58 protein-coding genes (2 of these 58 cut by a window edge) are annotated in these 55,827 nt (G+C 60.5%); 13 read left to right on the top strand and 45 right to left on the bottom strand.

Annotated features, from left to right (window positions below; translation table 11 throughout):
- The 21 genes from motC to ACSQ3I_RS02985 form a co-directional block, all read right to left on the bottom strand.
- Positions 1-806: the 5' portion of a chemotaxis protein MotC gene (gene motC, locus ACSQ3I_RS03085; RefSeq protein WP_435996275.1), read on the bottom strand. Its footprint begins 469 nt before the window's first position; 806 of the gene's 1,275 nt are visible here — the first part of the coding sequence; it begins with the start codon at positions 804-806; the stop codon falls past the left edge of the window.
- An 8-nt stretch (positions 807-814) separates the two neighbouring features.
- A complete protein-coding gene (locus ACSQ3I_RS03080; RefSeq protein WP_435995936.1) occupies positions 815-2,101 on the bottom strand; it encodes a MotB family protein in 1,287 nt (428 codons plus the stop codon).
- A complete protein-coding gene (locus ACSQ3I_RS03075) occupies positions 2,098-2,661 on the bottom strand; it encodes a hypothetical protein (RefSeq protein ID WP_435995934.1) in 564 nt (187 codons plus the stop codon). Before ACSQ3I_RS03075 ends, ACSQ3I_RS03080 begins: the two co-directional genes overlap by 4 nt.
- Positions 2,662-3,046: 385 nt before the next feature.
- Positions 3,047-4,006 (bottom strand): flagellin, encoded by a 960-nt coding sequence (locus tag ACSQ3I_RS03070; RefSeq protein ID WP_435995932.1) that lies wholly within the window; start codon positions 4,004-4,006, stop codon positions 3,047-3,049.
- Between the two features lie 307 nt (positions 4,007-4,313).
- Positions 4,314-5,255, bottom strand: a complete 942-nt coding sequence (locus ACSQ3I_RS03065) for a flagellin (protein WP_435995930.1) — start codon at positions 5,253-5,255, stop codon at positions 4,314-4,316.
- 518 nt (positions 5,256-5,773) lie between these two features.
- Entirely contained in the window at positions 5,774-6,718 is a 945-nt protein-coding gene (locus ACSQ3I_RS03060) for a flagellin (protein WP_435995928.1), read from the bottom strand.
- A 274-nt stretch (positions 6,719-6,992) separates the two neighbouring features.
- Positions 6,993-7,934, bottom strand: a complete 942-nt coding sequence (locus ACSQ3I_RS03055) for a flagellin (protein ID WP_435995926.1) — start codon at positions 7,932-7,934, stop codon at positions 6,993-6,995.
- 261 nt (positions 7,935-8,195) lie between these two features.
- Positions 8,196-8,933, bottom strand: coding sequence for a flagellar type III secretion system pore protein FliP (gene fliP / locus ACSQ3I_RS03050; RefSeq protein WP_435995924.1), 738 nt, complete (start codon positions 8,931-8,933; stop codon positions 8,196-8,198).
- Positions 8,930-9,451, bottom strand: coding sequence for a flagellar basal body-associated FliL family protein (locus ACSQ3I_RS03045; RefSeq protein WP_435995922.1), 522 nt, complete (start codon positions 9,449-9,451; stop codon positions 8,930-8,932). The genes fliP and ACSQ3I_RS03045 overlap by 4 nt, the downstream gene beginning before the upstream one ends.
- 41 nt (positions 9,452-9,492) lie before the next feature.
- Entirely contained in the window at positions 9,493-10,203 is a 711-nt protein-coding gene (gene flgH, locus ACSQ3I_RS03040) for a flagellar basal body L-ring protein FlgH (RefSeq protein ID WP_435995920.1), read from the bottom strand.
- A complete protein-coding gene (locus ACSQ3I_RS03035; protein WP_435995918.1) occupies positions 10,200-10,742 on the bottom strand; it encodes a MotE family protein in 543 nt (180 codons plus the stop codon). The genes flgH and ACSQ3I_RS03035 overlap by 4 nt, the downstream gene beginning before the upstream one ends.
- Complete coding sequence (locus ACSQ3I_RS03030; protein WP_435996273.1) at positions 10,739-11,851, bottom strand: flagellar basal body P-ring protein FlgI; 1,113 nt, start codon at positions 11,849-11,851, stop codon at positions 10,739-10,741. Before ACSQ3I_RS03030 ends, ACSQ3I_RS03035 begins: the two co-directional genes overlap by 4 nt.
- Positions 11,852-11,856: 5 nt before the next feature.
- Positions 11,857-12,342, bottom strand: coding sequence for a flagellar basal body P-ring formation chaperone FlgA (gene flgA / locus ACSQ3I_RS03025; RefSeq protein ID WP_435995916.1), 486 nt, complete (start codon positions 12,340-12,342; stop codon positions 11,857-11,859).
- A gap of 25 nt (positions 12,343-12,367) precedes the next feature.
- On the bottom strand, positions 12,368-13,168 hold the full coding sequence (gene flgG / locus ACSQ3I_RS03020; protein WP_435995914.1) for a flagellar basal-body rod protein FlgG: 801 nt from the start codon (positions 13,166-13,168) through the stop codon (positions 12,368-12,370).
- Positions 13,169-13,188: 20 nt separating this feature from the next.
- Complete coding sequence (locus tag ACSQ3I_RS03015) at positions 13,189-13,527, bottom strand: flagellar hook-basal body complex protein FliE (protein WP_435995912.1); 339 nt, start codon at positions 13,525-13,527, stop codon at positions 13,189-13,191.
- Complete coding sequence (gene flgC / locus ACSQ3I_RS03010; protein WP_435995910.1) at positions 13,524-13,943, bottom strand: flagellar basal body rod protein FlgC; 420 nt, start codon at positions 13,941-13,943, stop codon at positions 13,524-13,526. Before flgC ends, ACSQ3I_RS03015 begins: the two co-directional genes overlap by 4 nt.
- A 4-nt stretch (positions 13,944-13,947) precedes the next feature.
- Complete coding sequence (gene flgB, locus ACSQ3I_RS03005; protein WP_435995908.1) at positions 13,948-14,337, bottom strand: flagellar basal body rod protein FlgB; 390 nt, start codon at positions 14,335-14,337, stop codon at positions 13,948-13,950.
- Between the two features lie 195 nt (positions 14,338-14,532).
- Complete coding sequence (locus tag ACSQ3I_RS03000) at positions 14,533-15,081, bottom strand: flagellar protein (RefSeq protein WP_435995906.1); 549 nt, start codon at positions 15,079-15,081, stop codon at positions 14,533-14,535.
- 2 nt (positions 15,082-15,083) lie between these two features.
- The gene (fliI, locus tag ACSQ3I_RS02995; RefSeq protein ID WP_435995904.1) at positions 15,084-16,478 is read right to left on the bottom strand and encodes a flagellar protein export ATPase FliI; all 1,395 of its coding nucleotides are present in this window, start codon (positions 16,476-16,478) and stop codon (positions 15,084-15,086) included.
- Between the two features lie 16 nt (positions 16,479-16,494).
- On the bottom strand, positions 16,495-17,229 hold the full coding sequence (gene flgF / locus ACSQ3I_RS02990; protein WP_435995902.1) for a flagellar basal-body rod protein FlgF: 735 nt from the start codon (positions 17,227-17,229) through the stop codon (positions 16,495-16,497).
- Positions 17,229-18,008, bottom strand: coding sequence for a DUF1217 domain-containing protein (locus tag ACSQ3I_RS02985; RefSeq protein ID WP_435995900.1), 780 nt, complete (start codon positions 18,006-18,008; stop codon positions 17,229-17,231). Before ACSQ3I_RS02985 ends, flgF begins: the two co-directional genes overlap by 1 nt.
- 181 nt (positions 18,009-18,189) lie before the next feature.
- On the opposite strand from ACSQ3I_RS02985, the gene motA reads away from it, so the two are divergent.
- From motA to ACSQ3I_RS02955, 6 genes are all read left to right on the top strand, one after another.
- Positions 18,190-19,062 (top strand): flagellar motor stator protein MotA, encoded by an 873-nt coding sequence (gene motA, locus ACSQ3I_RS02980; RefSeq protein WP_435995898.1) that lies wholly within the window; start codon positions 18,190-18,192, stop codon positions 19,060-19,062.
- 5 nt (positions 19,063-19,067) lie between these two features.
- The gene (locus ACSQ3I_RS02975) at positions 19,068-20,006 is read left to right on the top strand and encodes a FliM/FliN family flagellar motor switch protein (protein WP_435995896.1); all 939 of its coding nucleotides are present in this window, start codon (positions 19,068-19,070) and stop codon (positions 20,004-20,006) included.
- 65 nt (positions 20,007-20,071) lie between these two features.
- The gene (gene fliN / locus ACSQ3I_RS02970) at positions 20,072-20,614 is read left to right on the top strand and encodes a flagellar motor switch protein FliN (protein ID WP_435996271.1); all 543 of its coding nucleotides are present in this window, start codon (positions 20,072-20,074) and stop codon (positions 20,612-20,614) included.
- Between the two features lie 30 nt (positions 20,615-20,644).
- Entirely contained in the window at positions 20,645-21,685 is a 1,041-nt protein-coding gene (gene fliG, locus ACSQ3I_RS02965) for a flagellar motor switch protein FliG (RefSeq protein WP_435995894.1), read from the top strand.
- A 134-nt stretch (positions 21,686-21,819) separates the two neighbouring features.
- Positions 21,820-22,899: a flagellar biosynthesis protein FlhB gene (gene flhB, locus ACSQ3I_RS02960; RefSeq protein WP_435995892.1), complete on the top strand. Its 1,080-nt coding sequence runs from the start codon at positions 21,820-21,822 to the stop codon at positions 22,897-22,899.
- A 4-nt stretch (positions 22,900-22,903) separates the two neighbouring features.
- Positions 22,904-23,347: a hypothetical protein gene (locus ACSQ3I_RS02955; RefSeq protein ID WP_435995890.1), complete on the top strand. Its 444-nt coding sequence runs from the start codon at positions 22,904-22,906 to the stop codon at positions 23,345-23,347.
- Between the two features lie 148 nt (positions 23,348-23,495).
- On the opposite strand, the gene visR is transcribed toward ACSQ3I_RS02955, so the two are convergent.
- The 20 genes from visR to ACSQ3I_RS02855 form a co-directional block, all read right to left on the bottom strand.
- Positions 23,496-24,242 (bottom strand): transcriptional regulator VisR, encoded by a 747-nt coding sequence (gene visR / locus ACSQ3I_RS02950; protein ID WP_435995888.1) that lies wholly within the window; start codon positions 24,240-24,242, stop codon positions 23,496-23,498.
- Between the two features lie 11 nt (positions 24,243-24,253).
- Complete coding sequence (gene visN / locus ACSQ3I_RS02945) at positions 24,254-25,000, bottom strand: transcriptional regulator VisN (protein ID WP_435995886.1); 747 nt, start codon at positions 24,998-25,000, stop codon at positions 24,254-24,256.
- Positions 25,001-25,787: 787 nt separating this feature from the next.
- Positions 25,788-27,461, bottom strand: coding sequence for a flagellar basal-body MS-ring/collar protein FliF (gene fliF, locus ACSQ3I_RS02940; RefSeq protein WP_435995885.1), 1,674 nt, complete (start codon positions 27,459-27,461; stop codon positions 25,788-25,790).
- A gap of 178 nt (positions 27,462-27,639) precedes the next feature.
- The gene (cheT, locus tag ACSQ3I_RS02935; protein WP_435995883.1) at positions 27,640-28,029 is read right to left on the bottom strand and encodes a chemotaxis protein CheT; all 390 of its coding nucleotides are present in this window, start codon (positions 28,027-28,029) and stop codon (positions 27,640-27,642) included.
- Between the two features lie 15 nt (positions 28,030-28,044).
- The gene (gene cheD, locus ACSQ3I_RS02930; protein ID WP_435995881.1) at positions 28,045-28,599 is read right to left on the bottom strand and encodes a chemoreceptor glutamine deamidase CheD; all 555 of its coding nucleotides are present in this window, start codon (positions 28,597-28,599) and stop codon (positions 28,045-28,047) included.
- Positions 28,596-28,985 (bottom strand): response regulator, encoded by a 390-nt coding sequence (locus ACSQ3I_RS02925; protein WP_109456299.1) that lies wholly within the window; start codon positions 28,983-28,985, stop codon positions 28,596-28,598. Before ACSQ3I_RS02925 ends, cheD begins: the two co-directional genes overlap by 4 nt.
- The gene (gene cheB / locus ACSQ3I_RS02920) at positions 28,985-30,034 is read right to left on the bottom strand and encodes a protein-glutamate O-methylesterase CheB (RefSeq protein ID WP_435995879.1); all 1,050 of its coding nucleotides are present in this window, start codon (positions 30,032-30,034) and stop codon (positions 28,985-28,987) included. Before cheB ends, ACSQ3I_RS02925 begins: the two co-directional genes overlap by 1 nt.
- The gene (gene cheR, locus ACSQ3I_RS02915; protein WP_435995877.1) at positions 30,031-30,939 is read right to left on the bottom strand and encodes a protein-glutamate O-methyltransferase CheR; all 909 of its coding nucleotides are present in this window, start codon (positions 30,937-30,939) and stop codon (positions 30,031-30,033) included. The genes cheB and cheR overlap by 4 nt, the downstream gene beginning before the upstream one ends.
- Positions 30,936-31,400, bottom strand: a complete 465-nt coding sequence (locus ACSQ3I_RS02910; RefSeq protein WP_435995875.1) for a chemotaxis protein CheW — start codon at positions 31,398-31,400, stop codon at positions 30,936-30,938. Before ACSQ3I_RS02910 ends, cheR begins: the two co-directional genes overlap by 4 nt.
- A gap of 4 nt (positions 31,401-31,404) precedes the next feature.
- On the bottom strand, positions 31,405-33,675 hold the full coding sequence (locus tag ACSQ3I_RS02905) for a chemotaxis protein CheA (protein WP_435995873.1): 2,271 nt from the start codon (positions 33,673-33,675) through the stop codon (positions 31,405-31,407).
- A gap of 16 nt (positions 33,676-33,691) precedes the next feature.
- A complete protein-coding gene (cheY1, locus tag ACSQ3I_RS02900; protein WP_109456295.1) occupies positions 33,692-34,057 on the bottom strand; it encodes a chemotaxis response regulator CheY1 in 366 nt (121 codons plus the stop codon).
- The gene (locus tag ACSQ3I_RS02895) at positions 34,054-34,350 is read right to left on the bottom strand and encodes an STAS domain-containing protein (RefSeq protein ID WP_435995871.1); all 297 of its coding nucleotides are present in this window, start codon (positions 34,348-34,350) and stop codon (positions 34,054-34,056) included. The genes cheY1 and ACSQ3I_RS02895 overlap by 4 nt, the downstream gene beginning before the upstream one ends.
- Before the next feature lie 136 nt (positions 34,351-34,486).
- Positions 34,487-36,133, bottom strand: coding sequence for a methyl-accepting chemotaxis protein (locus tag ACSQ3I_RS02890; RefSeq protein WP_435995869.1), 1,647 nt, complete (start codon positions 36,131-36,133; stop codon positions 34,487-34,489).
- 382 nt (positions 36,134-36,515) lie between these two features.
- Positions 36,516-36,803, bottom strand: coding sequence for a hypothetical protein (locus ACSQ3I_RS02885; RefSeq protein ID WP_435995867.1), 288 nt, complete (start codon positions 36,801-36,803; stop codon positions 36,516-36,518).
- Positions 36,804-36,853: 50 nt separating this feature from the next.
- On the bottom strand, positions 36,854-38,239 hold the full coding sequence (locus ACSQ3I_RS02880; RefSeq protein WP_435995865.1) for an FGGY-family carbohydrate kinase: 1,386 nt from the start codon (positions 38,237-38,239) through the stop codon (positions 36,854-36,856).
- A 3-nt stretch (positions 38,240-38,242) separates the two neighbouring features.
- Positions 38,243-39,256: an ABC transporter permease gene (locus tag ACSQ3I_RS02875; protein WP_435995863.1), complete on the bottom strand. Its 1,014-nt coding sequence runs from the start codon at positions 39,254-39,256 to the stop codon at positions 38,243-38,245.
- Entirely contained in the window at positions 39,253-40,236 is a 984-nt protein-coding gene (locus tag ACSQ3I_RS02870; RefSeq protein WP_435995861.1) for an ABC transporter permease, read from the bottom strand. The genes ACSQ3I_RS02875 and ACSQ3I_RS02870 overlap by 4 nt, the downstream gene beginning before the upstream one ends.
- The gene (locus ACSQ3I_RS02865) at positions 40,236-41,744 is read right to left on the bottom strand and encodes a sugar ABC transporter ATP-binding protein (protein WP_435996269.1); all 1,509 of its coding nucleotides are present in this window, start codon (positions 41,742-41,744) and stop codon (positions 40,236-40,238) included. The genes ACSQ3I_RS02870 and ACSQ3I_RS02865 overlap by 1 nt, the downstream gene beginning before the upstream one ends.
- 248 nt (positions 41,745-41,992) lie before the next feature.
- Positions 41,993-42,982, bottom strand: a complete 990-nt coding sequence (gene rhaS / locus ACSQ3I_RS02860) for a rhamnose ABC transporter substrate-binding protein (protein WP_435995859.1) — start codon at positions 42,980-42,982, stop codon at positions 41,993-41,995.
- Between the two features lie 45 nt (positions 42,983-43,027).
- Positions 43,028-43,834: a DeoR/GlpR family DNA-binding transcription regulator gene (locus ACSQ3I_RS02855; protein WP_435995857.1), complete on the bottom strand. Its 807-nt coding sequence runs from the start codon at positions 43,832-43,834 to the stop codon at positions 43,028-43,030.
- 192 nt (positions 43,835-44,026) lie between these two features.
- On the opposite strand from ACSQ3I_RS02855, the gene ACSQ3I_RS02850 reads away from it, so the two are divergent.
- Positions 44,027-46,126, top strand: a complete 2,100-nt coding sequence (locus ACSQ3I_RS02850; RefSeq protein ID WP_435995855.1) for a bifunctional rhamnulose-1-phosphate aldolase/short-chain dehydrogenase — start codon at positions 44,027-44,029, stop codon at positions 46,124-46,126.
- Here ACSQ3I_RS02850 and ACSQ3I_RS02845 read toward each other — a convergent pair whose 3' ends face one another.
- Positions 46,127-46,285, bottom strand: coding sequence for a YqaE/Pmp3 family membrane protein (locus tag ACSQ3I_RS02845; protein WP_435995853.1), 159 nt, complete (start codon positions 46,283-46,285; stop codon positions 46,127-46,129). It lies immediately after the preceding gene.
- Positions 46,286-46,365: 80 nt separating this feature from the next.
- Between ACSQ3I_RS02845 and rhaI the strand changes: the two genes are divergently transcribed.
- Positions 46,366-47,661, top strand: coding sequence for an L-rhamnose catabolism isomerase (gene rhaI / locus ACSQ3I_RS02840; protein WP_435995851.1), 1,296 nt, complete (start codon positions 46,366-46,368; stop codon positions 47,659-47,661).
- Between the two features lie 223 nt (positions 47,662-47,884).
- Here the strand turns inward: rhaI and ACSQ3I_RS02835 are convergent, their stop codons facing one another.
- Both ACSQ3I_RS02835 and ACSQ3I_RS02830 read right to left on the bottom strand, forming a co-directional pair.
- Positions 47,885-49,009: an acetate/propionate family kinase gene (locus ACSQ3I_RS02835; protein WP_435995849.1), complete on the bottom strand. Its 1,125-nt coding sequence runs from the start codon at positions 49,007-49,009 to the stop codon at positions 47,885-47,887.
- 595 nt (positions 49,010-49,604) lie between these two features.
- Positions 49,605-50,084, bottom strand: a complete 480-nt coding sequence (locus ACSQ3I_RS02830) for a hypothetical protein (protein WP_435995847.1) — start codon at positions 50,082-50,084, stop codon at positions 49,605-49,607.
- A 209-nt stretch (positions 50,085-50,293) separates the two neighbouring features.
- Here ACSQ3I_RS02830 and ACSQ3I_RS02825 point away from each other — a divergent pair, with 209 nt between their 5' ends.
- Positions 50,294-51,142: a GNAT family N-acetyltransferase gene (locus tag ACSQ3I_RS02825; RefSeq protein WP_435995845.1), complete on the top strand. Its 849-nt coding sequence runs from the start codon at positions 50,294-50,296 to the stop codon at positions 51,140-51,142.
- Positions 51,143-51,145: 3 nt separating this feature from the next.
- Here the strand turns inward: ACSQ3I_RS02825 and ACSQ3I_RS02820 are convergent, their stop codons facing one another.
- The gene (locus ACSQ3I_RS02820) at positions 51,146-51,976 is read right to left on the bottom strand and encodes an alpha/beta hydrolase (protein ID WP_435995843.1); all 831 of its coding nucleotides are present in this window, start codon (positions 51,974-51,976) and stop codon (positions 51,146-51,148) included.
- A gap of 322 nt (positions 51,977-52,298) precedes the next feature.
- On the opposite strand from ACSQ3I_RS02820, the gene ACSQ3I_RS02815 reads away from it, so the two are divergent.
- The 4 genes in view from ACSQ3I_RS02815 to ACSQ3I_RS02800 are tightly spaced (at most 12 nt apart) and all read left to right on the top strand, a layout consistent with a single transcriptional unit that may run on beyond the window.
- A complete protein-coding gene (locus tag ACSQ3I_RS02815; protein ID WP_435995841.1) occupies positions 52,299-53,435 on the top strand; it encodes an ABC transporter substrate-binding protein in 1,137 nt (378 codons plus the stop codon).
- Positions 53,436-53,447: 12 nt separating this feature from the next.
- On the top strand, positions 53,448-54,368 hold the full coding sequence (locus tag ACSQ3I_RS02810) for a branched-chain amino acid ABC transporter permease (protein ID WP_435995839.1): 921 nt from the start codon (positions 53,448-53,450) through the stop codon (positions 54,366-54,368).
- Positions 54,369-54,372: 4 nt separating this feature from the next.
- The gene (locus tag ACSQ3I_RS02805; RefSeq protein WP_435995837.1) at positions 54,373-55,353 is read left to right on the top strand and encodes a branched-chain amino acid ABC transporter permease; all 981 of its coding nucleotides are present in this window, start codon (positions 54,373-54,375) and stop codon (positions 55,351-55,353) included.
- Positions 55,346-55,827: the 5' portion of an ABC transporter ATP-binding protein gene (locus ACSQ3I_RS02800; protein ID WP_435995835.1), read on the top strand. Its footprint extends 268 nt past the window's final position; only the first 482 of its 750 coding nucleotides appear in the window; it begins with the start codon at positions 55,346-55,348; its stop codon lies beyond the right edge, outside the window. Before ACSQ3I_RS02805 ends, ACSQ3I_RS02800 begins: the two co-directional genes overlap by 8 nt.

Raw genomic sequence — 55,827 nt, 5'->3', positions numbered from 1 at the left:
GCCCTGCGGGCAATGCGCAGGTAAACCTCGCGACGTCGTTCATTGTCCATGAACGACAACGTGTTCTCGATCTCTTCGTTTTTGATGGAATCGTAATTGTCGACCGCCAGCATCACGAAGAGATCGGCGAACTGGCTGGCATAAGGCGAATGCAGGAAGCGGCGAGCATACCGGTTGGCATATCCCAGGCCTTTTTCCACCATGCCGCGTTCCGCGGTAACGGCAACCGAGCGCCGAAGCGCTGCCTCCTCGATGATCGTGCCAGGCGCCGTCAGCCGGGCGAGATCGTAAAATTTCAACGCTTCTTCCGGATTGTTGCCGACAACCGCATTGGCGGCGACCAGCGCCAGATAGGGGCCAAGTGTCGTATCCCGGTATTCCGGCAGCATCTCCACCAGGCTCTTGGACACCAGCGTCCCCTTGCCGCTCAGATATTTCCGCAGCGCATCGGCAACACGGTTGTCGAAATAGCCACCGACGTCCCTCGACACCAGATATTCGAGCGTGGCGGGATTGCCGCCGCTCATCGAATAGATCAGCGCCGCATCGACATTGCGCGTGTCGTCGAATATTTCCGGGTCGGCCGTCCGCAGCCGCTTGTCGATCGTCGCCAGCATGAACTTCTGCATCTCGGCCGCCGAGTGATCACCCGCAACGACGGAATCCTGCACGAACTGCATCGACCGCAACATTTTATAGGGCGCCAGGTCTTCCGGGGTCGGCAGCGCCTCATCCTCGGCGACGGCCACCCCCGACATCACGATGCCGAGGGTGAACAATGCGGTGAAAAGCGACGATCGAGCCATGGCCATGATTACCCCTGGTTCGCCTGCAGGAGGATTTCAATCCGCCGGTTGGCATCGGCGAGCGGATCCTCGGGAACCTGCAGCCGCCGATCGGCAAAACCGGAGATCTGCTGCACGCGCTTTTCATCCAGGCCGCCGCGGACCAGCATGTAATAGGCGCTCTGCGCACGGTCGTTCGACAGCTGCCAGTTGTCCATCTTGTCGCCCTTGAACTGGCGGCCGTCGGTATGGCCGCGGATCAGCACCGCGCCCTTGCGTTCGCCCAGAACCTTGCCGACCTTTTCCATAGCGAGCACCATGTCCTTCTGCGGCACGGCCGAGCCGATCTTGAACATCGGCGTATCCTGCTGGTCGGAGATGGTGATGAGAAGGCCGCCTTCCGTCGGCGTCACGACCAGGCCTTCGGCGAGCTTGCCGCCCGTGCCACCAAGCGCCTGCTCGAGCTGCTCGTGGAGCTGGGCCGCCTGCTGTTCGCGCTTTTCGGCCTTGTCCTGCTTGTCAGCCTGATCCTGCTTGTCAGCCTTGTCCTTACCGTTCTTGTCCGCCTTTTCCGTCTTGTCGTGGTCTTCCTGCTTGTCCTTGGTCTTGTCGGCCGTTTCGACGTCGGGCTTGTCTTTCGTCGCCTGGTCCGGATTGGCCATGGCAATCATCTGCTGTTCGGCCTTGTTCTCCGCCGACTCCGGCTGGTCGGACGCCGTAAGCCCCTTCTGGGCCTGCGACACCTCGACCTGCTGGGTCCAGAAGTCCGGATCGAACGGGTCGCGATAGGCTTCGCCGCCATCGGCACCCGTCGCCGGGCCGGAATCGGCTGCACCGCCCTCGCCCTTGGCGCTGACATTTGCCTGCTGGCCGACTTCCTGGGCGATCTCCGCCAGGACCGAATAGGGGTTTTCGAAGTAATCGGCTTCGGAATAATTGGTCTGCTCGCCGGACGCCGCGGTCTGGTCGTCGCCGGTTGCGGCAGCCGCACCGACAGTCGTGCCGTCGGCCTTCACCTTCGACCGCTCGTTCTGCTCCTCGCCGTCCGCCTGCTCGACCGGTTTTTTCAAACCCTTTTCGGTCGGCTTCTCATCGGCGAGCTTGATCGGATTGAAATAGGTAGCGACCGAAGCCTTCGTCTCTTCGTTGGCCGCATTGACGAGCCACATCACGAGAAAGAAGGCCATCATTGCCGTCATGAAGTCAGCGTAGGCGATCTTCCACGCGCCGCCGTGATGGCCGTCGTGGTCGCCGCCATGCTTCTTGACGATGATGATTTCGTTTTTGCCGTGGTGGTGATTTTCGCCTTCGCTCATTCGAGCACCTTCTTCAAGCTAGCCGCCCATGCAGAAATTCGCGTCACCAGGACCGTTCCGGCCACTTCCGCGGTGAGATCGAGATCCTGTGTTTCCACATGGCGCAGGAGCGCGGCGTCTTCGCCCAGCTCGGTTTTCAGAATATCGAAGAGTTGGCCCGGGCCGCGCACGACGATCGTGGCTGCCGCGCCGTCCAGTATCGCCTGCCGCACCATCTCCGCCATCGCGCGCACGGCGTTGGCCGCCAGCGCTTCCGAGAGAATCGGCGCGAGGATCTCGGCCGTCTGCTCGCTGATCGCTTCCGAAATGGTGAGGGAAATCTCGTTGATCCTTGCCGCGATCAGCGCCGCCGCCTGGGCTTCATATGCCTGGCGCAAGCCCTCCAGCTCTTCTCGGTGTGCGGCAACGGCTGCCTCCATCTCGGCGGCATGCTGTGCCTGCAACTCCTGAGTCGCTGCTTCGTGACCCTCGGCATAGGCCTCGCGGCGTACCTCTTCGGGATCGATCGGCTCCGGCTCGGGCAAGGCGTTGACGAACATGTCATCGTCGAACGTTGTCATTTCCACGACCGGCTCCGGTGCGGCCGGCTCACCGAAATCTTTCAGGTATCTTGCGAGAGCTGCTGTCATAGACCTGCCCCGTCCTTGCCGTCAAAGGCATCATGCCCGCCCGGCGGCGTCCATGTCAGCTCAGTAGATAGTCTCAATTTCTCGATCATCAGCACATCCGGCATTTACTTCCGACGGTCACGAAGACGGCGCCTGGGTGTTTGCGGATACATTTCCGCATGGTCAGTCGCCGGGAAATTAGGATGTCAAACTTGTGCGAGGATGAATGCGTTGGACCGCGCCAGGGCAGTGCGCGGTCCAACTGTTCCACCATATGCCGATGACCGGCGGCACGGCTGGAATTCTTTCGATCGACTCCGGTCAGCCGATCCTGCCCTTACTTGAAGAGCTGGAGAATATTCTCCGCGTTGGTATTGGCAATCGACAGCGACTGGATGCCGAGCTGCTGCTGCGTCTGCAGCGCCTTCAGCTTTGTCGATTCTTCGTTCATGTCCGCATCGACGAGACGTCCGACGCCCTTCTCGATCACGTCCATCAAGGTGGCGACGAAATCTTCCTGCATGTCGACACGTTTGGTGATCGCGCCGAGCGTCGAGGCCGAATCAGTCAGGCGTGCCAGCATGGCTTCGACCGCAAGCATCATGCCGTCGATCTGGTCGTCGCTCGTGGTCGACGTCAGCTTCACTTCCGTGGCGCTGGCTGCCGGTGTGCCCGGGTTGATCAGGTAGTAGGTAACCGTCGTCGTCGTCGTTCCGCTGGGCTGGGAGATCGCATATCCCTTGCTCAGAATACCGCGGCTTGCATCGCTGGTATCGATCAGGACGGACGTCGCCGTATCGTAGGCCAGGGTGGTGATGGAGACCGAGCCGTCGGCCGAACGGTTGAAGGATGCGACGATTTCTTTCGTCGCCGGTGCGACGGTCGATTCGTTGTACAGCCAGTTTTCGCCGGAGAACGATGCCGATTCGGCAATCGACTGAATCTGATTCTTGAGTTCAGTCAGTTCCTTGTCGATCTTGGTCCGATCGACACCCGGTTCGCGGGCGGCAACCAGCTTTTTCTTGATTTCGGTCACGACATCGACGGCCGATTCCAGGCCGGTATAGGACACGTCCGTCTTTGCGGCACCGAGGCCGAGGGCGTCCTGAACGGTGGACAGCGCGCCGTTGTCGGAGCGCATTGTGGTGGCGATGGACCAATAGGCGGCGTTGTCGGCAGCCGTCTGCACCCGGTAGCCGGAGGAAATCCGGTTCTGGGTGTCTTCCATGTTGTTGTTGATGCCGCGGAGAGTCTGGAGAGCCGCCATTGCAGCGGTGTTGGTCAAAATGCTGGTCATATGTCTTGCCCCAAAGAGATTACGGGACATACCGGATTACGCCGGTAACGACGGTCTGCTTCATGCTTGCCGATCACGTGTTTGCCCTGGTGATCGACCCGACGCTGTTAACGAATGGTTAAGACCATATGGTTAACAAATGGTTAACGCAATAAAGAAGTTGTTAGGCTTTCTGAATAAATTCTTAACGCCACACCTCGCAAGACGTTGCGGCAAAACGAAAAAACCGCCTCCCAGAGAGAGGCGGTTTTTCTTTTTCGAACATCCGAAGCCGGGCCGAAGTCCGGCTTTGGCCAGTCGTTTCCGATTAGCGGAAGAGCGACAGGATGTTGTCGGCGCTGGTGTTGGCGATCGACAGAGCCTGGATGCCCAGCTGCTGCTGCGTCTGCAGTGCCTTCAGGCGGGTCGACTCTTCGTTCATGTCGGCATCGACGAGGCGGCCTACGCCGGTGTCGATCACGTCCGTGAGGTCGGCAACGAACTCCTTCTGCAGTTCCAGACGAGCGTTGGTCGCGCCGATCGTTGCAGCAACGTCGGTCATCGTCTTCAGCATCTGGTCGACGGAGGAAATCATGCCTTCGACAGCGTCGTCGGTCGTGGAGGTGGTCAGGGAGACCAGCGTACCGGTGGTGCCGGTGGCCGACACGAGGAAGTAGGTGGTCGAGGTACCGTTGATTTGCGAGTTTGCGCCCTTCGTCAGGATGCCGTTCGCTGCAGTGCGGGTGTCGATCAGAACCGAGGTAGCGGCGTTGAAGTCGATCGTCTTGATCGAGACGCTGCCGTCGGACGCGCGAACGAAGGAACCAACCATTTCCTTGGTGGTGATTGCCGTCGTCGTGTCGTTGTAGAGCCAGTTTTCACTGTTGAAGGAAGAAGACTGGGCAATAGACGTCAGCTGCGTCTTGAGTTCGGTCAGTTCCTTGTTGATCTTGTCCTTGTCGACGCCCGGTTCGCGAGCGGCAACCAGCTTGGCCTTGATTTCCGAAACAACGTCGATTGCGGCTTCGAGACCGTTGTAGGCAGTGTCGGTCTTGGCAGCGCCGAGGCCGATTGCGTCTTCGACGGCGCCCAGAGCCTTGTTGTCCGAACGCATGGTGGTTGCGATCGACCAGTAAGCGGCGTTGTCGGCTGCATCTTCAACACGCAGACCGGAAGAGATACGGCCCTGCGTCTCGCCCATGCTGCTGTTGATCGAACGCAGCGTGTTGAGAGCGGCAAGTGCGGAATTGTTGGTAATGATACTCGTCATGATACTGCCCCTTTTGGACTAAATAAATGGAAGGGACATGCCGGACTCTTTATACCGGCAAAACGGCAACGCATCATGCAAGCTAATACTCAGAAACTCTATTTGGTTTAGCTCGCCGTTTCGATGTTTGTAGTTAAAACCATTAGGGTTAAAGAAGCGTGAACTGACAATTTTTTTGCAAATAAATCTGATTATTGTTTTATTAACTAAATTAATTCTTAAATATTATTAAATTTCCCTTTACGACAAGAAATCCGGCTGCGCACGCGCGCTATCGATAACAGTTGCCTAAAGGCAAAAGCCCGCCGAGCGGGGTCGGCGGGTTCAGATTGCTGGCAAAAACGTCTCAAGCAAGATCGGCCGCAATTGCCCGTCCCTGCCCTCTGCCCACACGTGGGAAGAAAAGTCTTCAGGGCGGCCGGAGCGTCTCAGCAACAAAAAACCCGCCGGGATGATCGGCGGGTTTTCGTATGTCGGGCGCGCCACTCAGGGAGGCGCGGTTTACATGATGACAACGCTTACTGACGGAAGAGCTGCAGGATGTTTTCGGAATTGCTGTTGGCGATCGAAAGAGCCTGGATACCAAGCTGCTGTTGCGTTTGCAGCGCCTTCAGGCGGGTGGATTCCGCGTTCATGTCTGCATCCACCAGGCGGCCGACACCCTTGTCGATCGTGTCCATCAGATCCTTGACGAATTCTTCCTGCATGTCGATGCGCGTCTTGGTGGCGCCGAGCGTCGCAGCAGCGTCGGTCATCGTCTTCAGGATCGTATCGACAGCCGAGATCATGCCTTCCACGGCGTCGTCGCTCGTGGAGGTGGTCAGAGCAACCAGCGTACCGGTAGAACCGGAGGCCGACACGAGGAAGTAGGTGGTCGACGTACCGTTGATCTGGGAGTTAGCGCCCTTGGTCAGGACACCGTTCGCAGCAGTTCTCGTGTCGATCAGGACGTAAGAGCCGGCGTTGAAGTCGATGGTCTTGATCGAGACGCTGCCGTCGGCAGCGCGGACGAAGGAGCCAACCATTTCCTTGGTGGTGATTGGCGTCGTCGTGTCGTTGTAGAGCCAGTTTTCACCGGAGAACGATGCGGACTGCGAGATGGAAATCAGCTGCTGCTTGAGTTCGGTCAGTTCCTTGTTGATCTTGTCCTTGTCAACGCCCGGTTCGCGAGCGGCAACGAGCTTGGCCTTGATTTCCGAAACGACGTCGACAGTTGCTTCCATCGCCGTATAGGCCGTGTCGGTCTTGGCAGCGCCGAGGCCGATTGCATCCTGGACGGCGCTCAGCGCCTTGTTGTCCGAACGCATGGTGGTTGCAATCGACCAGTAGGCCGCATTGTCGGTAGCGGTTTCAACACGCAGGCCGGTAGAGATGCGGCCCTGTGTGGTTTCCATGTTGCTGTTGATCGAACGCAGGGTATCGAGAGCTGCGATTGCCGAGGTGTTCGTGATGATGCTGGCCATTAGAGTGCCCCTTTATGGATCGGTTTGAGGGACATTCCGGATTGGGTACCGGGAACGGTGGTCGACGTCATGCCAATTAATGCGAGTTGAGTTATGATTAATTCACCGTTTCTATGGCTGCAGAAAACACGATTATGGTTAACAAAACTTAAAAAGCTCAGGGCCTGATCTTAAAAATCGAGTAATCAAGATAAATAAAAAACCGCGCCTTTGCAGGCGCGGTTTACCTTGTTTTAACGCTTCGGCTTTGGCCGTCGCGAAGCAGACGCCCCGATTAACGGAAGAGCGACAGGACGTTGTCGGCGTTCGAGTTGGCAATCGCCAGAGCCTGAATGCCCAACTGCTGCTGCGTCTGGAGCGCCTTCAGGCGGGTCGACTCTTCGTTCATGTCGGCATCGACGAGACGGCCTACACCAGCGGTGATCACGTCACGAAGATCCTTAACGAACTCCTGCTGCGTATCCAGGCGAGAGTTGGTCGCACCGAGCGTTGCAGCAACGTCGGTCATCGTCTTCAGCATCTGGTCAACGGAGGAGATCATGCCTTCCACAGCGTCGTCGGTCGTGGAGGTTGTCAGGGCAACCTGTGTGCCGGTGGTGCCGGTGGCCGACACGAGGAAGTAGGTGGTCGAGGTACCGTTGATTTGCGAGTTTGCGCCCTTCGTCAGGATGCCGTTCGCTGCAGTGCGGGTGTCGATCAGAACCGAGGTGGCAGCGTTGAAATCGATGGTCTTGACCGAGACGCTACCGTCGGACGCGCGAACGAAGGAACCAACCATTTCCTTGGTGGTGATTGCCGTCGTCGTGTCGTTGTAGAGCCAGTTTTCACCGTTGAAGGCAGAAGACTGGGAAATCGACGTCAGCTGCGACTTGAGTTCGGTCAGTTCCTTGTTGATCTTGTCCTTGTCAACGCCCGGTTCGCGAGCAGCAACGAGCTTGGACTTGATTTCCGAAACGACGTCGATCGCGGCTTCCAGACCGGTGTAGGCGGTGTCGGTCTTGGCAGAAGCCATGCCGATAGCGTCCTGAACGCCGGAAAGCGCCTTGTTGTCCGAACGCATGGTGGTTGCGATCGACCAGTAAGCGGCGTTGTCGGCTGCAGACTGAACCTTCAGGCCGGAAGAGATGCGGCTCTGCGTGTCGTTCATGTTGCTGTTGATCGAACGCAGCGTGTTGAGAGCGGCCAGTGCAGAGTTGTTGGTGATAATGCTGGTCATGGGATTGTCCCTTTGGTTACGCAAAACAAAAAAGAGGGACATACCGGACTTATAACTTACCGGTGATGGCGGCTCGGCTTCATGCCTCTCGGTTCTGCCTTACTGGCTAAAAACCAAACCCGTCATGTGAGGTTCACACTAGGGGCCAGCCGTTTCAAATCAATTAATTTATGGGGGTGCGGCAAAAGCCGTTCGCGCCGTAGTTAATAAATCGTCAAAACTGACGGCGCAAAGTTAATTTTTTTCAAATGATTGGTTTCATTATGAAAAAGAGCGAACCAAGCTTCCCACAAGCAGGTTCCAGCCGTCGATCAGCACGAAGAATAGGATCTTGAACGGCAGGGAGATCGAGGTGGGCGGCAACATCATCATGCCCATGGCCATGGTGATGGTGGCAACGATCAGGTCGATGACCAGGAAGGGAAGAATGATCAGGAAGCCGATTTCGAAACCGCGGCGGATCTCGGAAATCATGAAGGCGGGAACGAGAACCCGGTAGTCGATCCGCTCGCCGGTGCCAACGGGCAGACCGCGCTCGCGTGCGATATCCACGAACAGTGTCAGGTCCTTGTCGCGGGTATTGGCAGCCATGAAGGTGCGGAACGGCTCGGCGATCCGTTCGACGGCTTCCGCTTCCGTCAGCCGGTTTTCCAGCAGCGGGCGGACGCCTTCGTTCCATGACCGGTCGAAGGTCGGCGACATGACGTAGAAGGTCATGAACAGCGCCAGGCTGAGGAGAATCATGTTGGAAGGCGTTGTGGAAAGGCCCATGCCCGACCGCAGGATCGAAAAGGCGATCACGAAGCGCGGGAAGCTGGTCACCATGATCAGAATGCCGGGCGCAACCGACAGCACGGTCAGAAGACCGAAGGTGCGGATGATCCAGGCTGCGGCGGAACCGTCCACCGGAATATTCAAAAGGTCCGTCGGAAGCTGCTGGGCTTCAGCCACACCGGGTAGCACCATCATGGCGCCAAGGATAAGAAGAAATCGAATCATTCGATCACAAAGGTCCTGAACATGACCTTGGTTACTCGCCCCTGCGAACGCTGGTCAACACGTTCCTGAATGTCATCCCGAAGATATTGAAAGCCGCGCGGTCCTTCGATCTGCTGCAGCGACACCGTGCGCAGATAGGAGAGGATGTCCTGGTGCACGTCCTCGGAAACCTTGACGTCGGGTTTGTCCTTGAACATCAGCGCCACCTCAAGCCGGATCCAGCTTTCGGAAGGATAGGCAAGGTTGGTGGTGATCGGTTCGAGAGCCACCACACCGGTCGTCTCGTTCGAGATATGCGGCAGGCCCTCGCCTTCCTTTTTCTTCTCGCCCTCTTTTTCCTTCTTGGCGTCGGCAGCCTTTTCTTCGGCCGCCGGCTGAAGCTTCCCGGCGAGCACGCCGCCGATGACCCAGCCGCCGCCGCCGCCGATCGCCGTCAGCACGGCCAGCGCGATGACCAGCGAGATGGCGCCGGACTTCTTTTTCTTCCCGGTCGATTCGGCGTTTTCCAGTTCAGCCATGGCTTCCTATCCGTCCTTTGGGTTGCGAACCGTCCCAGCCATCAAATCGGCGAGAACAGGTCGACGACCTGCTGGCCGACCGGGGGCTGCTGCACTTCGGTCAGACGGCCGCGGCCGCCGTAGGAAATGCGGGCTTCGGCAATCTTTTCGTAGGAGATGGTGTTCTGCGAATCGACATCCTGCGGCCTGACGATACCGGCAACGTTGAGGATGCGAATCTCGTGGTTGACGCGGACTTCCTGCGAACCGCTGATGAGCAGATTGCCGTTCTCCAGAACGCCGGTCACGACGGCGGCGACGAGCAGCGTCAGCTTTTCCGAGCGCTTCGTCTTGCCCTTGGCCTGCGTATCCGTATCGGAGTTGAAGCCGACGCTCGAATCGGTCTCCGGCTTCCAGCCGAAGATCTGAGCGTTCGCCTTCCAGCCCAGATTGCTCTGGTTGGTGCGGTTGCGCTCGGTTTCGTTGTCGAAATCGGCCTTATCGTTGATCTGGATGTTGACCGTCAGGATGTCGCCCATGTTGATGGCGCGCGAATCCTTGAACAGGGCAGCCTGCGAATCGTTCCACAGCGAATAACCGCGATTCATGCTCTGCGGCTGCTTCGGATACATCGCCATCTGCGGTGTCTGCGAATATTGCAGACCGCTGCCAATCGGGCTCATCGAAGGCGCGTTGCCGAGTTCCCGAACGGATGTGTTCGAGCAGCCGGCCAGAAGGGCGGCGGCCAGGAGGGCGGTAAGACGCTTCGTCATGAGGGATCCTTCGAGGTATTGGGGTCGGACGCGCTCGACATGATCGAAGCAACCATCGCCGCCTTTTCGGCGTCCATTTCAGCTAGGATGAGCCCCGATTGCCGGGGCGGCAGTCGCATGACGATGGCCGCAGCAAGCACGACGTCCATCTTCTCGAGCTGCGGCGCCGCCGCATCTGCCTTCATGGTCTTGTAGACGTCGACCAGCCCGGCTTCCGCCTGCTTCATGAAGTCGTTGCGTCGCTTCAGCCAGTCTTCGTACTCAGCCTTGCGCTTTTCCATGATGGCGATACGGGCATCGACGTCGCTCTGGAGCTTTTCGAGCTCCTGCTTCTGCAGCAGGTAACGGCGATCGCGCGCCGCATCCGCGATGTTGGTGCAGAACTGCTTGATCTCTTCTTCGGAGCTCATTTCGGTGAGCGCCTTCGGCTTTTCCTGGGCGAATGCGCCGGGAATGGCGGAAAGCCCCAGGAAAACCGCCGGCAGGACGAACGTCAGCCAAGGCCGCGTCGAAGCGGTGGATACACGGGATTGGGTCATTGGATGACAAGCTCCGCTTGCAGTGCGCCGGCCGACTTGATGCCTTGCAGGATCGAGATGATCCCGTCGGGCTTGACGCCGATGCTGTTGAGGCCGGAGACCAGCGTGCGCAGGTCCGGACCGTCGAGGATCGCCACCCGGCCACCATCCTTCTGCGCCTGGATATCGGTCTGCGGCTGCACCGCCGTCTCACCGCGCGAGAAGGGTTCCGGCTGGATGATCTGCGGGGTTTCCGTGACCTGGACCGTCAGGGTGCCGTAGCTGACGGCGACCTTGGACACGCGCACGTCGGCGCCGATGACGATGGTTCCGGTGCGCTCGTTGACCACGACCTTGGCCGGCGTATCGGTCTCGACCACCAGGTTTTCGATATCCGCCATCAGCCGGGTCAGATCGGCCGACTTTGGCTTCATGATCATCACCTCCTGCGAATCGCGGGGTTCGGCGATGGCGCCGCCGAACTGGGCGGCGGCATAGCTGTTGATCACGTCGGCGACGCTGACGGCCGTGGTGAAATCCGGGTTGCGAAGCTGCAGCACCAGATCGATGGAATCCTTGAATTTCGACGGCAGTTCACGCTCGATGATCGCGCCGTTCGGCACGCGGCCGCCGGTCGTAACACCCTCGGTGACGGTCGCCGCTTCGCCCTGCGCCTGGAAGCCGGAAACGATGACGGCGCCCTGGGCGACGGCATAGATCTGGCCGTCGGCACCGGAGAGCGAGGTCATGATCAGCGTACCGCCGCGCAGCGACGTCGCGTCGCCCAGCGAACTGACCGACACGTCGATGCGGCTGCCGGGGCTGGCAAACGGTGGCAGGTTGGCCGTCACCATGACGGCGGCGACGTTCTTGGCGCTCGACTGGCCGCCCTGGGTCGAAATACCGAGGTTCTGCAGCATGGCGCGCATGGACTGCTCGGTAAACGGCGACGAACGCAGGCTGTCGCCGCTGCCCTGCAGACCGACGATCAGGCCGTAGCCGATCAGCTGGTTGTCGCGGCCGGATTGCAGCGAGGCGATATCCTTGATGCGCGAAGAAACGGCGTTGGCGGCACCGATGCCGACAACGCTCAGAACGGCGGCCAGAATGATCGTAGACAGGAAACGCATTTTGCTCATTTAGCCACCACGTGGATAGTGCCGTCCTGCATGACGGTGCCGCTGACGATAATGCCGGAATCGAGATTGCGGACACGGATCACATCTCCGACCGAAGCGTCCTGCATCGGGGCGCCGGAAGCGGAGATCATCAGATTGCCGAGCGTGAAGGAGATGCGCACATTCGTGCCGCGCTGGACGGCAAACGGTTCGCGCAAGGAGGAAAGCTGGATGGTGCGGCCGGCCAGAAGCGTGCGCTTGGTCACGAGGCCGACGACCTGACCGGCGCTTTCTGCATAACCGCCGGTCAGCTTGGGATTGGTGACCTCGACCTCCTCGATCCGGTTGGCGGTGATTTCTTCGCCCGGATAGATCGTGGAAGTCGGCACCACGGCGTACCCCATGTCCGCCGTGGCCGTGTGGATTGCGCCAGAGAAGAGAAGGACGAAAACCGTTCCGACGACATTCTTCCCGATCAGGCTGCTCTTGCGGCGAAATCTCATATTTGCCACCCTCTTTTTAAAGGATTTACTTCAGGTTCTTGCTGACGATGGAGGCCATTTCGTCGGCGGTGGTGATCACCTTGGAGTTCATTTCGTAGGCGCGCTGCGCCGAGATCAGCTCGGTGATTTCACGGACGGCGTCGACGTTGGAGGATTCCAGGTAGTTCTGCTTCAGGTAACCGAAGCCCTGGGTGTCCGGATTGTCCACGACCGGTTCGCCGGAAGCCGGCGTCTGCGCGAACAGGTTGTCGCCGAGCGGCGAGAGGCCGGCTTCGTTGACGAAGTTGGCGATCTGCAGCTGGCCGCGCTCCTGGACTTCCATCATGCCGCTGGCGGCATTGAGAACCTTGGCGGTCACAAGGCCGCTGCGGCTGATCTCGATGTCGGTGTCGTCCTGCTGGAAGACGATGCCCGGCATGACGGTGTAGCCGTCGATGGTGACGAGCTGGCCGTCGGCATTCTTATTGAACGAGCCGGCACGCGTGTAGAAGGTGCCACCGTCAGGCGTCTGGATCTGGAAGAAACCCTTGCCGATCAGCGCGACGTCGAGGTCGTTGCCGGTTTCGTTCAGCTGGCCCTGGAGATGCAGGTTGCGGACGGCCGACGTCTTGACGCCGAGACCGATGTTGGCGCCTTCCGGCACGATCGCCTGGTTGGCGCGGTTCGGCACGCCGGCGGCGCGCTCGGTCTGGTAAAGCAGGTCGGAAAACTCGGCACGTGCGCGCTTGAAGCCGGTCGTGTTGATGTTCGCGATGTTGTTCGCGATCACCTCGAGGTTGGTCTGCTGGGCATCCATGCCGGTGGCAGCAATAGCAAGAGCTCTCATGATCTTGATCCTTTACGCGTTTAAATCTGCATCCGGGTGATATCGAGGAAGGCCGTGACGACCTTGTCGCGCAGCGCGATGGCCGTCTGAAGCGACTGCTCGCCCTGCATCACCGCGTCGACGACTTCGCGGGTGCTGATTTCACCCTTGATACCGGCGAAGGACGCAGCTTCCGCACCCTTCAAGTTGCTGATGGCTTCGGTCGTCATGTTGCCGAGCACTTCGCCGAAGCTCAGGCCGGTGGCGAGACCGCCGGTTGCCTGCTGCGGCGAGAGAGCCTGCTGGGTGGCGTCGAGCGAGACCTCGCCGAGGCCGCGGGTCATTCCAAGCGCGCTTACAGCGTTGATTGCATTGATCATTGCGATGCTTTCAGAAGATCAAGCGTCGCAGCGATCAGCTCACGCGTCTGCTTGATGGTTTGCAGGTTGGCTTCGTAGGACCGGTTGGCTTCGCGCATGTCGGCCATTTCGACCAGCATGTTGACGTTCGGCATCTTGACGATGCCCTTCTCGTCGGCCGCCGGATTGCCGGGATCGTATTCCTCGATGTACTTCGAGCGATCGACGCCGAATTTCTTGACGGTGGCAAGCGTGCCTCCCGTCGCCTTGTCGAGCTCGCTGCCGAAGGTGATCGTCTTGCGGCGATAGGGATCGGCACCAGGGGTGTCGCCCGTCGAACGCGCGTTGGCGATGTTTTCCGAAACGATGCGCAGGCGCGTGGACTGTGTTTCCAGTCCACTGCCCGAGATTTTCATTGAGGCTGCAAGGGGATCCATGGTCCTACTTCTTCAAGGTCATCAACATCATGCGATGAAAGGATTTCACCAGTGCGGCGTTCAGCTCGTACTGGCGCTTGATTTCGCCGGTCTTGCTCATTTCCTCGACGATGCCGACGCTGTTGCCGGATTCCTGAACGCCGATTTCCTGATCCAGCTTTGCCTTGACGACATCGACTTCGTCGCTGAGCTGACTGCTGTCGGTCATGTGGCCGGTGTTGGTGCGCGCCATGCGAATGGGCGTCGAATCCAGCACGGCATTGAACGGCGTTACGTCCTTGGCCATGTATTTCGGCGTATTTGCATTGGCGATGTTGGTGGAAACCACCTGCTGGCGCACCGAGAGCCACGAGGCCTGACGGGACGCAAGATCGAACAACTGGATAGGCTGCATAAGCGACTCTCCGACTTTTACTATCCCGACCCTATGCTGCTAATCTTGCGTGGGACTTACGGAGAAAAGCCGGGAAAGACGGCGTTCGGCGCGTATTTCTCCCGGAGACGACGACGCTGCGAATCGTTCGGGCAGAGAACGCAAAAAGGCGCGGCATGACCTGCCGCGCCCATGCTATCATTGCGGTGCAACGCCTCAGTTGGCGCCGTAGATATTGCCGTTCGAAGTGACGATCACCCATTTGCCTTCGCGCTGCTCGAGGCTGGCGAGACGGCTTTCGTCCGGCAGGATCGAACCGACGCGCACCATGTACATGCCGGTCGAATCCTCGATCAGCGCACGGCCGTTCGCCACGTGCAGCAGGCGGAAATCGCTCTTGCCCGGGAACGGTTGATCTTCCTTGATGTCCCGCTTCTTCTTGTCGCCGGTATTGGCGACGGTCGCCGTCACCAGGTCGTCGAGCGGCTCCGCGGTGTTTTCCGTGTTGTCGGTCATCGCCAGCGGGGAAACGCTGAAAACGTTGCGCGGCGGCAGGTCCGGCAGGTCGCGCGTCCCGTCCCAGTTGGTCATCTGCACGCCGAACTTGTCGGCGTTGAAAAACACGTACCAGGGAAAGAAAGCGGCGGCGGCGGCGATGGAGAGGCCCAGTATGGTCAGGACGCGGTCGCCCGTCCGCGATTGGCGCGGCGTGCTTTCGAGATCGATCGCGATGTTCGCGATCCTGGCTTTTTTCTTCCTGGCCATCCCTACGCCCTCCTAGCCATCGGTTGATTGACGTTGCCGGATCCGTTCTTCAGACCCGTGGCGAGATCGGTGAAGGCATCCAGCGACGGCCGGTCACCCGGCGACTGCTTCAGCACGTCGTAGATGATGGGAACCTGCTTCACCGCCATGTCGAGATCGGGATCGGCGCCGGGGCGATACCCGCCGATCAGCCGGAGGTCCCGGGTTTCCTCGAAGCGGTGAATGAGGGATTTCAACCGCGATACCAGCTTTTCCTGGTCCGGCGACCATGCCTTGCGGGCCAGTCGCGAAATCGAGGACAGCGGATTGACGGGCGGATAACGCCCCTCGTCTGCCAGGCTGCGCTCCAGAACGATGTGGCCGTCGAGAATGCCGCGGGTGGAGTCGGCGATCGGGTCGTTGTGGTTGTCGCCGTCGACGAGGATGGAGATGATCGCCGTAATCGTGCCCGAACCTTCCGGTCCCGGCCCGGCGCGCTCCAGCAATCGCGGCAGCTCGGTGAAGACCGATGCCGGATAGCCGCGCGCGATCGGCGGTTCGCCGGCGGCGACCGCCACTTCGCGGATGGCGTGGGCAAAACGCGTGACGCTGTCGACGATGAGCAGCACGTTGTCGCCCTGGTCGCGGAAATGTTCGGCGATGGTCATGGCCGACAGCGGCGCCATCTTGCGCAGCATCGGGCTTTCGTCGCTGGTGGCGACGACCGCGATGGACTTGGCCATGTTGTCGCCCAGCGTATCCTCGATGAATTCGCGCACTTCGCGGCCACGCTCGCCGACCAACGCGATCACCACGCGATCGAAGGCATCGGCGCGGGCAAGCATCGAAAGCAGCGTCGACTTACCGACGCCCGATCCCGCGAAAACGCCGAGGCGCTGGCCGAGGCAGAGGGGAGAAAAGATGTCGACGGCGCGAACACCGGTCTTGAAACCCTTCTCTACCCGCTTGCGCGTCATCGACGGCGGCGCTGTGTTGGAGATCGGCCGGCGGAGCGTTCCCGATGCAAGCGGTCCCTTGCCGTCGATGGGGTCACCGAGTGCATTGATGGTGCGGCCGCACCAGCTGTCATCGGGAGCGACGCGGAAGGCGCCCTTGCGAATGACCACGTCGTGGATGCCGATCGGTTCGCCCGGTTCGATCGGGCAGACATAGACGACTTCGGGTTCAACCCGCACCACTTCGCCGAGGTGGATGCCTGTCGAGCTGCGGTGCGCCACGAATTCGCCGAGCCGGACATGCCGTGAGAGCCCGCTGACCGTATAATGGCCGGCGGCGATGGTCTGAACATGTCCGCCATGCGTGACGGAGTATTCGGGATTGGCATACCGGTTCACCAGGCTGGCGAGATGGGCCAGCTTGCGTGAAGGATGGGTACCGGCGGACTGCTCTTCGATCATCGGGCTTTATCCGGGCTCAGGCGCTGCCGCCGAGCGTCTTGATGGCTTCCTGAATGGATGTCTCGCTGTCGCGCATCAGGGCGGAAACGCTTTCGAAGGCGCGGTTGACCTGAATGAGCTGCGTCATTTCGGCGATGCCGTTGACGTTCGACTGCTCGACATAACCCTGCATGACGCCCGAGGTGGAATCATCGACCACCGGCTGCGGCCGGTCCGTGGTGATGACGCCGCTGTTTTCATAGCGGACGAAACCCTTGGAGATATCGGCCTTGAAGATGCCGATCGAGCCGACCTGCGTGTCGTTCTGGCGGATGGTGCCGTCGATGGCGACGGAAATCTCACCGCCGGTGCGGTCGATCTGGATCGGTGCGCCGCCGGCATCGAGGACCGGGTAACCCTGCGACGAGACGAGTTCGCCGGTATCCTTGAGCGTGAAACGTCCGTCGCGCGTCAGCACCTGGCCGACCGGCGTATCGATGGCGAACCACGCATCGCCCTTGACGGCGAAATCGAGCGGATTGCCGGTATTGTCGAACTGGCCCTGGCGGGTGGACAGGTAGTCGTTACCCTGCGAGACGAACGCGATCTTGGCGTTCTGCTCGTTTTGCGTATTGCTCATCACCTCGTCGAACTTGACGTCGGTGGCGCGGAAGCCGGCCGTGTTCACGTTCGCCATGTTGTCGGCGATGGTGGTCAGGCGTCGCTCGAGTGCAATCTGCGAGGAAAGAGAGACATAGATCCCGGACTGCATTAGCTGCCTCCAAGTTTGAGATTATTGATAGAAAGCAAGAGGTCGGTCGAAATGCCGTGGCCGGAGGAACCACCGAAGACGGTGAGCGGATCGTAGTTGTCCGACGGGTTCTCCATTTCCCACATCGCGGTAAAGCGCTCGAGGAACTTGCCGACCTTTTCCGGATCTTGAAAATCCTCGATGTCGAGGACACGGTCGAGATAGGCCGCCTGCTTGTCGATATCGGTGGCGATCGTTTCCGAGGGTATCTGCAGCGCGGTGCGCACCACCTGGCTCAGGGCATCGTCGGCAAGGATGTCGAGGCCGGACTTGATCGTCGAGGCGGTGCGTTCGAAATAAAGCGCAAGCCGTACGCCGTTGTTTTCGGAACCGGCATCCTGTTCCAGCGTCTGGCGCGTGTATTTTTCGACCACACCCTTCGTCGCACGGTCGAAGGAGGTTGCCGCCGTGCCGTGCGTGGCGAAATTCAGGGATTTTACGAGATCGCCGTAGCGGCTGTCCGTCAGCTTGTTGGCGAAGGCTTCCTTGTCGTCGATGCCTTCCGTCAGCACCTTGCGGATGAAAGCCTTGGCATAGGCCATGTCTTCCAGGCCATGCGCCTTGAGCGCGTAGTTATAAAGGCGGGAATCAGCCATGAAATCGTCGATCGACTTGATGTCGCCGATCTTCGACAGGTAATATTCCGTTTCGCGCTTGACGTCGGGCTTGGCAGCCACCCGTTCAAGCGACTTCGTAAGGTCCTGACTGATCAGCCGGTAGCTTGTGTATGTCGTCGTCACGAAATCACCGCCGTGTTTGATGGACACTTGCCGCAAGGGCGTGTGCGGCATTAATGGCGGCAAAGCCTTGCGCGAAACTGTTTGCTTCCCGACACCGGAAAACGGTCTTTCGATTCAGCCTCACGCAAGCCAGAAACCGTATCCGTCTCGATGAAGAACAACGTTCGGACACAGGCTCAAAATGAATATTCTCATCGGATTTGTGATTACCTGCGGCTGCATCATCGGTGGCTTCATGGCCATGGGTGGTCACATCGAGGTGCTGTTCCAGCCGTTCGAATTCGTCATCATCGGCGGCGCCGGCCTTGGCGGGTTCATCATGGCCAACCCGATGAAAGTCGTGAAAGACTCGGGTAAGGCGCTCGGTGAGGCCTTCAAGAATTCCGTCCCGAAGGAACGCCACTACCTCGATACGCTGGGTGTTCTCTATTCGCTGATGCGCGACCTGCGCACCAAGTCGCGCAACGAGATCGAAGCCCATATCGACAATCCCGACGAATCGACCATCTTCCAGTCGGCGCCGACCGTTCTCAAGAACAAGGAACTCACGGCGTTCATCTGCGACTACGTGCGTCTGATCATCATCGGCAATGCCCGTTCGCACGAAATCGAAGCGCTGATGGACGAGGAGCTCAACACGCTCCAGCACGACAAGATGAAGCCCTACTACGCGATCTCGATCATGGGCGATTCATTCCCCGCCATCGGTATCGTCGCCGCCGTTCTCGGCGTTATCAAGGCCATGGGCGCCATCAACGAATCGCCCGAGGTTCTCGGTCACCTGATCGGCGCCGCACTTGTCGGCACCTTCCTCGGCATTCTCTTGTCCTACTCGCTCTGCAACCCGCTGGTTTCCCAGATCAAGATCGTCCGCGCCAAGCAGCATCGGCTCTACATCATCGTCAAGCAGACCCTGCTCGCCTACATGAACGGCTCGGTCCCGCAGGTCGCTCTCGAATATGGCCGCAAGACGATTTCCGCCTACGAACGTCCGTCAATCGATGCCGTTGAACAGGAAATGATGAATCCTGGCGGCGAAAACAAGGCAGCGTGACTCCTATGACAGAAGCATCCGCCAAATATGGAATGAATCCTGCCCTGCTCGCCAAACTGACCGGCGGGCTGGGCGACCAGAGATCGATCGCCAAGCTCTGCGCCGAATTCGGCCAGCTCTACGCGGAATTTCTCCCCGACGTCTTCAAGAGCGAAACCGGCCTGAACGTGAAGGTCGGTTATACGGGTTGCGAAACCGGTCTCATGACGGACCTCATCGCCGATCTCGGCGACGATATCGTCATTGCCAACGCATCGCTGCGCAACTGGTGCCCGCACTATGTGCTGACCTGCGGCAACAATTTCATCATCACCCTGATGGAAAACCTGCTCGGCGCCTCGCCGGATGCGATCGAGGAGCCGATCGAACGGCCGCTCTCGCGCATCGAACTCGACCTGGCGACGATGGTTTTCGACAAGATCGGCAGCGTGCTGCGTTCCGGCGTCAACGCGCCTGGCAGCTTCGAAGCAACGATCCAGCGTCCCCGCAATGCCGAGGACCGTGTCAGCCCGGCGGGTGAGGCAGACGAATTCGCTGCTGCCTTCAAATTGACGATCGGCATCGGTTCGGTCACCGGCGAGTTCGCACTGGTCGTTCCGCAGAAGGCATTGCTGAAAACCCATGTCACCCTGCCGAAATCGCGCAACCAGGCGCCGAAGGCCCAGAAGGACTGGGGCGACCAGATCGGCGAGCAGGTTCGCCGCTCGCATGTGACGCTGCAGGCCCGCATCCGGCTCGAATCGCTGACCTTGCGGACGATTTCCAAGCTGGCCGTCGGCGACGTTATCTCCTTCCAGGACAAGGAAGACGTCCAGGTCGACATCAGCGCCAACGGCAAGGACATGTATGTCTGCGAACTCGGCAAGGCCGGCGCCAACTACATGGTCCGGGTGACGGACAATGTCAGCACTGAAGACGAGATCCTTCGCCACCTGATGGGTTAAGCGATTTTCCGCCGCACTGCAGCGAAGGCAGGTTGAGGCAAGTTTCAACTGGAATAGTGATTTTCATGGCTACCAAGAAAACCCCTTTGGACACAGACTTCTCCATGGAAGCTCCCGGCAATGATGCCGATCTGGAGCAGGCCATCGACGATCTGCGCGGCGTGCTGAAGAGCGACGCCGACGGTGGAATGCCGGACAGCGATTTCGGCGGAGCAGCCGATCTCTCGGCCTTCGGCGGCGACGATTTCGGCGCAACGAGTGCTGCGAGCAGCTTCGACAGCACCCCGAGCTTTTCCTCGGGTGCTTCGAGCAGCCGCTCGTCCTCCCGCATGCAGGAGCCGGGCAGCGCGCTCAACTCCAACCTCGACCTGATCATGGACATTCCGATCGAAGTCCAGATCATTCTCGGGACCAGCCGCATGCAAGTCTCCGGCTTGATGAATCTTCAGGAAGGTGCAACCATAGCGCTTGACAAGAAGATCGGCGAACCGGTCGATATCATGGTCAATGGCCGCAAGATTGCGCGCGGCGAAATCACCGTCCTGGATGGTGACGACACCCGTTTCGGGGTCAAATTGATTGAAGTTATGAGTACGAAGAAGGCCTGATCCCTGTTTGGGACAGAGAGGTGAGAGACCATGATGGACTTCGAGGATTTTGGCGGATCGCTTCCCGGTAGCCCGCTTTCCCAGCCAGACAAGGCCGCTGCGGTCCTTCTGGCCATGGGCAAGCAGGTTGCCGGCCGGCTGCTGAAATATTTCACCCAGCACGAACTGCAATTGATCATCTCCTCTGCCCAGACCCTGAGGACCATTCCGCCGGATGAGCTGGCGGCACTGGTCAGCGAATTCGAGGACCTGTTCACCGAGGGAACGGGTCTCATGGACAATGCCAAGGCCATCGAGGATATCCTCGAGGAAGGCCTTACCCCAGAAGAGGTGGATGGCCTGCTCGGCCGCCGTACCGCCTTCCAGGCCTACGAATCCTCCATCTGGGATCGCCTCCAGGACGCCGATCCGGCGTTCGTGGCGCAGTTCCTGCTGCGCGAACATCCGCAGACGATTGCCTACATTCTCTCGATGATCCCGTCGTCCTTCGGCGCCAAGGTGCTGCTGCAGCTTCCCGACAGCCGCCGGGCCGACATCATGAACCGTACGGTCAACCTGCGCGACGTCAGCCCCAAGGCTGCGAGCATCATCGAAAACCGTGTCCACGAGCTGGTGGGCGAGATCGAGGCCGAGAAGAATTCGGTCGGTACGGCAAAGGTCGCCGACCTCATGAACGAACTCGACAAGCCGATGGTCGATACCCTGCTCAACTCGCTGGAATCGCTCAACAAGGACGCCGTCAACAAGGTTCGCCCGAGGATCTTCCTCTTCGAAGACCTCATGTACATGCCGCAGCGCAGCCGCGTCATGCTGCTCAACGACATTGCCGCCGACATTCTCACCATGGCGCTTCGCGGCGCACCGAACGAAATCCGCGAATCCGTCCTGGTCTGCATCAGCCCGCGCCAGCGCCGCATGATCGAATCGGATCTCTCCACCGGCACGACCGGCATCAATCCGCGCGAAATCGCGATTGCCCGCCGCGCCGTCGCCCAGGAAGCTATCCGTCTTGCCAATGCCGGCCAGATCGAGCTCAAGGAAAAGGCGGACGGTTCGGCCGAGGCGGCCTGATCGCCCGTCCTGACCAAACAAGCCCGGGAGAAGATGCCGGGCTTGTTGCCGGTCAATACGCGAAAGAGTAATTTTGCTGGGAAGAGTCGCCCGTGATTCGTCACGGGCTTTTTTCTTTGTGAAAGGCAGCGCGTATGGCTGACGACGACGACAAAGACAGTAAAACAGAAGCCCCATCAGAGAAAAAAATTCGCGACGCGGCCGAAAAGGGCAACGTCCCCTTCTCCCGCGAAGTCACGATCTTCGCATCTGCCGTCGCCTTCTACGTTTATCTGATTTTCTTCATCCCTTCCGGCATAGCTCGTATCGGCGAGACATTGCGAGACCTGTTCGAGCAGCCGGACCAGTGGAAGATCGAGACCAGCACCGACGTTCTCTCCCTCTTCGTGCACCTCGGATGGGAATCCAGCGCGCTGCTGCTGCCGGCCTTCGTGCTTTTCCTCGCCTTCGGTATCGGCTCCTCGATCCTGCAGAACATGCCGAGCTTCGTGCTGGAACGAATCAGGCCGCAGATGTCGCGCATATCGCCGATGAAGGGCTGGTCGCGGATGTTCAGCGCGCCGGGTTTCGTCGAATTCGGAAAATCGCTGTTCAAGATCATGGTCGTATCGCTGATCATGTTCTTTGCCTTGCGAAGCGAGTTCTTCTCGTCGATCGACGCGATGTTTTCCGATCCGCAGGTCATCTTCGTCAAGATGGCCGGGACGTTCAAGAAAATCATGATCGTGATTCTCTTTGCCACCGCCACCATCGCGATCATCGACTTCTTCTGGACGCGCCATCACTGGTTCACCCAGCTGATGATGACGAAGCAGGAGGTCAAGGACGAATTCAAGCAGTCGCAGGGTGACCCGGTCATCAAGGCGCGCCAGCGCTCCATCGCCCGCGACCGCGCTCGCCGGCGTATGATCGGCAACGTGCCGCGCGCCACGCTGATCATCGCCAACCCGACCCACTTTGCCGTGGCGCTGCGTTATGTGCGCGAAGAAAACGATGCGCCGGTGGTCATCGCCAAGGGCCAGGATCTCATTGCGTTGAAGATTCGCGAAATTGCCGAAGAAAACGGCATTCCGGTTTTTGAGGACCCGCCACTCGCACGCTCCATGTTTGCGCAAGTCTCGATCGATAGTGTCATCCCGTCAGTATTCTACAAAGCTGTCGCTGAACTGATTCATCGTGTTTATGCGATGCAACCAAACAGACGGGTTCACTAGCCTGATGAAAAAATGCCCCTATTCCACACGTCGTGAAAAAATCATTGCCGATGCGATTAGCCCGGTCGCAACAGAACTGCGTCTCCTGGATGCCGCAGATCTCATCTCACTTTTGCGTTTTGAGTATAATGCCAATCTTGCGGATCTCGTTTCGTCGGCCGCGGAGCTGTTTTTCCACCCCGGCACGGTGAATTTCGGCGCCGGCGGAAATTACAAGCTGGAATGGGGCGGTGTCCCGGAGGTCACCCTCGACCTGGAAATCAAGCCGCCGGGCGTGACGATCTATGCGCAGCTGATGCTCAGCGATACCGTCGCCGGTATCGAGATCAATCATATCGCCTTCCAGAATCCGTCCGCCGACCCGGACGAGAACACTGCCTTCCTTGCCCGTAGCCTGGAAGCGGCGAAATTCGTCAAGACGACCGAACGCCTGCGGAGAACGGCGTAGGCGCGTATCGAGCCTTCGGATCCGCTCTCTATCCCCTGTTTTGCCTGATATTGCGTAAAATCGCGCATGCCGGCAGGCCCCGCAAAGGGGCCTCGCCTTCGCCCGAACGCATCTGCGTTTCAGCGAAGATCGCCCCGTGACGCGGTAATCAGCTGATGTAACCGAGGCGGATCGCCTTGGCGATGGCCTGGATACGGTTGACCGAATCGAGCTTGATGGTCGCCGATCCGAGATAGGCATTGACGGTGTGAACGGAGAGGCCGAGCTTGTCGGCAATTTCGTCGCTGATGCGGCCGTCGCCGGCCAGCTGCAGGCAAGCGACCTCGCGCTCGCTGAGGGTTTCGGCGGGCACGGCACGCCGCTCGTCGAGCGACAGCAGGTCCATCATGATATGGCAGCTCTTGCCGTGCAGGTCGACGAGCGCATCGCTTGCGAGGTCGATGTAGTTGGATGTGAACAAGGTGTAGCCATTGCCGACGGCGCCGAGCCGCACCGGAAAGGCAACCCCCGAGAATGGCAGAAGCCGCCCCTTGAGGCGCACCGTGAACAGGTCGAGGTCAGGCGTTTCGGCGACGCTCGTCTCGTCGCGGCCGTTCCACATCAACGGCAGCAGCGATTTCTCCATATGCTCGATCAGCGCATCGCCATAGGCTTCGACGAACATCTGCGAGGCGGTGATGTTCGATGGCCCCCAGTTTTCAAGCTCGCAGACCAGCTTGCGCTTGCTCGGCAGGCCGGCGCCGGAGATACGGAACACGGCAAAATGCCGGGCGTTGATGGTCTTCTGCATCGAGACGAGACGGGGAAACAGGTCCGACCGACTTGTGATCCGCGTCATGCGGAACGTCCTGATCTCTCCCGGAGCATCACCGTTCTTGTCCTGCGAATACGCCATCTATCTCCCCGTCAGACCAGGTTGTTGCGCACCGCATAAGCGATGGCTTCCGATCTGGTCTTGGTTGCTGTCTTGCGCATAACGCTGGTGATGTAGTTGTTGATCGTGTTGCGCGAGATGCCGAGGATCATCGCGATTTCGTCGCTGGTCTTGCCTTCGGCAATCCAGAAAAGGCACTCGAGTTCACGTTCGGTCAGATCGAAATCCCGTTCCGCCTTCTGGTCGCGGGCACGCGCAAAGCTGGAGTAATATCCGGCGAACAGGCCGACATCACGCAGCCGGTCCTGCGAGAGGATGATGCCGTCGGCAAAAAGCAGCATGAGGGACAGACGGGTGCGGCCGACATTGAAGGTCAACGAGCAATATTGACGGCTGACGCCCGGCGGCACCTCAACGTCATCCGGCAGCAGGGCAAAGCTCGGCTGCAGGATGGAGAGGCACTTCTCCAGCTCCGTCGAACGGGAATACAGATTGGCGAGATCGACGCTGAGGCGCCGCACAAGGTCGAAGGGCCAGTTCGACGACACTACGAATTCGAGCCCCTGCTCCTGCACCAGGTCATATCGGGCAAGAAGATAGTGGGAGGCGCCGACATAATCTGTCAGGGCGCCCATGCCAGCCGGCAGGTGGTTCGGGCCGGCCAATCGCGCCAGCTTGCCGATCAACTGCTCACGCGACATCGACTTCGACAACTGGCTGCCACCCACGAAAGGGCGACCTTTGAGTGCAATGTCGGACTGCAATGTCTCCACTTCCATATTGCACTCCCCATAGGGCTCACATTGAGAGCCACTTTCCGGTTTGACTTCACCGGTTCCCAAGCATTCGACGTGCCGACGTCCTACCACATGTCAAAATCTGCACCTCTGCCGAATCACTGCAGTCTAGACAACAAAGGCAATCGCGGCACCTCCAAGCTTTAGGGATTTACCAAGCCTGGCTTTTGTGATGCGATTCGCCAAATTTTTGCCAATATACGAGGACACCCAGCATGCGCACCGTAATATGATTCCTGCAGGGCGGCAACGAATTTCCCCAAAAACGACTTCAAGCCACAGCAATCATCTATTTATTCACCAAATACACATTACACAAGAATATTATTCTTGAATACACATGCAAACTGTGAACCGCATAATCTTCTCTTCTGAATACTATTCTGTTGCCTTACAATATGATCCGCTGAAAAACTGTATCTCATCATTTGAGTAACGTAGCGATGACATAAATCAAAAATAATGTGGAGAATGGGAATTTTCGATCTGCCTATAGGTGCGCAAAATCATTTCCTTTCCAAATCGTTAAGACAAAACACCATCAATCACGATCGAAAAATCGCAGAAGAACGGCGAAAAAATGCCATTCAGTCAAGAGAGATGCTTTTCACATTGCGATATTTTGCTGCCCTAAAGCTCTCGAAGGGCAAGAATGGCAGATCCTACACTATCGTAGGCCCGTCTTCTCGGTGACAAAATTTCGCCGAATTCTGCACCTGCCTTCAAAAGCGAAAACACCGGCTCGCAGATGCGAACCGGTGTTTTTGTATCAGGCGGCCTCGTCGATGGCCCATTTGCGGAGGATCTTGGCGGCGCGTTCTTCGCTGATCTCCACCATCCGCGCCAGGCGCCGTTCCGGTCCTTCGCGAACCCGGCGGTTGAAGCCGCCTTCGTCGTCGTCCATGAGCATGTCGTCGGTGCTGTCGAAGCCGAAATCCGAACCGAAGCCGTCCATGAGGCCGGTGCCGCCACCCGTCGAGGGTGCGAAATCGGGCAGTTCCAGTCCGGCTTCCTGCTGGGCCAGCGCCTCGCCGGCGGCAGCATCTGCGCCGACCGAGCGGACCAGCGGACGAACACCCAGCCAGACGATCAGGAAAGCCACGGCAACGAAGGCCAGCGAGTTGATGATGCCGGCCATGTTGCGGCTCAGCATGTCCATGACGCCGGGGCCGGAAGCGGCTTCGTCGAGAAGCTGGTTTTCCAGGAAGTCCATCGCCGTGACGGTCACGACGTCGCCGCGTGCCGTGTCGAGACCAGCAGCCGAGCTGACGATCTTCTGCATTTCGGCAAGATAGGCATCGACCTTGGCCTGGTCGACGGGTTCGCCGACCATCTTGGCAACGCGGCCACGGTTGACGACGACGGCAACGGAGAGCTTTTCGAGCTTGTAGCTGTTGCGGGTCGTGGCAACGGTCTTGCTGTTGATTTCGTAGTTGGTCTGCTCTTCCTTCTTGTCGGCTTCGTCGGAAGACTCCGGACCGGTGGTGCCTTCCGGACCGGCCTGCGGCACGTTCTGCTCGACGGTCGCCGCCGTGTCAGCCTGACGGGAGAGAGATTTCTGCGCTTCCTTAGTGATGCGGACCGACCGCTCGACGCGGGATTCCGGATCGAAGACCGTTTCCTGGATTTGCTGGCTGTCGGTGTTCAGCTGCGCCGTGACGCTCGAACGGAAGTTGTCCATGCCGAGGAACGGTGCGAGAGCCTTGTCGATGTTCGATTCGACTTCGTTCTGGACCGATTGCACGATGCCGAGATTGCGTGCCAGCGAACCATTGGCGCTGTCGTCGCCGGAGGCGAGAAGCTGGCCGGTGGAGTCTAGGATCGTCACGTCGTCGGCATCGAGGCCGGGAACGGAGGAGGCAACCAGATGACGGATGGAAGCGGCAGCCTTGCGGCCCGCTTCGGCACCGGCACGGATCATGACGGATGCCGTCGGTTTCTGCTCGCCGCGGCGGAAATTGCCTACGTCGGGCATGACGATGTGAACGCGGGCGGCGGAAATGCCGTTGATGGCCTGGATCGTACGGCCGACTTCACCTTCGAGGGCGCGAACGCGGGTGACTTCCTGCATGAAGGAGGTGAGGCCGAGCGAACCGACATTGTCGAAAAGTTCATAACCGGCATTGGCGCTGTTCGGCAGACCGCGTTCGGCGAGCAGAAGGCGCGCCTTGCCGGTCGTGCCGGTCGGCACTTGCACGCTCTTGCCGTCGGTGCCGACTTCAAAATCCATATTCGCTTCTGCAAGCGCGATACTGATCTGATTGAGATCGGTCGCCTCAAGCCCGACATAGAGCGTCTCATAGGCCGGCTTGTTGACGTAGAATGCGGCGAAAAGGATGATTGCCATCGAGACGACGCCAACCCCAATCAGGGTCAGCAAACGCGCCTGCCCCAAGGAGGCAAAGTTCCTAAAAACCTGAAGTAATTGATTTAACAGATTCATTCTGTTCTCGCACCGTCAACCAGAGAGGAAGAGTCTTAATTCTCTGGGGCGACACTAAGAAGTGAAGCTTGCGCGAACGTTTCGTCTAATGGCTTTTAGGGCCGCAAATCAGCCTATTTCCGCCGGAATGCGGTCGGAAAGCTTGATTTTCGTCAGGTACGGAAGGGAAGAAGCGGCCTCAGAAAAGGTCGAAATCACCCGCCGCCTTGGTCAGCGGCTGCGAATGGCCGTGACGCATTCCACCGCCAAGCGCCTTCTGCATGTCGGCAAGCTTGACGAGGCTGAGGGCGGTCGCAACATCCACCACCCAGTTTTCCGGCACGGTACCCGTGACGGTGTCGATGAATTCGGCAAGGCCGCGCGTCTTCTGCACGGCGAGGTCGATGCCCTGCAAGATCTTCATGGAATCGGGGGAAGCAAGAACCTCTCCACCGCCGAGTTCCAGCAATTGCGGCTCGATGCGCTCGATCAGATAGGCCACGTCGTGCAACTCCGAAACAATCCGCATGAGGATTTCGGGAAGCGATTCTTCGACCGCCTGGGTCTGGTTGGCAATGTCCGGCAGCATAGTCGGAAACAGTCCTTAAAAAAACTCGATTGAACTTTCCACCGGACGGGGCGCAGGGGCTGGTTTCTGCTCCAGGGCCACCGTTTTTTGCGTTTCCGCACCCGTCAGCGGATACTGGCGTGCACGGCCACTGACAGGCCAATATTCGAGCTTGCGGCCATACTCGCCGCCGGTGCTCGAGCCGACGACGGAGATGCGCTCGTCCCGCAGGAACTGCATCGCGAAGGCGGCGTTCTGATCACCAACATTCGAGAAGGTGGCAATCGTCTTGGCGCCTCCGAAAATCTTGGCCTCAAGCCGGTCGCGCCTTGCTCCCTTTTTGAGAAGCCCGTTGATCAGCAATTCCATCAGATGGACGCCATAACGTGTGGCGTCGCCGCCCGCCGATACCGCAGCAGCTGACCCCGGCAAGAGGAAATGGTTCATCCCCCCAACGCCGGCGACCGGGTCTCTCAGACATGCAGCCACACACGAACCAAGGATCGTGGTCAAAACGACATTGGGATCGTCAATAACCTTATATTCCCCCTGGATAATGTTTACGCGTCTGGCTGCAACATCGGTTGTCATTTCAAGGCTCCGAATACGGCCTCGATCGCCGCCTTCATTTTTTCGATGGTAAACGGCTTGGCCAGGACGTTGTTGGCGCCCAGCTGCGCTGCCTTCTGCACCAGAGCCCGGTCACCCTGTGCCGTCAGGATGATGAAGGCGGCCTTCTTGGTGTTCGGGTTCGCACGCACGGCCTGCAGAAAACCGATGCCATCCATCTTCGGCATGTTGAAGTCGGAGATCACCAGGTGATGCGGCTGCTCGGCCATGATCTTCATGCCCTGCTCGCCATCACCTGCGGAGGTGATCTGCTTGAATCCGAGCTGGACCAAGGCATCGCTCAGCAGCAGTCGGCTGGTGACCTGATCGTCGACGATCAGAACTTTGATTTTTTCGGCTATAGACATTAATCGCTCCCTTCTTTTCGGGCGGCTGTAAATTTCAGGATTTCTTCCCCGATGGCACCAAGGGGGAGTTGCTGCTCAACGGCGCCGAGCTCGTGAGCAACCCTTGGCATCCCGTAGACCACGCAGGTTTTTTCGTTTTGCCCAATGGTACGCGCGCCTGCATGACGCATCTTGAGCAAACCGGCCGCACCGTCGCGTCCCATGCCGGTGAGGATGACCCCCACAGCATTGCGACCCGCCAGTTCAGCGACCGAATCAAACAGGACATCCACCGATGGCCGATGGCCATTGACGGGGTCCCGCTCGATGAGACGGCAGCAGGGAGCTGCTGCATTCGTGACTTGCAGGTGGCGGTCGCCACCGGGTGCAAGATAGATCTTTCCGATTTCCAACCGTGCGCCGTCCGTGGCTTCCTGCACCGCCGGCGCGCAGATGCGGTTCAACCGCTCGGCAAAGCTCTTGGTGAAGGTGGAGGGCATGTGCTGGGTAATGACGGTCGGCGGACAATTGACCGGAAATTTTTGCAGGACCGTGATCAACGCCTCGACGCCGCCCGTCGAGGAGCCGATGGCCACGATCTTTCGTCCGACACGGAAATCACTGGTAGGGGCGACCACCGGGGCCGGGGCGGAAACAGCCGGCCGGCCGATGGACCGCAAGGAACGCGCTGCCGCCTTGACCTTGTCGGCAAGGTCGGTGAACGGCCTCGGCTCGCCCGGAACGGGTTTGCTGACGCAGTCGAAGGCACCGATTTCGAGGGCCGCAAGCGTTGCTTCGGCGCCGCGATGGGTAAGGCTGGACACCATGATCACCGGCATGGGACGCAGCCGCATGATCTTTTCCAGAAAATCGAGGCCGTTCATGTTCGGCATCTCGATATCGAGGGTGACGACATCGGGATTGAGTTTCTTGATCGCTTCGCGCGCTTCCAGCGCGTCGCCGGCCTGGCCGATGACGCTCACGTCCGGATCGGCGCTGAGCACAGCCGTGATCAGACCACGCATGGTGGGCGAGTCGTCGACGACAAGAACCCGGGCAGGTACACTCATACTTTCCTCCCTGCCTTGCCACCGGTATACCGGTAGGTGGTGATGCCGATATTGTCGAACAGGTTCTTGGCGTCGCCGGAAACCCGTTCAGAATGGCCGATATAAAGATGTCCGCCATCCGGCAGGTTGGTGGCAAACCGCGACCAGATCTTCATCTGGGTCGGCTCATCGAAATAGATGACCACGTTGCGGCAGAAGATCACATCGAACGGTCCCTTGAACGGCCATTGCGCCATCAGGTTCAGTTCGTTGAAGGTGATCAGCCTCTTGACCCGGTCATCGATCTGGAATTTCCGCCGGCCGTTGACGTCGACTTCCCGGAACCATTGCTTGCGCATGGCCGGAGACACCGTTTCCAGCGCCGTCTCGTCGTAGACGCCGGCGCGGGCGAGCGCCAGGATCTTCGGATCGATATCGGTCGCCAGGATACGGATATCGTAGTCGGCGGCATTCGGCATGACCGAGAGCACCGTCAGCGCAATCGAATACGGCTCCTGCCCGTCGGAACAGGCGGCCGACCAGATGCGGACACGACCGCCGGACTTGGCGCGGGCCAGCAGCTCCGGCAACACATCGTTCTTCAGGTGATCGAAATGATGGTTTTCACGGAAGAAGCGGGTGAAGTTCGTCGTTAGATGCGACAGCATCTCGCGGCGCGGCGCAGCACCCGCCGGCGAAGACACCAGCTGGCAATACTCGCGAAAACCGCTGAGGCCAAGCGTGCGGATGTGCTTCGACAGACGCGAGTAGACCAGCGACGCCTTGGAGTCGTTGAGATAGATGCCGGCATCGGCGTAGATCATCGCCGCGATCTCCGAAAGGTCGCGGCGCGTCAGCGGATATTCACCGCTCGCCAACACCTCGTCCGGCGACTGCCGGTGATCGCTCAGGCTGATCGCATTCATGCTGCCTCGCTTTCTTCCGGGAAGAGGCCATCGAGTTCAACAAGGCAGATCATGCGCTTGTCGATGGCCAGGATGCCGCGGGCGAACTGCTTTTCGAGATCCGACGAGATTTCCGGCGTCGGCTGGATATTCTCGTCGGTCACCGTCAGGATGTCGGAGACCGCCTCGACCAGCAGGCCGACGACCTTGCGGTTGACCTGCGCCACGATGATGACGTGGCGCGGGCTCGGTTCGGTCGGCCGCATGCCGAGCCGGGCCGACAGATCGATGATCGGCAGGACGGCACCACGCAGATTCAGCACACCCTTCATATAGGAGGGCGAATGCGGCATCGGCGTTGCCGGCGTCCAGCCGCGGATTTCGCGGACCGACATGATGTTCACGCAAAATTCCTGGTCACCAATACGAAAGGCGATAAGCTCACGACTTCCCTGGGTCAGATTTTTTACGAGGTACGACATGATTTCATCCAACCGAAGCTAGCGACATTTCCTGCTTGAGCGACTGACCGCGCGAGGCTGCCACGACCGCATCCACGTCCAGGATGAGCGCGACGCGCCCGTCACCCAGAATGGTTGCTGCCGCAATTCCCGGCACATGTGTGTAGTTTGCCTCAAGACTCTTAATAACGACCTGACGCTGGCCCTGAATTGCATCGACCATCAGTGCACGCTGGCCGCCGCCTTCGGATTCGACCAGAAGTGCCACACCTTCGACCGGATTGGCCTGCGTTGCGCGGAAGTTCAGGATCCGGCCGACATCCACCAGCGGGCAGAAGGAGTTGCGGATCGAGATCAGGCGCTGCGTCGCACCGAAGGAATGGATCGACGAGGCTTCCGGCTGCAACGTCTCGACGATGGCCGTCAGCGGCACGACGAGGGTCTGGCCGGCAACGGTCACCACCATGCCGTCGAGGACGGCGAGCGTCAGCGGCAGGCTCATCGAGAATGTCGAGCCCTGGCCGGGCTTCGAGGAGATGGAGATTCGGCCGCCGAGTGCCTGGATCGAGCGCTTGACCACGTCCATGCCGACGCCGCGGCCGGAAAGGTCCGAGACCTTGTCGGCGGTGGAGAAGCCGGCGTGGAAGATCAGGTTGTCGATTTCTTCGTCCGTCAGGTTGGCATCGGGCGAGATCAGGTCGTTGGCGATCGCCTTCTGGCGCACCTTCTCGCGGTTGATGCCGGCACCGTCGTCGGTCAGTTCGATGACGATGCGACCCGAGCGATGCTTGGCGGTCAGCTTGACCGTGCCTTCCGGGTTCTTGCCGAGCGCGACGCGCTTTTCCGGCATTTCCAGGCCGTGGTCGACGGCGTTGCGGATCATGTGCGTCAACGGCTCGGCGAGCTTGTCGATGACGGTCTTGTCGACTTCGGTGTTTTCACCTTCGGTGACGAGGCGGACCGACTTGCCGGTGATGTCGGCGATTTCGCGGACGGTACGGGCCATGCGCTGGAAGACCGGCTTGACCGGCTGCGCGCGGATGGCCATGACCGAGTCCTGGATCTCGCGGGTGAGCTGCTGCAGCTCCTCGAGGCCCATGTTGATCGACGACGTGCCGTTGGTGTCGTTCTCGATGACGCTCTGCGACAGCATCGCCTGGTTGATGACAAGCTCGCCGACGAGGTTGATGAGGCGGTCGACGCGGTCGAGATCGACGCGGATCGTCTGGCCGGCGCTGGCATTGTTGGCAGCCTGGGCATTGTTGGCGGCGGCAGCTGCAGCGGTTGCAGCAGCGGATTCCTTCTTCTCGCCCCGCGCGGCGGCACTCGCCATCTGCATGACGTTGCTGGCCGTATCGGCGGCGGCAACGGCGGCGGCGACGTCGGTTTCGACGGCGGCCGGGCCGTCATCGAGGATCGACAGATCAAACGGCACGGGGATCATCGGCAGTTCGCTCTCGGCCTGGGCCGCGGGACCATCGTCTTCGAGTAGCTTGATGTCGAGTTCGCAATCCCACTCGGCAAATTCGAAGATCTGGCGGATGCCTGCCTCGCCCTTGTCGGTCTTGATCGAGATGACCCAATGCAGGTAGGACCCTTCCGGATCCATCTTGTCGAGTGCCGGCACGTCGTCGGTGTTGCAATAGATGCTCATCTCGCCGATGCGCGAGAGATCGCGCAACAGCAGCGAGGCTTCGTTGCCCTTCGAGAACAGTTCCGCGCGCGGCTTGAACGTGATTTCGTAGGCCGGCAGGGCGGCGGACTGGTCGTCTTCGCCGCCAAAATCGTCAAAGGAGAACGGAATCGGCTGGAAACCGCTGGAGTCCGTCGGCGCAACGGCGACCACCGGAGCGGCGGCTTTCGGGGCGGGCTTGGGCGCCGGCGCCTCGACGGCGGCGCTCGGTGCCGGAATTTCGCCATGCGCCAGGGCTTCCAGTTCCTTGACCAGGCCGCGGCTGCGCGATTCGTCGACGCTGCCGCCATCGCGGGCGGCGTTGGTCAGGTCGGCCAGCACGTCGGCCGACTTGAGCATCACCTTGAGCACGTCCTGGGTCGGCTCTAGCTTGTTGGAACGAACGCAATCAAGAGTCGTTTCGAAAACGTGAGCAAAGGCAACCAGGTCGTCCAAACCGAACGCACCTGCACCACCTTTGATCGAGTGAACGGCACGGAAAACAGCATTGACTGTTTCCGGGTCGCGATCACCGTCATTCAGCTTCAAAAGACCGGATTCCAGTTCCGCGAGCTGCTCCTCGCACTCCTGGAAAAAGATCTCTTTGATTTCGTTCATATCCATAGGAGAAATTCCCGGTTCAGGCGGTTACACGTTCGATGGCATCGATCAGTTTCGTGGGGTCGAACGGCTTCACGATCCAACCGGTTGCACCGGCCTGACGTGCGCGATTCTTCTTTTCCGCATCGCTTTCCGTGGTCAGGACCAGGATCGGGATGGCACGGTATTTTTCATTGCGGCGAACGCCTTCAATGAAACCGAAACCGTCCAGGCGCGGCATGTTGATGTCGGTGACGATGACATCCGGATTGCAGTCTTCCAGGACTTCGAGACCTTCCACGCCGTCTTCGGCCTGGATCGTTTCGAAACCTGCATTGTTGAGGGTCACCAGAAGCATGTTCCGGATCGTCCGTGAATCATCCACGGTCAGAACTCGTTTTTTCATTGCCGAATCTCCTTGCCGAGCAGCTGCTCGAAATTGACACCGATGAGTTGGGTCGTTTTCTCAAACGCATCGGAAACCTTGCCGATGGTGAAGGTCTTCTTGTCCTCTTCCCAAGCCTTTGCTCCCGCAACGAGAACCTGGATACACTGGGTTCCGCAACGCTCGACCGCCGAGGCGTCGATTACGATATCGCTCCCACGCAAGGAGAGGAGCGTTCCATGCAGCGTCGTGGCCTCGTTGAGGTCCAGGATCGCGGCCAATTTCACATTCTGCGCGCCCGCTTTGCTCGCCATCAGTTCATTCCTCGTCCGTCGCATCCGTAAAACATCAGGGTTTTTGCATCGACCGGGCGCATCGGTTGTCCCTCCGACACGGCCGCATTTCGCCACCCCAAGTCCCGTTTATAAGCAAAGGTGGTAAAGAAACCGCTCATCGCATGCTTCCCATTCGGTGAATCGAACGATTAAAATTGCTCCGAACGTCATTTTCACGAGATATTTGCCGCACGGGCGGCAAAATGGCGGCCCGTGCCGGCGGCAGAGGGGCAGCCTTCGGCGCGACTTGGCGTGCGACATAGTCCTGGCGGTGGGTACGGAATTCGCGAATGGTCTCGCCAAGCTCGAGGATGACCTTGTGAAGCTCGTCCGTCTCCGAGCCTGTGCGGCGCGCAAGCTCGGCGTGGTTGCCGATATCGCCGCCAAGTGTGCCGAGATCGGCAGTGACGGCATCCAGCCCGCTGGCATGTTCTTCCGTCGATCGGGCGATATCCGATATCGCCGCATTGATGTCGGTCACCTGGCGAACGATGTTGCCAATCGCGTCCTGCGTGCGGCCGACCATCTGGACGCCGGCCTCGACCTGGGATTTCGTACCGCCGACGAGCGTCTTGATTTCCCGGGCGGCATCGGCGGACCGCTGCGCCAAGGCCCGCACTTCCTGGGCAACGACGGCAAAACCGCGACCGCTGTCGCCGGCGCGCGCCGCTTCGATGCCGGCATTCAGCGCCAGGAGATTGGTCTGGAAGGCGATCTCGTCGATGACGCCGATGATCTCGCCGATCTGGGACGCGGATGTCTCGATATCGGCCATGGCGCTGATCGCCTTGCCGACGACATTACCGCTGTCTTCCGCCGCCGAACGTGTCGCCAGGGCCATCTGTTCGGCCGATTTGGTAAAACTGGCGCTTTCGCGGACGCGGGCGGCGATGCCGCCGAGCAGGTTTGCGGTGCCGAGCAACTGCTGCGACTGCCGCGCCGCATGGCCGACCAGCGTGCCGGCATCACCGGCAAGACAGCCGACCGCAGCTTCGGCCGCTTCCGACCGTTCGGCAAACGAACTCAAGGCCGTCTGCATTTCGTCGAGGGCCGAGTTCAGCGTTTCGGCAAGTTCGGAATAGAGATCCGGCACCTCGCCGGCCACCCTCACCGTCAGGTCCCGTTCTGCCAGACCACGGAAGACGTCGCCGAAGAGGCGCTCGACTTCGGCATGATCGGCCTGTCGCTGGTCGTCCAGTTGACGTTTGTGCTGGAACCGCTGCTGGTTGAAACGCAGCGACACGGCGATTTCGACATCGACCAGCACCATGCGCATCACGGCCGAGAGGACGTCGCTCAGTTCGCGGGCACGCTTGCGCCGTGCCGGTGTGACGTGCCAGCCATCCAGCTCGCCGACGAGGCCGGAGAGCAGGTGTTCCATGACGACGGCGTGGCCGGCCACGTGCCAGCGCGGATCGACGCCCATCTTGGTCTCGGCATCAGACAGCACCTTGACGCGTTCTGCATAAAGGCTGTCGAAACGGGCGTCGGTCAGGACGTCCCAATGCGACGACTGCAGATCGTGCATGCGCTCGACCTGGCGTTCGCTGGAAAAGACGCGAGCCGCATCGGGGAAAGTCTGGAAACGGTGAAAGAGATCGCGCAGGCCGGCTTCGACCAGCGGCTGCAGCATGGGGCGATAGCGGCGCACGAGATCGCACCGATCACCGTCGAGGCCGGCAAATCTCAAGCGATCGCGCAGGCTGCCCTGCGTCCGCTGCGACTGATCTGATGGCCCCTCGTGCCCCAACAAAAACCCCATGCGACTGGGCCGCCGCAGCAACGTGCGGTACGGCCGGACTAGTTTCGCCAGACATGCCGCGGAGAAACGGGATCGGTCGGGGATATCGGCCCCAGGCGAATGCCACGCTGTCTCCAAAGGCTGTTTTAGCAACTGCTTTGTGAGAGATACCGGATCGATACCGGTACGGCGGTGTGGCGTCATGCCTGGTCGGGATTTCCAGGAAACGAAATCCCATTCCGACGTGCCTTCAAATATTTATGGTTAATTCCTTGCCTGAAGGTTAATTGTCTATAGTCATCTTCGGATGTTTCGTCAAATCGGGCCGCCAGCCATGAGATTTGTGCCAGGAATCGGCAATTCTCCGAGGCGGAAGACGCAAGCCAGAGGCAAGTTCCAGGTCTTAGAGCTTGAGGTGCAAGTTGGCGATGATGCCGGCGGAGGAATGAGCAATGATTGTTCTTGGAATAGGCGCTTCGCTTATCACCGTCCTGACATTGGCAGCAATTTGCTTGCTTCTCGATATTGAAATGGGACGACGAGAAACGGGCATCCGGATTTTCTGAATTCCAAATTTGACATGTAATGCTTGAAGCGCATCCCGGCGAAAACAAATCTCCACGGCGAATCGAGCAAAAGAGCGGCGGAAGAAAACAACCGGTATCAGGCCAAGGGTCTTCTTCTTGTCCATTTTGAATCGAAAAGGCACGCAGCATCACGCTGACGTGCCTTTTCTTTTGATTACTCGGATTGCGCTGCCACGGCGGCTTTCCAAGTCGCCGCATAGGATGCCAGCGCTGGTTCGGCATCGGCAGCCCAAATCCGGGTGCGCGGCGCGATGGCTTGCTTTTCCCGCAGAACGAGGCCCGCCGTGCCGAGGCTCGTGCCGGTCGCCCCGGCACTGAGGCGAACCGGACGGCCGGTTGCCGCCGCCAGCATGTCGAGATAGGACGGATTGGCGGCGAATGGCCCCTCGACGACGATATCGCCTTCGGCGCCGATAAGATCGAGGCTCGTCGCCGTCATCAGCGCCAGATAATAGGAGACCGCCAGAAGGCGGGTACCCGGCGAAAGACTGCTTTCTTCACATGACCAGCCGCCACGATGGTTTGGGAAAGGCCCCGAACCTTCAGGCAGCGACGGCAGGAAGAACACCGGCTCCTCCAGCACCCGTTTCCGGTCCACCGGCAGGATCTCCGCGTCGCCGGCAGGCGCCAGAAGCTGGAAGGCGCGGCCGCCCATGAAGCGGGCCGAGGGCACCGGCTGGCCCAGCGCGCTGACATTGACCAGCGTATCGCGGTGCTCGTCGAGCGAGACCGGTCGGGCGCCGGGCGCCAGCATCACCACCCAGGTGCCGGTCGAGACCACCGCGAAAGGTGGTTCGCTCGCCCAGAGATGCGGCAGCAGCGACGCGTTCGAATCGTGCAGGCCGCAATAGACGGGCATGTCGGCCGGCAGGCCGGTTGCGGCGGCAACTTCGGGGCGGAGGGTGCCAAGCACATCGTCCGCCTTGCGCATCGGCGGCATTTTTGCCCGCCAGCCCATGGCATCCGTCAGCGTCGAATAGTCGCTTTTCCACGGCGCCCAGAGATCGGTGTGGCAGGCAATCGAGGTGATTTCGTTGGCGAGCACGCCCGTCAGGCGAAAAGCCCAGTATTGCGGATAGGCGATGATGGTCTCGACCTTGTCGAACAGACCGGGAAAGCGCTGCTGCTGCCAGAAAAGTTGCGCGCCGACATTGAGGCCGCCCGGCAGGCGGGCCGAACCGGTTTCGGCAAAGGGCGGACGGATCGCATCGTATTCGGCCGCCAGATCGTCAGGGCCGGCATGTTCGTAATCCAGCACCGGCAGGGCAAGTTCGCCCTTGCCGTCGAGCACGACGATCGTCGCACCATGGGCCGTGATCGAGATAGCCTCAAAACCGCGCTCCGCATGAAGCTCTGTCAGCGCCGAAAGAATGAAGTTCCACAACGCTTCCGTATCGAAATGCGGATAGGGCGGTGTTTCGAGAACGCGGTTCGGCACGGTGCGGACGGCGATTTCGCTTGACGTGGCGAGGTCGAACAGCACCACCTTGGCATTGGTCTTGCCGATATCAATGACGGCGACGCGGGCGATGTCCTGCATCTCTCAAGCCGCACTTTTGGCCCAGCGACGGCTGAGGCGGCCGTAGACGATCGGCAGGGCGATGACGAGGATCAGAAGCAGGCCGATGAAGATCGACATGACGATGCCCGGCACGTTGAGCAGGCCGAAACCGAATGTGACCATGCCCATGATCAGCGCCGCCAGCACAACGCCGGGGATCGAGCCGGAACCGCCGAGAATGTTGACGCCGCCGAGAACGACCATGGTGACCACTTCCAGCTCCCAACCGAGCGCGATTGAGGGCCGTGTCGAGCCGAGCCGCGAGGTCAGGCAGATCGACGCCATGCCCGCCATCAGGCCGGTCAGCAGGAACAGGATGAATTTTACGCGGCCGACGCGGATACCCGAGAACAGTGCCGCCGTCGCATTGTTGCCGATGGCATAGACGGCGCGGCCGAAATTGGTCTTGTGCAGCAACAGGCCGTAGACAATCGCCGCGACGACGAACAGCGCCAGTTCGAAGGAAAACACCCACCAGACGTAGCCCTGGCCGAAATAGGCGAAGCTTGCGGGATATTCGGTAAAGGCCTGGTCGCCGAGAATGATGAAGGAGGTGCCGCGAAACAGGCTCATGGTGCCGATGGTAACGACGATCGACGGCAGGCCGAGGCCGGTGACCAGCAACCCGTTGATCGCACCGCAACCAAGGCCGGTGGCAAGGCCGATCACAACCAGCATCGGCATATCGAAGCCGGCATGGGCCGCGTAACCCATGGCCGTGGAGGTGAGCGCGATGATGGCCGCGACGGACAGGTCGATCTCGCCGGAAATGATCACCAGCGCCATGGCAAAAGCAATCAGCGCCTTTTCGGTGAAGTTGAACGAGGCGTCCGACAGGTTCCATGGATCGAGGAAATAGGGCGAGGCGAACGAATTGGTGAGGAAGATTGCCAGCGCCACGACGATCAGCAGGCTTTCCCAGCTTTTCACCCAGCGGGCGGCCGGGCTTTTCAGCCGGTCGGGAACGTAACGGGCTGTCTGTTCGACGCTGCTCATGCGACATGCTCCGCACGCTTGAGGATGACCCGGCCCTTGCGGCGCTCCGCCCGGGCGTTGACGGCGACGGCGATGATGATGACCGTGCCCGAAATCGCCATCTGGGCGAAAGGCGAGATGTTCACCACCGGCAAGGCGTTCTTGATGATGCCGAGGAACAGCGCGCCGAGCACCGCGCCCGGCACGGTGCCGACACCGCCGGCAATCGAGATGCCGCCGATGACGCAGGCGGCGACGACATCGAGTTCGAAACCGGCGGCGATATCGACATAGGCGACGGCATAACGCGACACCCAGAGATAACCTGCAAGACCGGCAAAACCGCCCGAAAGGCAATAGGCCTTGAAACGGGTGTAACCGACATCGAGGCCGGTATAGACGGCCGCATGCGGATTGCCGCCGACGGCATAAAAGGCGCGGCCGGTCGGCGTGCGGCGCATGACCAGCAGCATGGCAGCGATCACCGCCAGCGACAGCCAGGACAGCACGGGCATGCCGGCGATCGTGCCGCGCGGCAGGCTCTTGAAAAGGTCGCTCATCTGATGTGCGTTGATCCAGGCGCCGCCGCTCAGCAGGAAGATAGTGCCGCGGAAGATGGTCATGGTGCCGAGCGTGACGACGATCGGCGGGATGTCGAGCTTCCAGACCAGCAGGCCGTTGATGGCGCCGAGCGCGGTGCCGAGCACGACGGCGATCAGCACCAGCAGCAGCACCGGCAGGCCGGGCACGTAAAAATTCAGCATCGCCGCGACCATGCCGCAGAGCGCCAGGTTGGCGGCCATCGACAGGTCGATGCAGCGCGTCAGGATGACAACCATCTGGCCGAGCGCCAGGATGATCAGGATCGACGTGTCATTATAGACATTGGCGAGATTGGCGAGGGTGATGAAACCCGGAAACCGCCAGGTGACCACGACGAGCAGTGCTGCAATCGCCACCAGCAGCAACAATTCGCGGCTGCGCAGAAACATGTTGAGCATCAGGCGCCCTCCCCCGGCACCGCGCCGATGCCGGCGGCGGCGCGCACCAGCCGTTCGGCGGTCAATTCTTCGCGTTCGAAACGGCCGACGATCCGGCCTTCGCGCATGACGATGACGCGATCGGCCATGCCGATGATCTCTGGAATTTCCGAGGATACCATGATGACGCTGAGGCCTTCGGCCGCCAGTTCGCTCATGAAGGCGTGCACGGCGGCTTTGGAACCGATGTCGATGCCCTTGGTCGGCTCATCGAGGATGATGACTTTCGGTTTGGTCGCCAGCCACTTGGCGATGACCACCTTCTGCTGGTTGCCGCCCGACAGCGTGCCGACATCCTGATCCAGCGAGGCGGCGCGCAGGTCGAGCCGCGAGGTATATTCCCGCGCCAAGGCGAACTCGCGCGCCATGCGCAAAAAACCCTTGCGGGAGACCTGGCCGAGCGACGGCAGCGTGACATTCTGGAAGATCGGCAGGCCGATGACGGCGCCCTGGCGGCCGCGCTCTTCCGGCACGTAGACGATGCCCTGCTCGATGGCTTCCGAGGGCGTCCGGATGACGGCGATCTTTCCGTCGATACGGACAGCGCCGGCGGACGGCTTGGTGACGCCGAACAGCGATTGCATGAATTCGGAACGCCCGGCGCCGACAAGGCCGTAAAAGCCGAGGATCTCGCCGCGGCGTAGCTCGAAGTTGATGTCCTCGAATTCGGTCGGATGACGATAGCCGGCGACGGTCAGCACCGGTTCGCCGATCTCGGCCTGCTTTTTCGGAAACACCTGGCCGACGTCGCGGCCGACCATCATACGCACCATCTGGTCTTCCGTCGTCTCCGACATCAGCCCCTCGCCGACCATCCGGCCGTCGCGGAAGACAGTGTAGCGGTCGGCAATGCGAAAGATCTCGTCGAACTTGTGGCTGATGAACAGGATCGCCTTGCCGGAGGCCTTCAGCTTTTCGACAAGCTCGTAGAGTTCGTGGATTTCCTTGTGCGACAGCGCCGCTGTCGGCTCGTCCATGATCACCACCTGCGCATCGATCGACAAGGCGCGGGCAATCGCCACCAGGTGGCGGTTGGCGATGCCGAGATCGCGCAGGCGGATCGACGGGTCGATATCGGCGCCGATCTCCTTCAAGAGGGCGCGGGCCTTTTCATTGACGAAAGCCCAGTCGACAAAACCGAAGCGCGTTTTCGGCGCATGGCCGATGAAGATATTTTCCGCCACCGACAGATCGTCGAACAGCACCGTTTCCTGATGGATGGCGGTGACGCCGGCCTTGGAGGCGGCGTGGGCGGTGGGGAAAGAAACGGGTTCGCCGTTCATCCGGATGCTGCCGGCATCCGGTCGGTAGATGCCGGTGAGGATCTTGACCAATGTCGACTTGCCGGCGCCGTTTTCGCCCACCAGGGCCGTGACGCTGCCGGGGTAAAGTGTCAGCGACACATCCGACAAGGCGCGGACGCCGGGAAAGGATTTCGAGATCCCTTCGAGCGTGATGGCGGGCGCGATCCGCGATGTTGTGGCGTCGTGCAGCAAGTGGTGCTTCCGTGGTAAGGTCTGAAGTCTTTTGAACAGAGCGGAGGCTTTTGGTCGTGGCGCCCCCTCACCCTAGCCCTCTCCCCGCGGGGGAGAGGGGACGAGTATGCTGTCAGCGCCTCCCGAAAACAGGGAAAGCGCAGCCACACCCCCTTCTCCCCGGCGGGGAGAAGGTGCCGGCAGGCGGATGAGGGGGAAACCCCACCCGCCAACCTCAACAATCAGAAGATCTTGGCAAACTCTTCGACGTTGGACGCATCATAGACGAAGGGATCGGCCATGGCGCCTTCATTGTTGTCGTCGAGCTTCAGCGTGCCCATGCGGCCCATCTTGAGTTCCGCACCCGGCTTGGCTTCCGCGCCGTTGACCAGGTCGTAGGAAAGCATGGCAGCCGAGTAGCCGAGGTCGATCGGGTTCCAGATGGCGAAAGACTTCGAGGCGCCGGACTTCACATGCGCCGCCATTTCCGAGGGAAGGCCAAGGCCGGTGACATTGATCTGGCCGATCTTGCCGGCGTCGGTAACGGCCTGTGCCGCCGCGACGATGCCGACGGAGGTCGGCGCGATGATCGCCTTCAGGTTCGGATACTTCTGTATGAGGCCCTGCGTTTCGCGGTAGGACTTGTCGGCGAGGTCGTCACCATAAACGGTGGCGACAACGTTGATACCCTTGTAGTTCGGCAGCACCTTGGTCATTTCCTCGATCCAGACGTTCTGGTTGGTCGAGGTCGCCGTGGCCGAAAGAACTGCAACATCACCGCCCTCGGGCAGGTTGTCGGCAGCGAGCTTGATGATCATGTTGCCGATCAGCGGGCTGGACGACGGGTTGAGATGCAGCGCGCGGCCATCCTTAGCGACGCCGGAATCCCACGAGATGACCTTGATGCCGCGCTCCTGGGCCTTCTTCAGCGCCGGTACGAGGGCATCCGTGTCATTGGCGGAAACGGCGATGGCATCGACCTTCTGGGCGATCAGCGAGTTGATCACTTCGATCTGGCCTTCGGCCGTCGTGGTCGTCGGGCCGGTGTAGATGATCTCGACGTCGCCAAGTTCCTTCGCGGCTTCCTGGGCGCCCTTGTTGGCAGCTTCGAAGAAGCCGATGCCGAGCGCCTTGACGACGAGGGCGATCTTCTTGTTTTCCGCATGCGCCATGTTGGCCATCAGCGCCGTGGAAATGGCTGCCGTCACCAGCAGCGTCTTCAAAATCTTCATGTCCGTTCCTCCCTTTGTTGCTCCAAAACCGGCGACGCCCACTCCTCAGGCAATCGACGGCTGTTCCTCTCTCATTCCTTGCGTTTCGGCGACGATCAGCTGAACGCCGGCCTCTTCCAGCATCGAGGCATGCCTGTCCTCGATGCCCGAATCCGTGATGACGGTGGCAATGCGCTTCAACCCGCACAGGATGAGGCTGGAACGCTGCCGGAATTTCGATGAATCGACGAGGACGACGAGTTCGTCTGCCTGGTCGATGAGTTTTTGCTCGGCCTGGATCAGCAGGGGATCCGTTTCCATCAGCCCGAGCGGCCCGAGCCCCTGCGCGCCCATGAACATGCGGCGCGCATAAAAATTGCGCGTCACGTCATTTTCGAAGGGCGAGAGGATGACGCTCTGCTCGCGATAGATCACGCCGCCGGAGAGCATGATGGTGTTCTTGGAGTTCTTCAGGAGATGTTCGGCAATCGGAAACGAGTTGGTGAAGATGTGCATCCGCCGGTTCGACAGGAAATGCACCATCTGGAACGTCGTCGTGCCGCCGTTGAGAATGATCGGGTCGCCGTCCTCGCACAGCGCCACCGCCTCCTTGGCAATCGCCTGCTTCTGGCGCGCATGCATCGTTTCGCTGACGCTGAACGGTCGGCCGGCCAGGCCGACGAACTGCGGCGGATGCAGCGCCTCCGCCCCGCCACGCACCCGGCGCAGCCGCTTTTGCACATGCAGAGCCGCGATATCCCGGCGGATCGTCGCTTCGGAACTTTCCGTCAGTTCCACCAGTTCGGCAACGGTCACGACCGGCTTTCCCTGGATGGCGGACATGATGATCCGATGGCGTTCTTTTTCGTGCATGGTTCCTCCAATGCCTGTCATGCTTCCATCATCTTCGCGCAGTGTCAATCACAAACAATCATATTTTTTCATTGTGCAGCGCATCATGATCGAAGTTGATCGTTTATGATTGACAATCGCCGTTCTTCCATGGAATTTGAGCGAAGCAAAGCGGGGCCGGCGCAACGGTCCGCGCATGGGAGGATCTGAGCGATGGCAAGTGGAAACCAAGGCTCGCGCCTTGCGGATTTGTGGGATGACGCCAAGGCGGCGGGCAAGAACGAAGCGGAATTGCTGCTCTACCGTTCCAATCTCCTCGGTTCCGACAAACGCATCACCAACTACGGCGGCGGCAACACCTCGGCAAAGGCTCTGGAACGCGATCCGCTGACCGGCCAGCCGGTGGAAGTGCTATGGGTCAAGGGTTCGGGTGGCGACGTCGGCACCATCAAGCTCGACGGTTTTGCGACGCTCTACATGGACAAGCTGGAGGCGCTGAAAGGCCTCTATCGCGGGCTGGAACATGAAGACGAGATGGTCGGCTACCTGCCGCACTGCACCTTCAACCTCAATCCGCGCGCAGCCTCGATCGATACGCCGCTGCATGCCTTCGTGCCCAAGAAGCATGTCGACCACATGCATCCCGACGCGATCATCGCCATTGCCGCCTCGAAGAACAGCAGGGACCTGACGCAGACGATTTTCGGCAGCGATATCGGCTGGTTGCCGTGGAAGCGTCCGGGCTTCGAGCTCGGCCTGTGGCTGGAAAAATTCTGCAAGGAAAATCCCAACGCCCGCGGCCTGATCCTCGAAAGCCACGGCCTGTTCACCTGGGGCGATACCGCCAAGGAATGCTACGAGACGACGGTCGAGATCATCAACAAGGCGATCAACTGGCTGGAAGGCGAAATCAAGGGCGAAGTCTTCGGAGGCCCGAAGGTGAAGGTGCTGCCGGCCGACGAACGCCGCGCCGTGGCGCGCCAGTTAATGCCGGTGCTGCGTGGCCTGATCAGCGCCGATGAGCGCAAGCTCGGCCATTTCGATGACAGCCAGGCCGTGCTGGAGTTTGTTTCCTCCCAGCAGATGGAAGCCCTGGCCGCGCTCGGCACCAGTTGCCCCGACCATTTTTTGCGCACGAAAATCCGGCCGCTGGTAGTGGATTTCGATCCGGCAAAGCCTGACGTTGATGCGACCATCGCCGGTCTGCCGGCAGCGCTCGACGCCTACCGCAAGGGCTACGCCGCCTACTACGAGCGCTGCAAACGCGCCGACAGCCCGGCGATCCGTGATCCGAATGCCGTGGTCTATCTGGTGCCCGGCGTCGGCATGCTGACCTTTGCCAAGGACAAGGCGACGGCGCGCATCTCCGGCGAGTTTTATGTCAACGCCATCAATGTCATGCGCGGCGCCTCTTCCGTCTCTACCTATGTCGGGCTGCCGGAGCAGGAAGCCTTCGATATCGAATATTGGCTGCTGGAAGAAGCCAAGCTGCAGCGCATGCCGAAGCCGAAGCCGCTTGCCGGCAAGGTTGCCTTCATCACCGGCGGCGCCGGTGGCATCGGCAAGGCGACGGCGCATCGGCTGATCCGCGACGGCGCCTGCGTCGTCATCGCCGACATCGACGCCAATGCGCTTGCCGCGGCCAAGGAAGAGCTGTGCGGCGTACACGGTCGCGATGCGGCCGAGGGTGTGATGCTGGACGTGACGTCGGAAGATCAGGTCATCCGCGCCTTCGACGAAGCCGTGACCGCTTTCGGCGGCATCGACATTCTGGTGTCGAATGCCGGTATTTCGTCAGCCTCGCCGTTTGACGAAACCGATCTCGCCACCTGGAACCGCAACATCTCCATTCTGGCGACCGGCTATTTCCTCGTCTCGCGTCAGGCGTTCCGGCTGATGAAGCTGCAGAAGACCGGCGGCAACATGGTGTTCATCGCCTCCAAGAACGGCTTGGCCGCATCGGTCAATGCGTCGGCCTATTGCACGGCCAAGGCAGCGGAAATCCATCTGGCCCGGTGCCTGGCGCTCGAAGGGGCGGAATTCGGCATCCGCATCAACACCGTCAATCCGGATGCCGTACTGCGCGGCTCGAAGATCTGGACCGGCGAATGGCGCGAACAGCGTGCCGCCGCCTACAATATGAGCCCGGACGAGCTGGAGGAACATTACCGCAAGCGCTCGATGCTGAAGCTCGGTGTCTATCCGGAAGATGTCGCCGAGGCGGTGTTCTTCCTGGCGTCCGACCTGTCGGCAAAGTCCACCGGTAACATCATCAATGTCGATGCCGGCAACGCGCAATCGTTCACGCGCTGATCACTTGCGGAGGATGACCCAGACGGCGTGGATGATGCCCGGGATGTAACCGAGCAGCGTCAGCAGGATGTTGAGCCAGAAATGCAGGCCGATACCGACCTGCATGAAGACGCCGACGGGCGGCAGAAGAATGGCGATCAGAATGCGAACGACGTCCAAGGAGACCTCCGAAAACCGTATTTCAACAAACCCATAACGCAAAGAAGCGCGGGATGGTTCATGTGTCCTGGGAGGAGAGCATGACGGAATTCAAGATCGAGGCCGCGCTGGTGGCGGCCGAAAACGACAAGCGCCGCACCGCCCTCAAGGCGGATTACGATGCGCTCGGAGAACAGCTTTCCCGCCGCGGTATCGATATCGAAGCGGTCAAACGCAAGGTGGCGGCTTACGGCGTCGCCGTGCCCTCCTGGGGCGTCGGTACTGGCGGGACGCGTTTTGCCCGCTATCCCGGCAAGGGCGAGCCGCGCAACATCTTCGACAAGCTGGAGGACTGCGCCGTCATCCAGCAGCTGACGCGGGCGACCCCGACCGTTTCGCTGCACATCCCGTGGGACAAGGTGGCCGATCTTGGCGAGCTGAAACAGCGTGGCGAAGCGCTGGGGCTCGGTTTCGACGCCATGAACTCCAATACCTTCCAGGACCAGGCGGACCAAACGCATTCCTATAAATACGGCTCGCTCTCCAATGCCGATGCCGCAACGCGGGCACAGGCCGTTGAACACAATATCGAATGCATCGAGATCGGCGAAAAGCTCGGCTCCAAGGCGCTGACGGTGTGGATCGGCGACGGCTCGAATTTTCCGGGACAGGTGAATTTCACCAAAGCCTTCGAGCGTTACCTCGACTCGATGAAGTCGGTCTATGCCAAGCTGCCGGACGACTGGCGGATCTTCAGCGAACACAAGATGTTCGAGCCGGCCTTCTATTCCACCGTGGTTCAGGACTGGGGCACCAACCTCCTGATCGCCCAGGAGCTCGGGCCGAAAGCCTTCTGCCTCGTCGATCTCGGCCATCATGCACCGAACACCAATATCGAGATGATCGTCGCCCGGCTGATCCAATTCAGCAAGCTCGGCGGTTTCCACTTCAACGATTCGAAATATGGCGACGACGATCTCGACACCGGTTCGATCGACCCCTACCGACTGTTCCTAGTGTTCAACGAGTTGGTGGATGCGGAAACGCGCAAAGCGGCAGGCTTCAATCCGGCGCACATGCTCGACCAGAGCCACAATGTCACCGACCCGATCGAGAGCCTGATGGTCAGCGCGACCGAGGTGAGCCGCGCCTATGCGCAGGCGCTGCTGGTGGATCGCGCCGCCCTCGCCGGCTATCAGGACGGCAACGATGCGCTGATGGGTTCGGAAACGCTGAAAGCTGCCTTCCGCACCGACGTGGAGCCGATCCTCGCCATGGCGCGGCTGGAAAACGGCGGAGCGATCTCGCCGGTCGCCACCTTCCGTGCCTCGGGTTACCGGGCGAAGGTTGCGGCGGAACGGCCGGCGGTCACCGGTTCGGGCGGCGGGATCGTGTGAAGGTGTCGGGTGAGCACCGGATGCTGTCGTCATGCTTCGCCCGCGGCCCCTCATCCCCTACCGGGACCTTCTCCCCGCAGGCGGGGAGAAGGGGTATGCCGCACCCATTTCCCCAATCCTCGACGTCAGGTATGGCAAGTCCCCTCTCCCCGTATTACGGGGAGAGGGTTAGGGTGAGGGGCAGCCCACGAGGCACAAAACGAGCCGCCACCGGAAAACAACGTCACATCGTATGCCGCTGCAGCAGGCGATGCGCCTGCTTGGCGATCATCCATTGTTCGCGGGTTTGGGTGACCAGCACCTTGATCCGCGATCCTTCCGCCTGCACCTGCGGTGCCTCGAACTCTTCGAGGGCGACCGCCGCGTTGCGCGCCGCATCGAAGGCAAGCCCCAGAAATTCGAAACCGCTGCAGATCTTGCCGCGCATCGCTGCGTCGTTTTCGCCGATGCCGCCGGTGAAGGCGATGGCGTCGAGACCATTCATCGCCGCCGCATAGGCGCCGATATATTTGCGCACGCGGTAGGCATAGAGTTCGATCGCCAGCCGGGCATCGGCATCGCCCTCGCCTGCCTGCTTGCGGACATCACGCATGTCGCGCCCGGCGGCGGAAAGCGCGGCCAGCCCGCTGTCCTTGTAGAGCGCATCCTCGATCTCGGCGACGGACAGACCGAGTTCCCGGTTGAGGTGATGAAAGATGCCGGGATCGACGTCGCCGGAGCGCGTGCCCATCACCAGGCCTTCCAAGGGCGTCATGCCCATCGACGTATCGACCGAAACGCCGCGGTCGATGGCGCAGACGCTGGCGCCGTTGCCGAGATGGCAGGAGATCAACCGCAGTTCGGACGCCGGCTTGCCGAGCTCTTCCGCCACGCGCTCCATGACATATTGATGCGAGGTGCCGTGAAAGCCGTAGCGCCGCAGCCCCTTTTCCCGCCAGGAGCGCGGCACCGCATAGGTATAGGCGTGCGCCGGCATGGTCTGATGAAAGGCGGTATCGAACACGGCGATCTGCGGCACGTCCCAGGTGGTTCGCGCCATGCGGATGCCGGCGATGATCGGTGGATTGTGCAGCGGTGCCAGCGCCGTGCAGGCTTCGATTTCTTCGAACACCGTGTCGTCGATCAGCGTCGCTTCGGTAAATTGTTCGCCGCCATGAACGGTGCGGTGGCCGACGGCGTCGATATCGGCAACACCGGCTTTTTCCAGCAGGCCGGGAATGGTTGCCACCGCCTCGGCGACATCCGAAACCCGTTCGAGTTCGGATTTGAACCGTTGTTCGCCGGTCACCATGTCGAAGACGCTGAATTTTACCGACGAGCTGCCGGCGTTGATGACCAGAATACGCATCGCGATCCTCCGCTGTGGCACAGGCTGCCGGTGCAGCACGCTGATCGATGCTTAGGAAATACGGCCGTCACGATCAAGCCGGATCAGGCGATGCCACAAAAGCAGGCCGGAAATTAAGAAACCCACCGGGGGAGGAGGTCCGGTGGGTTTCTGATAGCGGACTGACAACTGGGAGGAGGAGTGTTGCCAGTCACATCGAGCGGCGTTGGGAGGAGGAGTAGCCGCTTCGATGATTTGAATATACACGAACCCGCGGCAAAAAGTATGATTATTACCGCAACGCAGCAATGCACTGAGCGCATGAGCCGCAACGGAAACAATCTTCATTTGCCTACATTTTCAGCAATTGACACAGAAGACGGCAAAATCAGGGGTAAAATGCAAGAAACCCACCGGGGGAGGAGATCCGGTGGGTTTCTAATAGGGGACTGACAACTGGGAGGAGGAGTGTTGCCAGTCAGATCGAGCGGCGTTGGGAGGAGGAGTAGCCGCTTCGATGAGTTTTTTATAGCGGAGCAGGCCGACATGCGAAAGACGAAATATTGCATTGCAGCAATGCAAATCCGGAATAGCACCTCATGCGGCCACAAGAGCATCAGCGAGTGCAATACTGCTCGACACGGGCAATCGCCTTTTCGGAACCGCTGAGGAGAACGGTTTCAAACCCCCTGTTCAACTGCAACTGGGGACCGAAGGTCATCCTTTTTCCCTGCTTCAGCGCCGAAACGATATCGGCCGTATCGCCGCGGATACGCGAGGAATAGGCGCCGGGCGGATCGAGCGGTTCGCCTTCGACGCGCCACTCCTTGCCGTCGATACCGAGCATCCAGCCGCCATTGGCTGTGCCGCCGCCGGCGATGTCGGCGTAGAGCGCCAGCCTTCCGTCGTCGTCGCAGCGGACGATCAGGCAGGCCCAGCTATCCTCCGTCGTCCGCGAGGCGCAGCCGATGGCGGCCCGATCCGCCTCCCCGGCATGCACCGCCGGCTCCCATCCGGCCGCTTTCGTGACCGTTGCCGACACGGCGACAACGACGGCAAAGACGGCCATGCGTAAATTCGAGCCTGATCGTGACATGTCGCTTCCCCGTTCCACGTGCCGTGCAGGATAATCAGCCGTTTCAAGACAGGCAAACGGCTTTCCGGCCGGCCATGACGGCACGGGCATGATGCCCCCGCACGTTTTCACCTTGAACATCTGCAGTTGCTGGGAAATGCTGCAGGCGCGAGACAGAGCCGGCCAAGGATCTGCCCCCGCCCATCGAACGCGCTGCAATGGATGACATGATGAGTTCCGATTTTTCGATACGCCCGATGACGCCGGACGACTTGGGCATCGCCCTCGATTTTGCACGCGGCGAAGGCTGGAACCCCAGCCCCGGCGATGCCTCCGCCTTTTTCGCCGCCGATCCGACCGGTTACTTCATGGGCTGGATCGGCGAGCGGCCGGTGGGCTGCATTTCGGTGGTCAAGTACGGGCAGGATTTCGCCTTCCTTGGACTGTATATCGTCCACCCCGACTTTCGCGGCCGAGGCCTCGGCAAGGCGATCTGGGAGCATGGCATGGCCTCCGCCGCCGGCCGCAGCATCGGCCTGGATGGCGTCGTCGCGCAGCAGGACAATTATCGCCGCTCCGGCTTTCGGACCGCCTATACGACGACGCGTTATGGCGGCATTCCCCGGCGCGGTCCGGAAGGGGCCAGCCAGGCAGAGCCGGCAACCGCCGAAGAGCTGGATGCGATTGTCGCCTATGATGCAACGATTTTCCCGGCATCACGCCCGGCGTTCCTGAAGGTCTGGTGCGACGGTCTGGAAGGACGCAGCGCCGTCATGCTGCGCCGGGAGGGAAAAATCCTTGGGTACGGCGTCGTGCGCCGCTGCCACGAAGGCTACAAGATCGGCCCGCTCTATGCCGACGATGCCGTTTCGGCCGGCACGCTGCTAACCGCGCTGATCGACCAAACCGGCGCAGAAAATGTCGTCATCGATATTCCCGATGACAACAGCGATGGCGTCGGGCTGGCAGAAGCGCTGGGCCTGACACCGGTCTTCGAGACGGCCCGCATGTATCACGGGCCGGCGCCGGATGTGCCGCTGGCAAAAATCTTCGGCGTTTCGACGCTGGAGCTTGGCTGAAAATCAGGCGCCGAGCAACGTGCGCGTCAGCGGATGCCCGGCATCCGCCAGGCCGTCGATGACGTTGAAATGGTGGCGGTCCGGCTCCTCGATCGATGCCGTTTCGGCGCCGAGGCCGGTCCATATATTGGCCAGCAGGGCATTCTGGCGGATGAACTCGGCCCGCTCGCCGGCGCCGACCCAGCAGGTGATGCGCGCACCGGCCATCGGCGGCAGCAGAGCCGGGCTTTCGCTCGTCGCCTCGGCATCGTCGATCTTCAACACCTCGTTCATGGCGGTCCGCAGCATCGGACGCAGGTCGTGCACGCCGGAAATCGATACGACATGGCGGATGCGTTCGCGCACCGCCTGCGACAAAGGCGAGGTGGCGCTGACCATGCGGCTCACCAGATGGCCGCCGGCGGAATGGCCGGTGAGGAAGATCGGCCCGCCGATCATGCCCGCCGCCTTTTCGATCGCCTTGCCGACTTCGGCGGTGATGCCGGCGATGCGGATATCCGGGCAGAGCGTGTAGGACGGCATGGCGACCGCATAGCCGCTGTCGACCGAACCCTTGGCGAGATGCGACCAGAAGCTGCGGTCGAGCCGGTGCCAGAATCCGCCATGGACAAACACCACCAGGCCCCTGGCCTCGCCCTCGGGCAGGAAAAGATCGAGCTGGTTGCGCTCGCCGTCGCCATAAGCGATGCCGATTTTGGCCCGGCCTGCCGCCAGCGCGCCATCGCGATAGGCCTGTGCCGGCCCGACCCAGGCGGCTGGCCAACGGTCGCCGCCGGGAATGTTGACGCCGTTGGCATAGGCGTTATCCCAATCGCTGATATGGTGCAGGATCATCGTCGTCGGTTCCCTAACAAGCTGTTCGACAGCATCTTTGCGACAAACGTGGCGCAATCGCCGAGATATTACAACCTTAAAATTTCTCCTTGAAACGATCCCGGCACGATGCAATTCTGCCGTTGTCGAATGTATAGCCGGACGGGAATCCATGTGACGAGCGAAAAACGCGATGGACGTTTTTTGCCGAATGTGGAAAGTACGGTTAGAGCATTGATAAAAAAGGCACATAAGATGCCTTTGACAATGCGGCGGACGGGCGTGCAAGTGCAACCGGACGCTCGATAAAGTGGAACGAGCAAGAGAAACGGGAGTGCACGACATGAAGAATCTGCTTTCTGCCGCCGTCATGGGTCTGGCGATCGGCGTGACCGGCCAGGCTGCCGCCGAGCCGCTGAAGATCGGCATGATCACGACGCTTTCGGGCGGCGGCGCTGGCCTCGGCATGGATACGCGCGACGGCTTCATGCTGGCAATCAAGCAGGCCGGCAACAAGGACATCGAGGTCATCACCGAAGACGACGGCCAGAAGCCGGAGCTTGCCGTGCAGATCGCCGACAAGATGATCCAGAGCGACCAGGTGGATATCCTCACCGGCATCGTCTGGTCGAATCTTCTGATGGCGGTGGCGCCGAGCGCGGTGGCGCAGGGCAAGTTCTACGTCTCGACCAATGCCGCACCGGCGGCCCTTGCCGGTGAAAAGTGCAACCCGCTCTATTTCAACGCCGCCTACCAGAACGACAACCTGCACGAGGCGATGGGCGAATACGCCAACAAAGACTACAAGAAGATGTTCATCATGGCGCCCAACTATCCGGCCGGCAAGGATTCGCTGACCGGCTTCAAGCGCTATTACAAGGGCGAGGTCGCGGCCGAGGTCTACACCCAGGTCGGCCAGACGGATTATGCCGCCGAGATCGCCCAGATCCGCGCTTCGGGCGCCGACGGCGTGTTCATCTTCCTGCCGGGCGGCATGGGCATTGCCTTCATGAAGCAATATTCGCAATCGGGCGTGAAGACGCCGGTCATGGGTCCGGGCTTCTCCTTCAGCCAGGATGTGCTGCCGGCCATCGGCGACGCGGCGCTGGGCGTGAAGAATTCCGGCCAGTGGGCCAAGGATCTCGACAACGAGGCGAACAAGAAGTTCGTCCCGGCTTTCCAGGCCGAATACGGCCGCCTGCCGTCGATCTATGCGGTGCAGGCCTATGACGCGGCGCAGCTGATCCTGTCGGCTGCCGCCAAGGCGGATGTGAAGGACACGGAAGCCTTCCGCGCTGAACTCCTGAAGGCCGATTTCCAGAGCCCGCGCGGAAAATTCAAGTTCAACACCAACCAGCATCCGATCCAGGACATATATGTCGCCGAAGTGGTCAAGGAAGACGGCGTGCTGACCAACAAGATCATCGCCCCTGTCTTCACCGATCACGGCGATGCTTATGCCAAAGACTGCAAGATGTAAGGCGCCGACGCCTTGACCATCGCACTCGCCATCGAGCAACTGCTCAACGGCCTGCAGCTCGGCGTCATGTTGTTTCTCATGGCTGCCGGGCTGACGCTGATCTTTGGCGTCATGGGCCTGATCAACCTCGCCCACGGCTCGCTCTACATGGTCGGTGCCTTCGCCTGCGCCACCATCGCCGCCTGGACGGGATCGTTCTGGCTCGGCCTGATCGCCAGCCTAGCCGCCGCCGCCGCGGCCGGGGCGATCATCGAGCTGACCGTCATCCGCAGGCTCTATGACCGCGACCACCTCGACCAGGTGCTGGCGACCTTCGCGCTGATCCTGATCTTTTCCGAGGGCACGCGCTGGATCTTCGGCTCCTTCCCGCTTTATCTCGACATTCCGCCGCTCTTGCAGGGCGCGGTCGCCTTGCCCGGCGGCGCGGAATATCCGCTCTATCGCCTTGCCATCATCGCCGTCGGCGCCGCTGTCGCCGTCGGCCTTTACCTCTTGATTTCAAAGACGCGGCTCGGCATGCGCATCCGCGCCGGCGAAAGCGACCGGGAGATGATCGGCGCGCTCGGCGTCGATATCCGCACGCTGTATACCGTCGTCTTCGCGCTTGGCTCGGCGCTCGCCGGTTTTGCCGGCGCCATGGTCGGCGCTTTGCAATCGGTACAGGTCGGCATGGGCGAGCCGGTGCTGATCCTCGCTTTCGTGGTCATCGTCATCGGCGGCATCGGCTCGATCAAGGGAGCGCTGATCGGCGCCATCCTCGTCGGCGTCGTCGATACGCTCGGCCGTTTCCTGCTGCCGCAGATCCTCGCCGTCCTGCTGCCGCCGGCGCAGGCCGGGCTGATGGGCGGCGCGCTGGCCTCGATGCTGATCTATATCGTCATGGCGGTGATCCTGGCGGTGAAGCCGCGCGGCCTGTTTGCGGCGCACGGGTGAGGACATGATGACGCTCAGCCGCGAAACCCTGATCAACCTCATCCTCATCACGCTGCTCGCCGCCGTGCCTTTCGTGGCACTTGGTGTCGGCCAGCCTTTCTACATCACGCTCGCCACCCGCATCGCCATCCTGGCGCTGGCGGCGGTCGGCCTCAACCTGGTGCTCGGCCTGGGCGGGCTGGTCTCCTTCGGCCATGCGGCCTTCTTCGGCATCGGCGGTTATGTCGCCGGCATCCTGGCCGCGCATGCCTCTTCCGGCGAGCCGCTACTGTTCGGGTTTTCCGGCAGCGACCAGATGCCGGTGATCTGGCTGGTGACGCTCGTCCTCTGCGGCATCGTCGGGCTCGCCATCGGCGCCGTCAGCCTGCGCACCAGCGGCGTCTACTTCATCATGATCACGCTGGCCTTCTCGCAGATGATCTATTATTTCGCCGTCTCCTGGCCGGCCTATGGCGGCGAGGACGGGCTGTCTATCCTGGTGCGCAACCAGTTTCCCGGCGTCAACAGCATGAAGCCGATCAGCTATTTCCTGATCTGCCTCGGCATGCTCGTCATCGGACTGGCGTTGTTCAGCCTCATCCGCGCTTCGCGTTTTGGCGCGGCATTGCAGGCGGCGCGGCAGAATGCGGTGCGTGTCGCCGCCGTCGGCATCTCGCCCTACCCGATCCGGCTTGTGGCATTTACGCTGTCCGGCATGATCACCGGTGTCGCCGGGACGCTCTATGCCGACCTCAACCGCTTCACCAGCCCCTCGATGATTTCCTGGCACATGTCGGGCGAACTCATCGTGCTGATCGTGCTCGGCGGCACCGGCCGGCTGTTCGGGCCGGTCGCCGGCGCCATGCTCTATGTTATCTTCGAATTCGCGCTCGGCGGATTGACGGAACGCTGGCAGTTCTTCCTTGGCCTCATCCTGCTGGCCGTCGTGCTGTTTGCCCGCGGCGGCCTGCTCGGCCTCCTGGCCGGAAAGGCCCGCCATGGCTGAGACCGTTTTGGAAATCGAAAATCTCGTCAAGAATTTCGGGGCGCTCAGGGCCACCGATGGCGTCAGCCTCGATCTGCGGCAAGGCGAGATCCACGCGCTGATCGGTCCGAACGGTGCGGGCAAATCAACGCTGATCCACCAGATCTGCGGCACGCTGAAACCCGACCAGGGCAGTATCCGCTTTTCCGGGCAGGACATCACGGCGCTGGGCGTCGCCGAACGCGCCCGGCTGGGGCTTGGCCGAACGTTCCAGGTATCCTCCATCGCTCCGGAATTTTCAGCGCTGCGCAATGTCATGCTGGCGGTGCAGGCCAAGCAGGGAACGAGTTTCCGCTTCTTCACCCCCGTGATGCGTGACCGCTCGCTCACCGAGCCGGCCATGGCGATGCTGGAGCGTGTCGGCCTCGCCGCCCGCGCCAACATCCTCGCCGCCGAACTGTCGCACGGCGAACGCCGGCAGTTGGAAATCGCCAT

It is taken from the genome of Rhizobium sp. LjRoot30, assembly GCF_964253915.1.
Classification (GTDB): Bacteria; Pseudomonadota; Alphaproteobacteria; order Rhizobiales; family Rhizobiaceae; genus Metarhizobium.
This window is presented reverse-complemented; position numbering and strand designations above follow the sequence as displayed.

Bases quoted from the DNA above. Each gene is read 5' to 3' on its own strand.
- ACSQ3I_RS03080 (WP_435995936.1), bottom strand. From the start codon at position 2,101: ATGAGCGAAGGCGAAAATCACCACCACGGCAAAAACGAAATCATCATC.
- ACSQ3I_RS03075 (WP_435995934.1), bottom strand. From the start codon at position 2,661: ATGACAACGTTCGACGATGACATGTTCGTCAACGCCTTGCCCGAGCCG.
- ACSQ3I_RS03070 (WP_435995932.1), bottom strand. From the start codon at position 4,006: ATGACCAGCATTTTGACCAACACCGCTGCAATGGCGGCTCTCCAGACT.
- ACSQ3I_RS03065 (WP_435995930.1), bottom strand. From the start codon at position 5,255: ATGACGAGTATCATTACCAACAATTCCGCACTTGCCGCTCTCAACACG.
- ACSQ3I_RS03060 (WP_435995928.1), bottom strand. From the start codon at position 6,718: ATGGCCAGCATCATCACGAACACCTCGGCAATCGCAGCTCTCGATACC.
- ACSQ3I_RS03055 (WP_435995926.1), bottom strand. From the start codon at position 7,934: ATGACCAGCATTATCACCAACAACTCTGCACTGGCCGCTCTCAACACG.
- fliP (WP_435995924.1), bottom strand. From the start codon at position 8,933: ATGATTCGATTTCTTCTTATCCTTGGCGCCATGATGGTGCTACCCGGT.
- ACSQ3I_RS03045 (WP_435995922.1), bottom strand. From the start codon at position 9,451: ATGGCTGAACTGGAAAACGCCGAATCGACCGGGAAGAAAAAGAAGTCC.
- flgH (WP_435995920.1), bottom strand. From the start codon at position 10,203: ATGACGAAGCGTCTTACCGCCCTCCTGGCCGCCGCCCTTCTGGCCGGC.
- ACSQ3I_RS03035 (WP_435995918.1), bottom strand. From the start codon at position 10,742: ATGACCCAATCCCGTGTATCCACCGCTTCGACGCGGCCTTGGCTGACG.
- ACSQ3I_RS03030 (WP_435996273.1), bottom strand. From the start codon at position 11,851: ATGCGTTTCCTGTCTACGATCATTCTGGCCGCCGTTCTGAGCGTTGTC.
- flgA (WP_435995916.1), bottom strand. From the start codon at position 12,342: ATGAGATTTCGCCGCAAGAGCAGCCTGATCGGGAAGAATGTCGTCGGA.
- flgG (WP_435995914.1), bottom strand. From the start codon at position 13,168: ATGAGAGCTCTTGCTATTGCTGCCACCGGCATGGATGCCCAGCAGACC.
- ACSQ3I_RS03015 (WP_435995912.1), bottom strand. From the start codon at position 13,527: ATGATCAATGCAATCAACGCTGTAAGCGCGCTTGGAATGACCCGCGGC.
- flgC (WP_435995910.1), bottom strand. From the start codon at position 13,943: ATGGATCCCCTTGCAGCCTCAATGAAAATCTCGGGCAGTGGACTGGAA.
- flgB (WP_435995908.1), bottom strand. From the start codon at position 14,337: ATGCAGCCTATCCAGTTGTTCGATCTTGCGTCCCGTCAGGCCTCGTGG.
- ACSQ3I_RS03000 (WP_435995906.1), bottom strand. From the start codon at position 15,081: ATGGCCAGGAAGAAAAAAGCCAGGATCGCGAACATCGCGATCGATCTC.
- fliI (WP_435995904.1), bottom strand. From the start codon at position 16,478: ATGATCGAAGAGCAGTCCGCCGGTACCCATCCTTCACGCAAGCTGGCC.
- flgF (WP_435995902.1), bottom strand. From the start codon at position 17,229: ATGCAGTCCGGGATCTATGTCTCTCTTTCCTCGCAGATTGCACTCGAG.
- motA (WP_435995898.1), top strand. From the start codon at position 18,190: ATGAATATTCTCATCGGATTTGTGATTACCTGCGGCTGCATCATCGGT.
- ACSQ3I_RS02975 (WP_435995896.1), top strand. From the start codon at position 19,068: ATGACAGAAGCATCCGCCAAATATGGAATGAATCCTGCCCTGCTCGCC.
- fliN (WP_435996271.1), top strand. From the start codon at position 20,072: ATGGCTACCAAGAAAACCCCTTTGGACACAGACTTCTCCATGGAAGCT.
- fliG (WP_435995894.1), top strand. From the start codon at position 20,645: ATGATGGACTTCGAGGATTTTGGCGGATCGCTTCCCGGTAGCCCGCTT.
- flhB (WP_435995892.1), top strand. From the start codon at position 21,820: ATGGCTGACGACGACGACAAAGACAGTAAAACAGAAGCCCCATCAGAG.
- ACSQ3I_RS02955 (WP_435995890.1), top strand. From the start codon at position 22,904: ATGAAAAAATGCCCCTATTCCACACGTCGTGAAAAAATCATTGCCGAT.
- visR (WP_435995888.1), bottom strand. From the start codon at position 24,242: ATGGCGTATTCGCAGGACAAGAACGGTGATGCTCCGGGAGAGATCAGG.
- visN (WP_435995886.1), bottom strand. From the start codon at position 25,000: ATGGAAGTGGAGACATTGCAGTCCGACATTGCACTCAAAGGTCGCCCT.
- fliF (WP_435995885.1), bottom strand. From the start codon at position 27,461: ATGAATCTGTTAAATCAATTACTTCAGGTTTTTAGGAACTTTGCCTCC.
- cheT (WP_435995883.1), bottom strand. From the start codon at position 28,029: ATGCTGCCGGACATTGCCAACCAGACCCAGGCGGTCGAAGAATCGCTT.
- cheD (WP_435995881.1), bottom strand. From the start codon at position 28,599: ATGACAACCGATGTTGCAGCCAGACGCGTAAACATTATCCAGGGGGAA.
- ACSQ3I_RS02925 (WP_109456299.1), bottom strand. From the start codon at position 28,985: ATGTCTATAGCCGAAAAAATCAAAGTTCTGATCGTCGACGATCAGGTC.
- cheB (WP_435995879.1), bottom strand. From the start codon at position 30,034: ATGAGTGTACCTGCCCGGGTTCTTGTCGTCGACGACTCGCCCACCATG.
- cheR (WP_435995877.1), bottom strand. From the start codon at position 30,939: ATGAATGCGATCAGCCTGAGCGATCACCGGCAGTCGCCGGACGAGGTG.
- ACSQ3I_RS02910 (WP_435995875.1), bottom strand. From the start codon at position 31,400: ATGTCGTACCTCGTAAAAAATCTGACCCAGGGAAGTCGTGAGCTTATC.
- ACSQ3I_RS02905 (WP_435995873.1), bottom strand. From the start codon at position 33,675: ATGGATATGAACGAAATCAAAGAGATCTTTTTCCAGGAGTGCGAGGAG.
- cheY1 (WP_109456295.1), bottom strand. From the start codon at position 34,057: ATGAAAAAACGAGTTCTGACCGTGGATGATTCACGGACGATCCGGAAC.
- ACSQ3I_RS02895 (WP_435995871.1), bottom strand. From the start codon at position 34,350: ATGGCGAGCAAAGCGGGCGCGCAGAATGTGAAATTGGCCGCGATCCTG.
- ACSQ3I_RS02890 (WP_435995869.1), bottom strand. From the start codon at position 36,133: ATGGGGTTTTTGTTGGGGCACGAGGGGCCATCAGATCAGTCGCAGCGG.
- ACSQ3I_RS02885 (WP_435995867.1), bottom strand. From the start codon at position 36,803: ATGGACAAGAAGAAGACCCTTGGCCTGATACCGGTTGTTTTCTTCCGC.
- ACSQ3I_RS02880 (WP_435995865.1), bottom strand. From the start codon at position 38,239: ATGCAGGACATCGCCCGCGTCGCCGTCATTGATATCGGCAAGACCAAT.
- ACSQ3I_RS02875 (WP_435995863.1), bottom strand. From the start codon at position 39,256: ATGAGCAGCGTCGAACAGACAGCCCGTTACGTTCCCGACCGGCTGAAA.
- ACSQ3I_RS02870 (WP_435995861.1), bottom strand. From the start codon at position 40,236: ATGCTCAACATGTTTCTGCGCAGCCGCGAATTGTTGCTGCTGGTGGCG.
- rhaS (WP_435995859.1), bottom strand. From the start codon at position 42,982: ATGAAGATTTTGAAGACGCTGCTGGTGACGGCAGCCATTTCCACGGCG.
- ACSQ3I_RS02855 (WP_435995857.1), bottom strand. From the start codon at position 43,834: ATGCACGAAAAAGAACGCCATCGGATCATCATGTCCGCCATCCAGGGA.
- ACSQ3I_RS02850 (WP_435995855.1), top strand. From the start codon at position 44,027: ATGGCAAGTGGAAACCAAGGCTCGCGCCTTGCGGATTTGTGGGATGAC.
- rhaI (WP_435995851.1), top strand. From the start codon at position 46,366: ATGACGGAATTCAAGATCGAGGCCGCGCTGGTGGCGGCCGAAAACGAC.
- ACSQ3I_RS02835 (WP_435995849.1), bottom strand. From the start codon at position 49,009: ATGCGTATTCTGGTCATCAACGCCGGCAGCTCGTCGGTAAAATTCAGC.
- ACSQ3I_RS02830 (WP_435995847.1), bottom strand. From the start codon at position 50,084: ATGTCACGATCAGGCTCGAATTTACGCATGGCCGTCTTTGCCGTCGTT.
- ACSQ3I_RS02825 (WP_435995845.1), top strand. From the start codon at position 50,294: ATGAGTTCCGATTTTTCGATACGCCCGATGACGCCGGACGACTTGGGC.
- ACSQ3I_RS02820 (WP_435995843.1), bottom strand. From the start codon at position 51,976: ATGATCCTGCACCATATCAGCGATTGGGATAACGCCTATGCCAACGGC.
- ACSQ3I_RS02815 (WP_435995841.1), top strand. From the start codon at position 52,299: ATGAAGAATCTGCTTTCTGCCGCCGTCATGGGTCTGGCGATCGGCGTG.
- ACSQ3I_RS02805 (WP_435995837.1), top strand. From the start codon at position 54,373: ATGATGACGCTCAGCCGCGAAACCCTGATCAACCTCATCCTCATCACG.